At 35.0% G+C, this 57,671-nt stretch carries 37 protein-coding genes (1 of these 37 running past the window's edge); 27 read left to right on the forward strand and 10 right to left on the reverse strand.

From position 1 onward, the window contains the following. The 3 genes from QZU83_RS02520 to QZU83_RS02530 all read left to right on the forward strand — a co-directional run. On the forward strand, positions 1 to 589 hold a 589-nt coding region (locus tag QZU83_RS02520), incomplete at its 5' end, for a phosphopantetheine-binding protein (RefSeq protein ID WP_295609388.1). A 31-nt stretch (positions 590 to 620) separates the two neighbouring features. Beyond that, a complete protein-coding gene (locus QZU83_RS02525) occupies positions 621 to 10,562 on the forward strand; it encodes a non-ribosomal peptide synthetase (RefSeq protein WP_295609389.1) in 9,942 nt (3,313 codons plus the stop codon). An 11-nt stretch (positions 10,563 to 10,573) separates the two neighbouring features. Then, positions 10,574 to 12,256 (forward strand): MATE family efflux transporter, encoded by a 1,683-nt coding sequence (locus QZU83_RS02530; protein WP_295609390.1) that lies wholly within the window; start codon positions 10,574 to 10,576, stop codon positions 12,254 to 12,256. A gap of 179 nt (positions 12,257 to 12,435) precedes the next feature. Here QZU83_RS02530 and QZU83_RS02535 read toward each other — a convergent pair whose 3' ends face one another. Further along, positions 12,436 to 15,270 (reverse strand): hypothetical protein, encoded by a 2,835-nt coding sequence (locus QZU83_RS02535; protein ID WP_295609392.1) that lies wholly within the window; start codon positions 15,268 to 15,270, stop codon positions 12,436 to 12,438. A 524-nt stretch (positions 15,271 to 15,794) separates the two neighbouring features. Between QZU83_RS02535 and QZU83_RS02540 the strand changes: the two genes are divergently transcribed. After that, positions 15,795 to 19,676, forward strand: a complete 3,882-nt coding sequence (locus QZU83_RS02540; protein WP_295609393.1) for an SAP domain-containing protein — start codon at positions 15,795 to 15,797, stop codon at positions 19,674 to 19,676. A 359-nt stretch (positions 19,677 to 20,035) separates the two neighbouring features. Here the strand turns inward: QZU83_RS02540 and QZU83_RS02545 are convergent, their stop codons facing one another. After that, positions 20,036 to 20,542, reverse strand: coding sequence for a hypothetical protein (locus QZU83_RS02545; protein ID WP_295609394.1), 507 nt, complete (start codon positions 20,540 to 20,542; stop codon positions 20,036 to 20,038). 616 nt (positions 20,543 to 21,158) lie between these two features. Here QZU83_RS02545 and QZU83_RS02550 point away from each other — a divergent pair. Together QZU83_RS02550 and QZU83_RS02555 are read left to right on the forward strand one after the other, a co-directional pair. Beyond that, positions 21,159 to 23,147, forward strand: a complete 1,989-nt coding sequence (locus tag QZU83_RS02550; RefSeq protein WP_295609396.1) for a phage holin family protein — start codon at positions 21,159 to 21,161, stop codon at positions 23,145 to 23,147. Positions 23,148 to 23,264: 117 nt separating this feature from the next. Continuing rightward, positions 23,265 to 23,702, forward strand: coding sequence for a cyclophilin-like fold protein (locus QZU83_RS02555; RefSeq protein ID WP_295609398.1), 438 nt, complete (start codon positions 23,265 to 23,267; stop codon positions 23,700 to 23,702). A gap of 29 nt (positions 23,703 to 23,731) precedes the next feature. Here QZU83_RS02555 and QZU83_RS02560 read toward each other — a convergent pair whose 3' ends face one another. Next, positions 23,732 to 25,195: a sodium-dependent transporter gene (locus tag QZU83_RS02560; protein ID WP_295609399.1), complete on the reverse strand. Its 1,464-nt coding sequence runs from the start codon at positions 25,193 to 25,195 to the stop codon at positions 23,732 to 23,734. Positions 25,196 to 25,325: 130 nt separating this feature from the next. On the opposite strand from QZU83_RS02560, the gene QZU83_RS02565 reads away from it, so the two are divergent. Continuing rightward, positions 25,326 to 25,733, forward strand: coding sequence for a flavodoxin family protein (locus QZU83_RS02565; RefSeq protein WP_295609401.1), 408 nt, complete (start codon positions 25,326 to 25,328; stop codon positions 25,731 to 25,733). A 52-nt stretch (positions 25,734 to 25,785) separates the two neighbouring features. Here QZU83_RS02565 and QZU83_RS02570 read toward each other — a convergent pair whose 3' ends face one another. Next, a complete protein-coding gene (locus tag QZU83_RS02570; protein WP_295609403.1) occupies positions 25,786 to 26,553 on the reverse strand; it encodes a nitroreductase family protein in 768 nt (255 codons plus the stop codon). Between the two features lie 163 nt (positions 26,554 to 26,716). Here QZU83_RS02570 and QZU83_RS02575 point away from each other — a divergent pair, with 163 nt between their 5' ends. Both QZU83_RS02575 and feoB read left to right on the forward strand, forming a co-directional pair. Then, positions 26,717 to 27,664, forward strand: a complete 948-nt coding sequence (locus tag QZU83_RS02575) for an arsenic resistance protein (protein WP_295609405.1) — start codon at positions 26,717 to 26,719, stop codon at positions 27,662 to 27,664. A 440-nt stretch (positions 27,665 to 28,104) separates the two neighbouring features. After that, positions 28,105 to 30,123, forward strand: a complete 2,019-nt coding sequence (gene feoB / locus QZU83_RS02580; protein WP_295609406.1) for a ferrous iron transport protein B — start codon at positions 28,105 to 28,107, stop codon at positions 30,121 to 30,123. Between the two features lie 189 nt (positions 30,124 to 30,312). Here feoB and QZU83_RS02585 read toward each other — a convergent pair whose 3' ends face one another. Both QZU83_RS02585 and QZU83_RS02590 read right to left on the reverse strand, forming a co-directional pair. Continuing rightward, complete coding sequence (locus tag QZU83_RS02585) at positions 30,313 to 30,609, reverse strand: STAS domain-containing protein (protein ID WP_295609408.1); 297 nt, start codon at positions 30,607 to 30,609, stop codon at positions 30,313 to 30,315. 189 nt (positions 30,610 to 30,798) lie between these two features. Then, positions 30,799 to 31,041 (reverse strand): hypothetical protein, encoded by a 243-nt coding sequence (locus QZU83_RS02590; RefSeq protein WP_295609410.1) that lies wholly within the window; start codon positions 31,039 to 31,041, stop codon positions 30,799 to 30,801. Between the two features lie 192 nt (positions 31,042 to 31,233). Here QZU83_RS02590 and QZU83_RS02595 point away from each other — a divergent pair, with 192 nt between their 5' ends. After that, positions 31,234 to 32,274, forward strand: a complete 1,041-nt coding sequence (locus QZU83_RS02595) for an aldo/keto reductase (protein ID WP_295609411.1) — start codon at positions 31,234 to 31,236, stop codon at positions 32,272 to 32,274. Here QZU83_RS02595 and cobQ read toward each other — a convergent pair. Further along, positions 32,271 to 33,806, reverse strand: a complete 1,536-nt coding sequence (cobQ, locus tag QZU83_RS02600; RefSeq protein ID WP_295609412.1) for a cobyric acid synthase CobQ — start codon at positions 33,804 to 33,806, stop codon at positions 32,271 to 32,273. The genes QZU83_RS02595 and cobQ overlap by 4 nt on opposite strands. Positions 33,807 to 34,398: 592 nt before the next feature. On the opposite strand from cobQ, the gene lonB reads away from it, so the two are divergent. Then, on the forward strand, positions 34,399 to 36,279 hold the full coding sequence (lonB, locus tag QZU83_RS02605; protein WP_295609446.1) for an ATP-dependent protease LonB: 1,881 nt from the start codon (positions 34,399 to 34,401) through the stop codon (positions 36,277 to 36,279). Between the two features lie 100 nt (positions 36,280 to 36,379). Further along, positions 36,380 to 37,804: a Mur ligase family protein gene (locus QZU83_RS02610; RefSeq protein WP_295609413.1), complete on the forward strand. Its 1,425-nt coding sequence runs from the start codon at positions 36,380 to 36,382 to the stop codon at positions 37,802 to 37,804. On the opposite strand, the gene QZU83_RS02615 is transcribed toward QZU83_RS02610, so the two are convergent. Then, on the reverse strand, positions 37,794 to 38,276 hold the full coding sequence (locus QZU83_RS02615) for a hypothetical protein (RefSeq protein WP_295609415.1): 483 nt from the start codon (positions 38,274 to 38,276) through the stop codon (positions 37,794 to 37,796). The two genes, QZU83_RS02610 and QZU83_RS02615, sit on opposite strands and share 11 nt — an antisense overlap. Then, entirely contained in the window at positions 38,266 to 39,171 is a 906-nt protein-coding gene (locus tag QZU83_RS02620; RefSeq protein WP_295609416.1) for an ADP-ribosylglycohydrolase family protein, read from the reverse strand. The genes QZU83_RS02615 and QZU83_RS02620 overlap by 11 nt, the downstream gene beginning before the upstream one ends. A 61-nt stretch (positions 39,172 to 39,232) precedes the next feature. On the opposite strand from QZU83_RS02620, the gene QZU83_RS02625 reads away from it, so the two are divergent. Continuing rightward, complete coding sequence (locus QZU83_RS02625) at positions 39,233 to 39,742, forward strand: GNAT family N-acetyltransferase (RefSeq protein ID WP_295609418.1); 510 nt, start codon at positions 39,233 to 39,235, stop codon at positions 39,740 to 39,742. A 30-nt stretch (positions 39,743 to 39,772) separates the two neighbouring features. Further along, a complete protein-coding gene (locus QZU83_RS02630; protein ID WP_295609420.1) occupies positions 39,773 to 40,141 on the forward strand; it encodes a zinc ribbon domain-containing protein in 369 nt (122 codons plus the stop codon). Positions 40,142 to 40,157: 16 nt separating this feature from the next. Here QZU83_RS02630 and QZU83_RS02635 read toward each other — a convergent pair whose 3' ends face one another. Then, complete coding sequence (locus QZU83_RS02635) at positions 40,158 to 40,676, reverse strand: hypothetical protein (RefSeq protein ID WP_295609421.1); 519 nt, start codon at positions 40,674 to 40,676, stop codon at positions 40,158 to 40,160. A gap of 90 nt (positions 40,677 to 40,766) precedes the next feature. On the opposite strand from QZU83_RS02635, the gene QZU83_RS02640 reads away from it, so the two are divergent. From QZU83_RS02640 to QZU83_RS02700, 13 genes are all read left to right on the forward strand, one after another. Continuing rightward, a complete protein-coding gene (locus QZU83_RS02640) occupies positions 40,767 to 41,681 on the forward strand; it encodes a ribose-phosphate diphosphokinase (RefSeq protein ID WP_295609423.1) in 915 nt (304 codons plus the stop codon). Position 41,682: 1 nt separating this feature from the next. Then, positions 41,683 to 41,973 carry a hypothetical protein gene (locus QZU83_RS02645; RefSeq protein WP_295609425.1) on the forward strand — a complete coding sequence of 97 codons (291 nt, stop codon included), beginning with the start codon at positions 41,683 to 41,685 and terminating at the stop codon, positions 41,971 to 41,973. Positions 41,974 to 41,979: 6 nt separating this feature from the next. Next, positions 41,980 to 43,944 carry an excinuclease ABC subunit UvrB gene (uvrB, locus tag QZU83_RS02650; protein ID WP_295609426.1) on the forward strand — a complete coding sequence of 655 codons (1,965 nt, stop codon included), beginning with the start codon at positions 41,980 to 41,982 and terminating at the stop codon, positions 43,942 to 43,944. Positions 43,945 to 44,029: 85 nt separating this feature from the next. Next, the gene (locus tag QZU83_RS02655) at positions 44,030 to 44,365 is read left to right on the forward strand and encodes a hypothetical protein (protein WP_295609428.1); all 336 of its coding nucleotides are present in this window, start codon (positions 44,030 to 44,032) and stop codon (positions 44,363 to 44,365) included. Next, on the forward strand, positions 44,352 to 44,726 hold the full coding sequence (locus QZU83_RS02660; protein ID WP_295609429.1) for a DUF2283 domain-containing protein: 375 nt from the start codon (positions 44,352 to 44,354) through the stop codon (positions 44,724 to 44,726). Before QZU83_RS02655 ends, QZU83_RS02660 begins: the two co-directional genes overlap by 14 nt. A gap of 185 nt (positions 44,727 to 44,911) precedes the next feature. Beyond that, positions 44,912 to 47,800, forward strand: coding sequence for an excinuclease ABC subunit UvrA (gene uvrA, locus QZU83_RS02665; protein WP_295609431.1), 2,889 nt, complete (start codon positions 44,912 to 44,914; stop codon positions 47,798 to 47,800). A gap of 262 nt (positions 47,801 to 48,062) precedes the next feature. Further along, a complete protein-coding gene (locus QZU83_RS02670; protein ID WP_295609432.1) occupies positions 48,063 to 49,562 on the forward strand; it encodes a DUF2193 domain-containing protein in 1,500 nt (499 codons plus the stop codon). A gap of 9 nt (positions 49,563 to 49,571) precedes the next feature. Next, entirely contained in the window at positions 49,572 to 50,345 is a 774-nt protein-coding gene (locus QZU83_RS02675) for an MIP/aquaporin family protein (protein ID WP_295609434.1), read from the forward strand. A gap of 127 nt (positions 50,346 to 50,472) precedes the next feature. Continuing rightward, positions 50,473 to 50,742: a hypothetical protein gene (locus QZU83_RS02680; protein ID WP_295609436.1), complete on the forward strand. Its 270-nt coding sequence runs from the start codon at positions 50,473 to 50,475 to the stop codon at positions 50,740 to 50,742. A 110-nt stretch (positions 50,743 to 50,852) separates the two neighbouring features. Next, positions 50,853 to 51,671 carry a DUF368 domain-containing protein gene (locus tag QZU83_RS02685; RefSeq protein ID WP_295609448.1) on the forward strand — a complete coding sequence of 273 codons (819 nt, stop codon included), beginning with the start codon at positions 50,853 to 50,855 and terminating at the stop codon, positions 51,669 to 51,671. Positions 51,672 to 51,804: 133 nt separating this feature from the next. Continuing rightward, the gene (locus tag QZU83_RS02690) at positions 51,805 to 54,039 is read left to right on the forward strand and encodes a hypothetical protein (RefSeq protein ID WP_295609438.1); all 2,235 of its coding nucleotides are present in this window, start codon (positions 51,805 to 51,807) and stop codon (positions 54,037 to 54,039) included. A gap of 124 nt (positions 54,040 to 54,163) precedes the next feature. Then, entirely contained in the window at positions 54,164 to 56,755 is a 2,592-nt protein-coding gene (locus QZU83_RS02695; RefSeq protein WP_295609440.1) for a DEAD/DEAH box helicase, read from the forward strand. A gap of 5 nt (positions 56,756 to 56,760) precedes the next feature. Further along, positions 56,761 to 57,671 carry the 5' portion of a helicase HerA-like domain-containing protein gene (locus tag QZU83_RS02700; protein ID WP_295609442.1) on the forward strand. The gene runs 700 nt beyond the window's last position, so 911 of the gene's 1,611 nt are visible here — the first part of the coding sequence; it begins with the start codon at positions 56,761 to 56,763; its stop codon lies beyond the right edge, outside the window.

The following is a 57,671-nucleotide window of genomic DNA, read 5'->3' on the forward strand; positions in this document are numbered from 1 at the left end:
ACATTTATGTGCATATTACACTGCTAACTGTGAAATTGACAGTGATGACTTAAAAGAGTTTTTAAAAGATCGTCTTACTCGTTATATGGTTCCAACCGTGTTCATGCAGCTAGATGAAATGCCGCAAACACCAAACGGTAAAACTGACCTGAAACAACTGCCAGCACCACAACTTAGATTGTCATTTACACTCCCTGAAACTGAAACTGAAATAATCTTGCATGAAATTGCTTCATCCATCAGCAAAACAAAGGAATTCGGTACTACTGATGATTTGTATGCTGTCGGATTTACTTCATTGTCACTGATGAAATTAAATGCAAGGATTTATGGGGAAATGGGTGTTAATTTAGATATTATTTCATTATTGAATGATCCTACAATCAAAAATATTGCAAACGAAATAGAAAACAATGATATTCTAGATTTGAATAGGCTAATAGAATCATCTAAGGACATGGTTTATTATCCATTGACAGAAAATCAGATGGGAATCTATTATGAGTGCATTCAAAGCGGTGATGTTGCACAATATAATCTGCCGTCAATCATAAGATTTGGCAGTGAAATTGATATATCCTTATCTTAAAACTAGAATTGTTCCACAAAAAGGTAAAGTGATGCTGAAACGTGATGATTCATTAGATATTGATGATATTCCTATTGTTAATGTTGATAAGATTTCCGATGAAGAAATCGAAAAAGAAAATCTGAAATTATTTGATTTGCATAATGACCAGTTATTCAGATTTAAAATCTATAAAACTCCTAGTGAAACAATTTTATTCTCTGATGTCCACCATATCATTTCGGATGGTGAATCCTTAGATAAGTTGTTCACAAATATTTCCAATGCGTATCAGGGAATTGAAATAGAAAAAGAAACAATCGATGGTTACATTAACAGCATAATAGAAAGTGAGAATGAAAACAGTGAAAAATATGAATTATCTAGAGAATTCTTCCATGATAAATTAACTCAAGAAGTTGATTCAACTGTATTGACTCCTAATTTGAATGGTAATTTTAAAGAGGGAATTTTAAAATCAATTTCCAAAAATATAGATTCTGAATTGGTTAATAGGTTTTGCAGTGAAAACAGGATATCCCCTAATGTTTTGTTTATGGCTGTAACCATGCTGAATTTGAATAAGTATACATTCAATGACAAAACATTGATTACAACTATTTTCAATGGAAGGTCAAACTCATCCTACATCAATACACAGGCATTTCTAGTTAAAACACTTCCAATTGTTTCAATCAGTGAGGATAGGACATTATCATTTAAAGAATATTTAAATTCAGTCAATGATGTCTGGTTGGAAACCATTAATCATTCTGATTATTCTTATACTAAGATTTCTGAAGAGTTTGGATTGAAACCTAATGGAAAAACTTATAAAGTTAAATATTTGAATTCACTTGAAGTCAACTATAAAATATCTTTGGATGTTAATGAAACCAAAGACAATCTTGAATTGTTTATCCAGTATAATGACCAGTTGTACAGTGATGATTATATAGAAACATTCTTAAATTGTATTGTTAATGTTATAAATCAATTAATTGAAGCAGATATTGAAAAATTAAGCATTGGTGAAATAGAATTGGGTGAAAGTAAAGAGGCACCTACCTTTGCACCTGTTGATATGCCGATTTTACATAAACGCTTTGAAAAACAAGTGGTCGACAAAGGTGATGAAACTGCTCTTGTTGCAAGTGATGCCACTTTGACTTACAAGCAATTGGATGAAAAAGCAAATGTTATTGCAAATGCTTTAATAGATAAAGGAGTCAAACCGAAAAGTAATGTTTTAGTGATGCTTTCAAGGGACAGTAATTTGATTGCTTCCATTTTGGGTATCCTTAAAGCGGGTTGTGCCTTCATTCCGATTGATCCGGCATATCCTAAAGAGAGAATAAATTATATTTATGAAAACAGTCAGGCGGATTATATTATTGCCAATGAATCCGGAGAGAATTCTTTAGATATTGAAGAACTGCTTAAACAAGGCAATTCAGAAAATCCTAACGTTAATGTTGATCCTGATGATTTGGCATATATGATTTATACTTCAGGTTCAACAGGTAATCCTAAAGGAGTAATGATTTGTCATGAAAATATCTGTAATCAGGCTCAAAATCCTAAATCCACTTATGATAGTTTGCTTTGTATTACAACTATCTCTTTTGACGTGTCTGTTGATGACATATTGACATCTCTTTCAAATGGGTTGAAATTGATATTGGCTGACGATGTTCAAATCAAAAATGTTCCTGAGCTTATTAAATTGATTGATGAAAATAAACCTGAAGTTTTAGAGATTACTCCGTCAAGAATTGGATCTTATCTTGAATTAGATGAATTCTGTAATGTGATTTCTTGTCTAAAATGTATTTTCCTTGGTGGAGAGCAATTCTCAGCAAAAGTTTTTGATGATTTAAGAAAATACTGTGATGCGGTTATTTATAATAGTTATGGTCCAACTGAAACAACAATCACCTCAAACAACAAAGAGATCACTGATGTGCACGATTTGACTGTGGGTCCTCCTTTAACCAATTATGTCACTGATGTTCGTGACATTGATGGAAAATTAGTTCCTAATGGCGTAATGGGTGAATTATACATTGGTGGTACTGGTGTGGGTAAAGGATATTACAACATGCCTGAAAAAACCAAAGAATCATTCTTAACTATCAATGGTATTCCATATTACAGAAGTGGGGACTATGCTATTGGACTTCCAAATGGTGAAATCGACATTAAAGGAAGAATCGACAACCAAATCAAATTAAGAGGATTAAGAATCGAAATTGGTGAAATTGAAACCAATATTGGTCAATATCCAGATATAATGCAAGCTGTTGTTGTAATTAAAGAAATTAACAATGCTGATCATTTATGCGCATATTACACTGCTAATGGTGAAATTGACACTGATGATTTAAAAGAGTTTTTAAAAGACAGGCTTACTAATTATATGGTTCCAACCGTGTTCATGCAGCTAGATGAGATGCCGCAAACACCAAACGGCAAGACAGACCTGAAACAACTGCCTGAACCTCAACTTAAATTGGCTTTGGTGATGCCTGAAACTGAAACGGAAGAAATATTATTTGAAATTGTTTCATCCATTGCAGATGTTGATGAATTTGGTGTTACAGATGACTTATACACTATTGGTTTTACTTCATTGTCATTAATGAAATTAAATTCCATAATCTATGAGCAAATGGGTGCGAATTTAGACATTTCCATATTATTCAATGAGCCAACAGTTAAAAACTTTGCAATAGCAATTGATAATTCATCTGAAAAAGAGGCTAGCATTCAAGAGATTATCGAATCCGCTAAAGACATGGAGTATTTCCCATTGACAGAAAATCAATTGGGTATTTACTATGAGTGTAAGCAAAATCCTGATGTGATTAAGTATACAATGCCTACAACAGTAAGATTTAGTAATGATGTTGATGCAAATAGACTTAAACAAGCAATTATTGATACTATTGAAGCACATCCGTATCTTAAAACAAGAATTGTAAATTATGATGGTGAATTAAAACAGAAAAGATGTGATGATTTAGCAATCAACGATATTGAAATTGTTAAAGTCGATAGCATTGTTGATGAAGACATTGTTAGAAATGATGTCGCCCCAATCGCTATAGAGGACAGTCAATTGTTTAAATTCAAAATATATGAAACTCCTGATGAAGTTGTCTTATTCACAGATTTCCATCATATAATTACTGATGGTGTATCGCAAAACAATTTATTTAGAGATATAGCAGATATCTATGAAAATAGGGAGATATCCGAAGAGATAATTGATGGTTATACCTACAGTATTCTGGAAAAAGATGCCGAAAACAGTGAAACATATCAATCTGCAAAGGCATTTTTTGATGATAAATTAACTCAAGGAATAGAATCCACAGTTCTAACTCCAGATCTTAATGGAAATCCTGATGAAGGCAAAATAAAAAATGTTTCTGATACTATTGATTCAGAATTAATTAATGAGTTCTGTAATGATAATTCTATAAGTAAAAATGCTTTGTTTATCGCAAGTACCATTTTAAATCTAAACAAATTTACATTCAGTGACAAATCATCAATAACAACAATATTCAATGGAAGATCAAGTCCGAGTTATTTCAATACTCAAGGATTTTTGGTAAAAACTGTTCCGTTTATAATAAATAATGAAAACAGGCAGGTGTCTGTCAGAGATTTCATTAACTCCATTGATCAAACTTGGAAAGAAACCTTAAGAAACAGTTCATATCCATATATTAAAATTGCTGAAAAATATCAATTAAAACCTGAATTCTTCTATGCTTATCATGAATTCTTGGGATCAGATGAAATAAAAATAAACAATAAAGAGTACATTCCACAAGAGTTAGCCGGATTTTATATGGTTACAGTTGAATCTAAAATCAATTTGGCTATTTATGATAATGGAGATGAGTTTAATGTTGTCATGGAATATAATGACCAGCTATACAGTGAAGATTATGTCAGGACATTCATACAATCTATGAAGAACATTTTAGTTCAATTCCTTGAAAATGATATTGACAGTTGCAGAATCTGTGACGTAAAACTAAAAGATGATGTGGAATTACATGAATTTGTCGATGTGGAAATTCCATTTATCCATAAACGCTTTGAAAAACAGGTTGATGAAACTCCGGAAAACACAGCATTAGTTGCATGTGATTGTTCATTGACCTATAGTGAACTTAACAAAAAAGCAAATCGTGTTGCTAATGCCCTTATAAACAGAGGAATAAAACCTAACAGTAATGTGTTAGTAATGCTTCCACGGGACAGCAAGCTTATTTCAGCTATTTTGGGTGTTTTAAAAGCAGGATGTGCATTCATACCTATTGATATAAACTACCCTGCTGGAAGGATTAATTATATTTTCGAAAACAGTCAGGCGGATTATTTAATAGCTGATGGCGTGATTGAAAATTCAATCGATATTGGTGAATTGCTCGAAGAAGAGAATACCTCAAATCCTCAAGTGGAAATTAATCCGGATGATTTGGCTTATATGATTTACACTTCAGGTTCTACAGGCAATCCTAAGGGAGTAATGACCAGTCATATGAATATTACAAATCTGTTCTCAAAAAGTGAGGATAGTGTAATTTATAATGCATATTCAAAAATGAAAAAGACCCTTGCTCTTTCAACAGTATCTTTTGATGCATTTTTACTTGATTTCATGCCATTAACCTATGGTTTGGAAATGGTGCTGGCTAATGATAGTGAAATAAAAAATATTAAGGAGTTAGCTGAGTTAGTTAAAAAAGAAAAACCAGATGCACTTACATTTTCCGCACCATCAAGATTTAAACAATATTTGGAATATGAGGAATTCGCCAAAGAAGTACCTAACTTCAAGTATATTGGTGTTGGTGGAGAAATGGTGCCTCAGGACCTAATTTCACGGCTTTTAGAGTATCCTAATTTAGAAGTGTATAATATTTACGGTCCGACTGAAACAACAGTAACATGTAATACTCATAAGCTTACTGCTGCTGAAAATATAACTGTTGGAAAGGCTCTGCACAATTGCATAACTGAAGTTAGGGATATTGACGGAAAATTGGTACCTTGTGGTGTAATGGGCGAATTATACATTGGAGGTAAAGGTGTATCTAGAGGATATTACAATATGGAAGAAAAAACCAAAGAAGTATTCCTATCTATTAATGATATTCCATATTATAGAAGTGGGGACTATGCTATTGAACTTCCAAATGGTGAGTTGGTAATAAAAGGAAGAATTGACAACCAAATTAAATTAAGAGGATTGAGAATAGAACTTGGTGAAATTGAATCCAATATTGCCAAATTCCCAGGTATTAGACAGGTTGTCGTTGTAATTGACAAAATCAATAATGTTGAACATTTATGTGCTTATTTCACATCCGATAAAGAAATAGATATAAATCTATTGAAAAGGTATTTGGGAAATAAATTAACTGAATATATGGTTCCAACCGTATTTATGCCTCTTGATGAGATGCCAATATCTCCAAATGGTAAAACGGATATTAAAAGACTTCCAAAACCAAAATTAAATCTAGATTATGTTGAAGCTGAAAACGAAACTGAAGAAAAATTAGTTGAACTTGTTGCATCCATTGCCAATACAACTAAATTCGGTACAACAGATGATTTATATCAATTGGGTTTCTCTTCTTTAACATTAATGAAATTAAACTCAATGATTTTCAATGAAATGAATGTGAATATTGATGTAACCTCATTGTTTACAAATCCAACAATAAAATCGCTTGCAGATAAAATTGACAATAATATAGAATCTGAAATAGACGTGGATGAAATTATTGAAACTGCAAAAGATATGGAATATTTCCCATTGACTTCAAACCAAATGGGAATTTATTATGAGTGTATGCAAACTGAAAAAATCAAATACACAATGCCTTTTGCAATAAGGTTTGAAAGCAGTATTGATCCTAATAAACTTAGAGATGCTGTTATTAAAACTGTTGATGCACATCCATATCTCAAAACAAGAATTATTAACACGGATGATGGAAAAGTATTGCAAAAAAGATGCGATCATGCTGAAATTGAAGAAATAGAAATTGAAGAAATAGATTCTATTAGTAATGAAGAAATAATGGAAAGAGACATAAAACCAATTCCGTTAGACAATAATCAATTATTTAGATTTAAAATCTATAAAACACCAGCAGAAACAATATTATTCGTCGATTTCCATCATATTATTACTGATGGTGTATCTCAAGGTATTTTCTTTAATGATTTGACCAAAGCATATAACAATGAAGAAATTGAATCTGAAATAATTAACGGATTTGAATACAGTCTGATTGAAGAGAAAACCTCTGTTAGTGAAGTTTCCGAGAAATTCTTCAAAAAACAATTTGGCCAAGACATTGAATCAACAGTTTTAACTCCAAATATGAATGGTAATCCTGATATTGGAAATATTAAACTTGTTTCAGACCAAATAAGTTCTAATTTTGTCAGGCTATTCTGTAAAGACCACTCAATAAGTTCAAATGTTTTATTTATGGCGGCTACACTTTTAAGCCTTAATAAATTTACATTTAGTGATAAGTCATTAATTACAACAATATTCAACGGTAGGGCAAACTCAAATTATTCAAATACTCAGGGAATGTTAGTTAAAACATTGCCTATTATTGTAAATGGCGAAAATCGTGACATGTTAGTTGAAGATTATGTAAAAATAGTTGATAAAGCATGGAAAGATGCATTAATTCATAGCGATTATCCATACACAAAACTTTCAGAAGACTATCAACTAAAACCGGAATTCTTCTATGCATTCCATGAATCCTTAACGAATGATATTGAACTTAATGGTAAAGCTTATGAAGCTATTGACCTTGATGGTACTGTTTCAACTGATTATAAAATAAACATGGATATTTATGATGATGGGGAACTTATTACTCTGTATTTGGAATATAACGACCAAATCTATACTGAAGAGTATGTTAATATGTTCCTGCGTTCAATTAAATATGTATTGTTCCAATTCTTTGTAAACGATATGGATAAGCTAAAAATAAATGATATTGAATTGATGGAAGGGGAAATTCCAGAATTTATTGAAATTGACACTCCAATTTTACATAAACGCTTTGAAAAACAGGTTGTTAAAAAACCAAAAGATGTGGCATTGGTTGCAAGTGATGCTACTTTAACTTATGCGGAGTTGAATGAGAAAAGTAATAGGATTGCAAATGCATTAATCAGGCGAGGTGTAAAGCCTAAAAGCAATGTCCTTATAATGCTTAAAAGGGACAGTAATTTAATTGCTTCCATTTTAGGTGTCCTGAAAGCAGGTTGCGCATATGTTCCTATTGATCCGGAATATCCTCAGGAAAGAATCAACTACATTTATGAAAACAGTCAGGCGGATTATATCATAAGCTATGAGACTTCTGATAATTCCATCGATGTCAATGAACTTCTTGAAGATGGAATTACTGTTAATCCGAATGTTGAAGTTCTTCCAGATGATCTGGCATATATGATTTATACTTCAGGATCAACAGGTAATCCTAAAGGAGTAATGATTAGTCATAAAAACATCTGTAATCAGGCTCAAAACCCTAAATCCACTTATGATAGCTTGCTTTGTATTACAACTATCTCTTTTGACGTGTCTGTTGATGACATATTGACATCTCTTTCAAATGGGTTGAAATTGATATTGGCTGATGATGTTCAAATCAGAAATGTTCCTGAGCTTATTAAATTGATTGATGAGAATAAACCTGAAGTTTTAGAAATTACTCCTTCAAGAATAGGCTCTTATCTTGAATTAGAGGAATTCTGTAATGTGATTTCTTGTCTAAAATGTATTTTCCTTGGTGGAGAGCAATTCTCAGCAAAAGTTTATGAAGATTTAAGAAAATACAGTGATGCAGTTGTTTATAACAGTTATGGTCCAACAGAAACAACAATCACCTCAAACAACAAAGAGGTCACTGATGTAAATGATTTGACTGTAGGCCCTCCTTTAACCAACTATGTCACTGATGTTCGTGACATTGACGGTAAATTGCTTCCTAATGGTGTAATGGGCGAATTATACATTGGAGGTATGAGCGTTGGAAAAGGATATTACAACATGCCTGAAAAAACCAAAGAATCATTTTTAACCATCAATGGCATTCCATATTACAGAAGTGGGGACTATGCTATTGAACTTCCAAATGGTGAAATCGACATTAAAGGAAGAATCGACAACCAAATCAAATTAAGAGGATTAAGAATCGAAATTGGCGAAATTGAAACCAATATTGGTCAATATCCAGATATAAGGCAAGCGGTTGTTGTAATTAGAGAGATTAACAATGTTGATCATTTATGCGCATATTACACTGCCAATTGTGAAATTGACAGTGATGATTTAAAAGAGTTTTTAAAAGACAGGCTTACAAATTATATGATTCCGACCGTGTTCATGCAGTTAGATGAAATGCCGCAAACACCAAACGGAAAAACGGATACTAAGAAACTTCCGGAACCAAAAATGAATTTGAAATATGTGGCACCGAAAACAAAACTTGAACAGGAAATCTGTGCAATATATTCATCCATATTGAATGTAGAAACTGTTGGTGCAGAGGATAATTTCTTTGAAATTGGTGGAACATCACTTATTGCATCAAAATTAATTATTGAATTGCTTAAACAGGGATATACTGTAAGATATGATGATATATTCAAGAAGAAAACTCCTAAAGAACTAGCGAAATTATTGTCTGGAGAAAGCGGTTCCGAAGAGGATGAGTTGAATATAGAAGAGGACATTATCAAAAACTACGATTACAGTGAAATCAACAAACTTCTAGAAGAAAATACCTTAGAAAACTTCTTTGATGGTGAAAACCTGGAATTGGGCAATGTCCTATTGACTGGAGCTACAGGATTTTTAGGAATCCATATCCTATATGAATTCATCAAAAATGAGGAAGGTAAAATCTACTGTATGCTAAGAAAAGGTAAATTTGATTCATGTGAAGAAAGATTAATTGATATGATGGATTATTACTTTGATGAAGATTTAACTGATCTAATCGGGTCACGCATTATCGTTATTGAAGGGGACATAACTGAAATTGATGACTTTAAAAAACTTGAAGACGAACCGATTGATACAATAATAAATTCAGCAGCACTAGTAAAACACTATACTGCTGACGATTATATATTCAGGGTAAATGTCGATGGAGTAATCAATGGACTTAAGTTTGCCCAAACAAGAAATAACATAAAATATGTGCAAATATCAACAATCAGTGTTCTCTCATCATACTCTTTAAATGAAGAGGAATATCCAAATCAGGAATATAATGAAAGAACATTATATTACGGACAGGATTTGGAAAATAAATATGTATGCAGTAAGTTTTTAGCTGAAAGGTCAGTTTTACAGGCGGCGACTAAAGGACTTCCAGTAAAAATAATTAGAGTAGGAAACCTGATGAGCCGTTACTCAGACGGTGTGTTCCAGAAAAACTATGATACAAATGCATTTTTAAATAACATAAAGACCATTAAAAAACTAGGTGCTATGAATCCTATGATGGCTAATGAAAAGGTTGACATGAGTCAAATCGATTATGTTGCAAAAGGAATACTTGCATTATCTAAGACTCCAGAAAAATCCAGAGTATTCCATTGTATGAATAATCATTACATTTCCCATAGGGATATTATCGATGCATTAAATACATACGGTTATGGAATTGCTGAAGTGATTTTCGAAGAATTTAAACAGATTTTCGAACATAACATTAATGAGAATATACAGGGTATTATAACTGCCGATTTTTCAATTGATGACTTTGATGAAGAAGACGATTTCGAGGAGAATGTAGAAATTGAACAGACTGTTGATATTCTTCAATCATTAGGATTTGATTGGCCTAAACCGGATATTAAGTATCTTAAACGATTATTCGATTATTTAAATAAATTCGATTATTTTGAATGAGGGTGAATAGTGTGTCAAATGAAATTATTTCTCATAAATTCCGGGAATTGTTGTTGCCGTCATTGCTTATAGCAATGGCTTTAAACATAGCTTCTGTTGTTGATGCAAGTTTTGTATCAACATATATCGGACACAATGCACAGGCGGCTTTACAGGTATTGGAACCTTTGGTATTGTTAATCACAATATTTGAATGGCTGTTTGGATTGGGAGGTCAAATTTTAGCTTTAAATAAAAAGGCGGAATTTGATGAAGATGGGAGCAACCATTATTTCACAACTTCAATGCTTGCAACAATAGTTCTCTCAATTTTGATTTTATTGGTAAGCTTTTTATTTAAGGATGCCTTAATTAATCTATTGCATCCAACTGCCGGAGCACTACCTTATGTAAACGCATATAGTGTATATTTATTCATTAGTTTCCCAATTGCAACTGTATTGGGGGTTTTATGTCAGTTCATTCGTGTTGATGGACAACCAAATTTTGCTTCAGGGGTAATTATTCTTGTAAATATTATCAATATCATTTTAGATTATTTGTTCCTCGGCATTTTACATATGGGCATTGAAGGAGCATCACTTGCAATGTTGATAGGTTATGTAGTTGGATCAATGTGTATCTTAAAATATCATTTTGATTCAAAAAGAACTTTCAGATTCGTTTTATCCAAATTGAAATTAAGGACTTGGATAACCTCAACAATTGAAATAATTAAAATTGGTCTTCCAGGCGCAAGTATGGGCTTTTTTAATGTATTGTTGATCTATATCATGAATTTAATTGTCAGTGGAGTTTTAGGAGAGCTAGGTTTGGACATATTCAATGTGTGTGTGAGTGCATTGTTGATAATTAGTATTTTAATTATGGGATTTGCCGAAACATTATCTTCCATTGTTCCTATTTATTATGCGCAAAATGATTATTATAACCTGAAGCATATTGTGCGAAAATCAGTTATTATAACATTAGCATGTTCAGTGTTATTCACTGTATTTCTGTTAGTGTATCCTGATGGATTATTAATATTTTTCAAACTTCACCAAATGCCTAATGATTCATTAGTGGAAAATGCGATTAGAATATACTCATTAGCATTCATACCTATGGCATTTTCAACTATGCTGTTGTTTTATTATGAAGGAATTGAAAGAACCGTCGAATCCGGTATCATTACAGTCATTTCAGAATTTCTAGGGCCGTTAATGTTTACATACTTATTGTTCCCTTACATTGGCATCACCAGTGTCTGGTTATCTTTCTCGTTAGGTTTTGTTCTATCTATAGTTGCCGTTGTCATTTATGTAAAACTAGTTGAAAGAAATGACAGCGAATATTATGGCCTGTTTTTCATTAAAAAGGGTTTAATAGAAAAAACTAGGAATTACACTTTAGAAAGCAAAAATGATGTTGTGAAATCTGAAATGTTCAGTCATTTGGAGAGTTTGAATGTGGAAAATTCATCTATTGAAACATTGGATAATATAATAAACACCATTTTTGATTCAAACAATAAAAAAGTGCATGTGGAAATATTATTGATAGACTATGATGATAAAATTACCATCAATATGAAGGATGAGGGAAAAAGGGAAGTATTGAAAGATATTGAAAAATCCTTTTCACAAGATAACATCAAAGTTAGTGAAGTGTTGGGATTTAATAATATTGAATATGAAATTAATAGGAGCTAACTAATTTTCTTTAGCTTCTTTTATTTAATATTTTTAGATTTTTGAAAACAGTTCCCATTGAACTATCTTGGATTCAATAATTCAAGGTAGTTTTTTCATATCTGAAGAGAAAGTTTTCGCCGAATAAATCATAATTCTCCGCACACTAAAAAGAAAAAAATCAGTAGATGTTAATACATCTACCTGACGGTTAGTTTTGCCTTAACAGTTTTTGCTTTGTAGTATTTGCTGCCTTTATATTTTATTACTGCAGTAAATTTGCCTTTTTTGGTCAATTTGGCAATCTTAAAGATTGCTTTTCCCAGATTATTGGTTGTTGCATAATAGGTTTTACCCTTAACCTTTAATGTGATTTTTGTTTTTTTCATTGCCTTGTTTTTATTGGTTTTTAAGATTACCTGATATTTTTTGGTTTTAACTGTTCTTTTAAATGACTTTGCCTTGGCAGTCAGTTTTGGAGTTGCCTTTTTAACAGTGACTTTAACGGATTTTGTTGATTTGATATGATTAGCATCTCCTGCAAATGTGATTTTTGCAGTGTATGATGATTTTGGGGCCAAAGCATTTGTTGTCAATTTGGCTTTCCCGTTTTTATCTGTTGTTATTGTTTTTGCACTTTTGATTTTAACTGATATTTTTGCACGCTTAATAGGAGTTGAAAATTCGTCCTTTAAGGTCACATAGAGATATTTGCCTCCATTATAGACTGTTGTCAGGTCTGAAGCAGAGATTTTTGTTGAGAGTTTATTGATATTTAATGTAATATTGGATGTGACATCAAATTCTGTGGCATTAATGACTGCAGAATATGATCCTGCATCCAATCTAGGTGTCCACTGCTCACCGCTCAGCAAATGGTCTGATAGAATTAAAACATCATTTTCATAAACCTTAACCTCAATGGCACTGTCAGTTATATTAAATCCGCTTTTGGCTGTAAGGTTAAATGTCACTTTATCATCTGAACTATAAACGGAAGTGAAATTGGAAACGTTTAAATCAGGGTAGAGAATTTCTGTGTTAACGAGGGTATCACAATCAGTTTTGAAAATACAGCTGTCTGCCAATCCATCAGAGATGGCACCACCCTCAGGCGCTGAATTATTTTTGAAAATGCAGTTGACAGCTGACAATTCACTGCTGGCACCTCCCCAGGAGGATGCATAGTTTGTCTCAAATGTACACTTTATGGCAGAACCGATATTAATGGCACCACCGTACATTGCAGTATTGCCCTTAAAAGTACAGTTTATAGCAGAAATTCCATTCATGGCTCCTCCACAGGCATCTGCCACATTATCAGTGAAGATAGAGTTTATGGTATAACCTCCGCATATGGCCCCACCACTTGAAGATGCATAGTTTGAGGCGAAAGTACAGTTTATAGCACTGCCTGAATATAGGGCTCCTCCGTAGCTGGCATGATTATTTTTGAATGTGCAGTTTATTGATGTGGAGTTTCCCCAAACGGCACCGCCGTCACCAAATACATTGGAATTTATAAAAACAATATCTCTGAATACAACATTACTTGCCAGAACTTTAAAAATACGAACAGAATTTTCACCATCCAAAGTAAATCCGTTGCCGTAGATAGTTAAATTATGGTCAATGACAATCCCATCTTTAAAACTGGCATCGGTTATGAAAAAGTAATTGTAACTTTTATTCAGATAGATTACTGATTCATTAGTGCTGATAAGATCATATAAATCAGAAAAGGAGCTTAAGCTTTGTCTGTCAAAGAATGTGACATTACTGGTGTCATTAACTGTGTTGTTGGCGAATCTGGAGTCAGTTGAAACCTTGGCATTGGAGACAGCTCCGCCAACATCTGCTGTATTGTGGTTGAATGTTGAGTTGACTGCCATGATTTTAGACATTGCACCCCCATTGGCTGCAGAGTTATATTCAAACAAACAATCAGCCACACCGGAATCATAAACAGCCCCGCCTTCTTTTTTGGCATGATTATTTGTTAAATTCGAACTGAGAACAACGCCTCCACAGATTGCTCCACCATTTTCAGTGGCATAGTTTGCGTAAAACAGACAGTCTGATGCATTGATTTTGTAGCCCGCTCCACCATTGGTGGCAGAATTGTTTTTGAAGATGCAGTTAATTGAGGTTTTACCCTCAGCATAAATTGCTCCACCTTCATTTGCATTATTGCTGATGAATATACAGTCCCTGGTGGAACTTCCATAGATTGCACCGCCCCATTCTTCGGCAAAGTTGGAAGTGAAGGTACAATTTACAACAGAGGCTTTTGCCCCATAGATTGCACCGCCGTTAAATGCAGAATTATTTTTAAAATTGCAGTTCTCAAATGAACTGCTTGATACATATGCTGCTCCGCCATTAACTTCAGCCCAATTGTCTTTAAAGCTACAGTTGATATAATTTCCGTAAGCGGAAGCGCCACCAGTAGAGGCGTGATTGTCGTTGAAACTGCAGTTTATGCAGGAACATCCGTGAGTTGCAGCTCCCCAATTAGCTGAATTGTTTGTGAATATGCAGTTTATTGCTGTAGTTTCACCGTAGATAGCTCCACCATCATTTGCATGATTATTTTTGAAAATACAGTCAATTACAGTTGCTTTTCCCTTAATTGCTCCACCTTCATACATATTCTTTCCATTGACAAAAACTATGTCTTTAAAAACAACACTGCCGATATTGTCATACACAAGAAAGATACGGGCATTGCCTCCTGCGTCAATTGTTGAACCGTTACCGTAAATTGTCATGGCACGCTTTATATAGATTCCATTTTTTAAACCTGAATCTGAATCATTGTTGAATATATAATCGTCATCCAGATAGATTTCAGAACCTGTGGCATTATTTATCTTTGTATACAGATCCGAAAATGTTTTAGGATTTTTTGAAATTGAATCTGTGTATTTTACACATGTAACATCCTCCGTATTGTCCATGGCATCCGTTGTATTGTCCGCAGCACATGATGTGGAAACGGCCAAAAGAAAGACAATAACTATTGATAAAATCATCACTTTTTGGTTAGAAATAATTCTGCTTTTTACCATAATTCATATTATATTGTGATTTAATATATTTTTTTTGAAAAAATAATTTAAAAGATAAATATTTTTTACATTTTCTGGAAAAATTTAAATTATTTAAAATTATCGTGTTCACAAATCTGCTTTTGTTCTGCCTATGTAAGGTGGGATATTGCAAGCATATGATATATTTTATTAAATTGTCGAATAATTTTTAAATTTTTTAAATTTTTTATTTTTTTTATTAATTATATTTTTCAATATTATAATTTTAAAAACTTCTTGTGTTATTTTGTTTTATTTTAATATTTTTTTTAATTTTATCCAACCAATTTAAAATCACGATTTTTTTTTTTAAAAAATATTCAATAATTTTAAATAAATTTATTAATTTAGTCAAATTTGTTTACTTTAAAAATTATAAATTAAATAATGTTTAAATTTAAATCAAAGAATTTAAATATAATGCACAAAAAATTATTTATCATATAATATTTAATGGAACTGATATTATGACGGAAAAGAAAATTAAAACATTAACTGCCGAAGAAGTATCTAATGAATACACCGTTGCAGAACTAAGATCTATTTTAAAAGAAAATGATTTAAGTACTTCAGGCAAAAAGAAAGATTTGGTTGAAAGAGTTTTACCTATCTTAAATGAAGATTCAGCTGAGCCATCCAGTGACGATAGTGAAGCTGAAAAAGTAGATTTGTCTCCTCTAGTTGCTGAAGATCCGGTAACTTCTGCACTAAGTAATTATGGTATTAATTATGATGAATTGGCTATTAAAGACAAAATCTCCAAGGGAGAGGATACCACTTTAAATATTGAGGGTTTCACTCAAAACGGTTTGAGCATGTCTGATTCCACTATGTCTATTGTAGCTGCTTCAGATTCTTCAAATGTCGATTTGAAAATGAACATTCCTGAAGTTTCCTACTCAGACTATGAAAGTACAGTATTCACATTCAAAGACCTTGATTTATCTATTTTGCCAAGTTCAGATCCACAAAGCCTTGAGTTTTCAGCATTTCTGGATAGTTTGGAGATAATAACTGAAAGGGATTATGTAAATTTGAAAGATCTTGATTTGATTTTCAAAGCTTTTCCTGATGAAAACGGCATAGCTGTAGATATTGGCATAAACAGCTTTTTATATCCTAACTTTAATAATGGAACTTTCAACTTTAAGGACCTTGATTTCAGTATGTCAATAGGTGCCGACGGACAAAAACTAAATATATCAATAAACTTGCCTTCATTAAATCTCATAAGCAAAGACTATAAGGTAAATGTGTCCGATTTAAATCTGGATATTGTATTGGCTGATTTAAATTTATCAGATCTTGACATATCCATATCCATGGCTGATTTCAAATACACAAACTTTGATGATGTTAATGTTAATATGGATAATGTAAATGTATCCCTTGTTCCTGTTGTCAATGCAAATAGTTTTGATGTAGTTATCGGTATGGATAGTTTTGATTTCACGGGTACAAGTTTCGATGAATTGTTCCCAATGTTAAATGTCGATACTGCAACCTTTAAAAACGCCACTGCTGCTGATGAATTCCCTGTTAATCTGATTGGTCATATATCTCCGTTAGATGTTTATCAAATGGACTTATTAGCCATTGGTGCTCTTTTAAGTTCTGGATTTGACATGGATACCTACATGAGAAACATGTCTAGCTTATATAGCGGCTCTTTCATCGGTGCCGATGAAATTTCCAGTGCAACAATATCAGATTTAGCCTTTGGTATAGCTGACATATTTAAAAACTTTGATTATTCAACTTTGGATGGAATTGTGCTTAATTTATCAGGATTGGTTGAATCAGCAGGTATTGATTTTGCTGAATTCGGTATTGACATGTCAGATTATGATTTGTCTGCAATCAGCGTGCCGGAATTTATTGACGCCCTTAAAGATTCTGTCTTTAGCCTGCCTGCAGTTACATCTGTTTTAAATATATTAACAATGGACTTTGGAAATCTTGACCTGTCCAGTATTTTAATTAAACTTGATTTGGAAAAAATCGACTTTTCTGATTTATTAGCCAGTCTTAATTTAACCAACGAGGATATGATTGGCATTTTGGATATGCTCGAAAATTCAGACCTTGATTTAGGAAAAATATTTGAAAACTTCGATTATTCAATTTTAGATACAATTGTGCTTGATTTATCCGGTGTGGTTGATTCATTAGGCATTGATGTTGCTGCTTTAGGCATCGGCTTAGAAGACCTTGATTTATCTGCAATTAAATTGTCAGAAATTATGGGTATCCTGAATAATTTCGAGTTTGACATGTCTACTATTTCTGCATTGCTGAAATTATTAGATATTGATGTGGATGAACTTGATTTAGATGGTTTAATAAAAAGTTTTGATGCTGAAAACTTTGACATATCTGCCTTATTAGCAAGTCTTAATATATCCCTTGATGATCTTTCCGCCATTATTGATATGTTCAATAATTCAGACCTTGACTTTGAAAAAATATTTGAAAACTTTGATTATTCCTGTCTGGATGCAATTGAACTTAATTTATCTGGATTGGTTGATTCATTAGGCATTGATTTGGCTGCTTTAGGTATTGACCTGTCCGATTATGATTTATCTGCAATCAAAATTTCAGAAATTATGGGTATTTTCGATAATTTCGAGTTTGACATGTCTACTATTTCTGCATTGCTGAAATTATTAGGTATTGATGTGGAAAAACTTGATTTCGAAGGTTTAATTGCCAGTTTTGATGCTGAAAACTTTGACATGTCCAGTTTATTGGCCAGTCTTAACTTAGAGGAATTGGATATTGAAAGCATTACAGCTATGTTTGAAAATTCAGACATTGACTGGGAAAAAATGTTTGAAAACTGCGATTATTCAAGTATGGATGGTCTGGTGCTTGATTTATCCGGATTGATTGAATCAGCAGGTATTGACTTGGCCCAATTCGGTATTGATGAGTCAGAGTATGACTTCTCTGCAATTAGCGTACCAGATCTTGTCGGTATCTTTAATAATCCTGATTATGACATGTCCGAATTTGACTTATCCAGTATTGACATTGGCGGACTTGATGTGTCCAGTTTAGTTGCCAGTTTTGATGCTGAAAACTTTGACGTATCTCCTTTATTAGCTAGTCTTAATATATCAAGTGAAGATCTTTCTGCAATTATCGAAATGTTCAATAATCCAGAACTTGATTTAGCTGCTATGTTTGAAAACGTTGATTATTCCTGTTTAGGTGCAATTGAACTTAATTTAACTGGTTTAATTGATTCATTAGGTATTGATTTAGCTGATTTAGGTATTGACCTGTCTGATTATGATTTATCTGCAATCAAATTGTCAGACCTTATTGACATCTTTAATAATTGCGAATTTGACATGTCCACACTTGCAGCTTTGTTAAAATTAGTAGGCATTGACGTAGATGACCTTGACTTGGAAGGTTTAATAGCCAGTTTTGATGTTGAAAACATTGACCTATCTGCTATTTTGGCCAGTCTTAATTTATCCAGCGATGATCTTTCAAAAATTTTAGAAATATTCACTAATCTTGATTTAGATGCCATATTTAGAAACTTTGATTATTCCTGTTTCGGTGCAATTGTGCTTGATTTATCCGGATTGATTGATTCATTAGGCATTGATTTGGCTGCTTTAGGTATTGACCTGTCAGATTATGACGTGTCTGCAATCACATTGTCCGATCTTATGGACATTTTCGGTAATTTTGACTTTGACATGTCTACTCTTGCAGTCCTGTTAAAATTAGTCGGCCTTGACCTAGATGACATTGATTTGGAAGGATTAATAAAAGGTATTGACTTTGAAAATATTGACATGGATGCTTTATTGTCCAGTTTCAATTTATCCATGGATGACCTTGCTGCATTTTCAGAGATGTTCGAAAATCCAGACTTTGATTTAGCTGCTATGCTTGAAAACTTAGATTATTCCTGTTTGGATGCAGTTGTGCTTGATTTATCTGGAGTGATGGATTCAGTAGATATTGATTTTGATAGTTTGGATATTAATTTGAAAGGTTATGACCTCTCTGAAATTAGATTGTCCGATGTTATTGACATCTTACGTAATTCTGAATTTGTCATGACTGTCGCTAATGCTTTGTTAAAAGTATGCAATATTGACTGGGATGAACTTGATATGTCCGGACTAATAGTTAAATTTGATGTAGATGAACTTGATATGTCTGCTTTATTAACTAGTCTAGATTTACCTGTGGATATTGAAGGTATTTTATCCATGTTCGAAATGTACGGTTTTGATTTATCAGAATTCCTGAATCAATTCTTAGGAATGTTCATGGAAAGTGCCGCTCCTGAAATTGCTGGTGCTTCTGATGATGAATAGTTGTCTTGAAGAACATTAAATATCTGTATAATTCAATGCAGTAAATGAATATCAAAAAGTATAAGAAAAATAGTAGTGGAATAATTTTCACTATTATTAATTATTTTTTTTTAAAAAATCAAATTTAAACTCATTTTAAATCAAATTTACAAGGTTGTTGATGTAAATTAATTTCAAAAGCTAAACTATTTTTATAAAAAAATTTTTGAAGTTTGCATTAAAATTTCAATCGAAGATGATATTGATAATCTTAAAAAATAAAAAGAAACAACAGAAGAAATTCAATAGCTTATTTTTTTTCTTCTATTGCAATTGACAGAATATTGTTTGTAGGATTTTGTTAAATTAATTAACAAACATTATTTTGCTTTATATGTGTCTGCAACTTTTTTGAGGGTGTCTAAATTATCGGATTGAAGTGAAACTAATTTGGATCCGTCGTGGTAAACTAACATGTAGTCGCAATATGGGCCTTTATCTGGAAGTTTGGATAAATCTCCGATAGACCAATTACCATAACTCTGATTGGTTAAATTACTTGTATTTTGAGCTATGACACGTATATAATCCTCTGCTGAATTAACTACTGCTGAACCAGTTAATACGTCCACTTGTTTTAAATCAGTTGAATTGGAAGTTACATTGAATGAATTAACAGTCAAACCTGTTTTTTCAATGGTAGCGTTTGCAACCTGAGTGTCTGCAGGCAATGATAATGTAAAGTTATCAAATTCTATGGTCTTATTAACTGGTGCTGATGTATTTCCACCACTTAAAAAGTCTAAAAAGCCGGCACTTGCTACATTTAAGCAGGAAAGTACAGCCAAAGTAATTAATAGTATAATGGCTATTTTTTTAAAGTTCATTTTTTCTCCTCATATTCAATATGTTTCAAATAATATGATGATTGTTGTTAAAAATATATTTCATTTAAATCATAGAAAATAAAAAAATTTTCATTAAATTTGTAAAAATTTAAATCATATTTATTTATTTTGAATATTTTTAAACAGAAAATCTATCATATGATGATAGTTTATTGGAATTTAAATATATAGTTTGCTATTAATATGGAAAAATATGCCTTGGATGATGGTATAAAATATAAATTTTGATGTTGCGGATAATGAAATGTCTATTTTCTTTAGACTTTTTTATCATTAATGTTCACTTTGGTGTTTATTCATATCCCGTGTGGGAAGATTATCATGTAAATTAATTTTTTCATATTCATGCTAAATTTTGCTATAATTAGTTCAAAATTTCGATAGATTATTAAATAACTTGCTATAAATATATTATTGAGATATAATTTTTCCTAAATTATTCATTTGAGTTATTGAAATTAAAACACCTTCGATAATGTGAAGCTCAATTTATTGGATTTGTGGAAAAGTCCGTGCAAATATAATAACTTCGGACAACCGGATTCTCGGAGAATTTTATGAGATTATGGGAATTTAAAAAAGGGTAGGTAAAAGCATGAGAGACATTGAGGAACTTAAAAAGACACCCGGATTATCATTGAAAAGTTATTTGATAATGTTTATTGCAAACATAATAGGATTGTATCTGATTAGCTTCGGATTGGATTTTACCGTTGACAATCTTAATCGTGTTATACTATTCATATTTTTCATCAGTATTTTCAATATATTATTCTGGCCACTTTTAACAAAGATGTTAATGCCGTTTTTTGTTTGGACTTTTGGAATAGCAGGTCTTCTTTTAAATGGAGGCCTATTTGCAATTTTCGGACCATATTTTGGTTTAAACATTACAGGATGGGGAATAATTCTAGCACCATTGACTATATCATTAATTACAATAATCCTGTCAACTATATTTACAATGGATGATGACGGCGCATATTTCCAATCTGTTTTAAGAGAAGCTCAAAGGAAAAGAAAAGGGGACATTAAGGATTACCCTGGATTGATAATCGTTGAAATAGACGGTCTTGCTTATGATGTTTTATGTGAAGCTATTGAAAATGGTCATATGCCGACTGTCAAATCAATGATGGATAGCAAAACCCATACCCTTAAAAAATGGGAAACAGATCTCTCTTCACAGACCGGAGCCAGCCAGGCCGGAATCCTCCATGGAAATAACGAAGATATCACTGCTTTTAGATGGGTTGAAAAAGAAAATGACAATCAGATAATGCAATGTTCCGGTGTTACAAAAGTAAAAATACTTGAAGAAAGGATATCTGACGGAAACGGATTGCTTGTGGATGATGGGGCGAGCAGATCAAATCTATTTTCAGGAGATACAGACAATGTAATATTCACTTTCAGTAAAATAACTGATCTGAAAAAACTATATAACGGCGCATGGTTTTCCATTTTTTCAAATCCCAACGATTTTGCACGTATAGTCGTGTTGGTCTTTGAGGATATTGTTCGTGAAATTATTTCTCAATTCAAACATAAAATATTAAACATCAGACCAAGAATTTCACGGGGAATCACATATATTCCTACAAGAGCAGGGACAAATGTATTCATGAGGGAAATCAACACTGAAACGCTAATTGGTGACATGATGGTTGGAGATATTGATGTTGCATATTCCACATATTTGGGTTATGATGAAATCGCCCACCATTCAGGAGTCAGAGATGATGATGCATGGTTTGCCCTTAGAGGAATGGACAGACAGATAAAACGTTTGTTTGAAGGAAACAAATATTCTCCAAGGGAATATCAGTTCGTGATACAGTCTGACCATGGCCAAACCAACGGTGCAACATTCAAGCAAAGATATGGACAGTCATTTGAAGATTTTATCAAATCCCTGCTTCCTCAGGACATGGACTTATATGCAAACATGTCTTCAAACGAAGACCATTTTGCGGAGGTATACATTCCTTTTTCAGATAAAATTGACTACATTAAAAACAGAGGCAAGGAAGATGAAGAAAAAGTGCTGTCAGAATCTGAAATTATTGTTCTTGCTTCCGGAAATCTTGCAATGATTTATCTAACTCAATGGAATCATAGACTGACCTATGAGGAAATCAATGAAATGTTCCCAGAGCTGATTCATGAAATCGTCAGCAATGAATACATTGGATTTATTTTAGTCAGATCATCTCAAAAAGGAGACATGGCAATAGGTAAAAATGGAATATACTATCTCGATAGTGATGAAATTGAAGGGGAAAATCCTCTTGAAGGCTTTGGAGATAATATTGCTCATCATTTAAAAAGAAACAGTTCTTTCAAATACACTCCGGACATTTTAGTCAACAGCTTTTATGATGCTGAAAATGATGAGGTTTGTGCTTTTGAAGAGCTTGTTGGAAGCCATGGTGGAGTTGGGGGAAGCCAGTCAGAACCGTTTATTTTATATCCTTCAGATTGGAATGTTCCTGATGAGGAAATAGTAGGTGCGGAAAACATCTACAGGGTATTGAAAACAAATTTAGCCAATATTAAAGAAAACGCTAAAACCGATAAGTGATGTAAAAACTTATGGATATTTCATGTATAAGATAAATGAATCTTATACATTCTTTTTTAGTTAATCACACTAATCAAATTTATATATAGTCTTAACTTATAATTTTAGGTGATACAAATGTCTTTCATTAAAAAAATCGGTTTGATAATTGCATTGAGTTTGATTGCTTGTGCTGCAGTCAGCGGAGATGATAGTATTAATGATACAGTTAAGGTCAAAATCAAAGATAATGTATTTGATGTTAAACTGGAAAATAATTCTGCCACACGGGAATTGATTAAAGCACTGGAAAAGGGTAACGTCACAGTTAATGCAACTGAGTACGGTGGTTTTGAAAAAGTGGGGGATTTGGGCTTTTCACTTCCAACAAATGATGAAAAGGTTGATACCAATCCTGGAGATATTGTACTATATCAGGGAGACAAAGTATCCTTGTTTTACGGTTCTCATACATGGAGCTATACAAAATTAGGCAAAATAGTTAACACAGACTCAGATAAGCTAAAAGAGGTCCTCGGATCCGGTGATGTTACACTGGAATTTTCTTTAAAATAATCGTTTATTTCATATTATTGGCAGATGGTTTAAAGTTTGGTATTTTCAGGTGATTTTTTCTTGTAGAATATTGTGGAGAATACTAAAACTAGTATGACAAGTGTCATATCAACCATTAGTTCAAATGGTGTGGCATTCATGAACAGATCAATTATTCCAATCAACCAGATGATTATCAAAAATACAGGAAGAATATATTTGATGATTGTTGTCCATATAGCACCAATATGGATTCTTGATTTTTCATTTAAAACCGGAATGACCTTTTCGGCGCCATAATACCAACCGAATATTACGCATTGGGCTGCGATTAAAAGCAAAATTCCGAACGTGTTAACAAAGCCGTCTACAATTCCGACAAGATAACTGCTTATTCCACATGTGAAAATCAGTGAACACAAACATCCGATAATGCTTAAAATTGTTACCAGTTTTTTACGACTCATATTTGATTTTGATGAAATTGAAGCTATTATCGGTTCAAAAAATGCGAATGCTGAACTTATTCCGGCAAATAACACTGCTAAAAAGAATAACGGTGCAAGAATGTGTCCTGCAAATCCCATCAGGCTGAATATTTTTGGAAATACTACGAATATTAATCCTGTTCCCTCACTGACTAATTCGACCAGTGGAGTTCCTGATGTTGCGGACATATAACCGAGGATTGAGAATACTCCGAAAGCGGTAAATATTTCAAAACTGGAGTTTGATGCAACAACAAGGAATACATTATCTGTCAAACCCTTATTGTCTGCCAGGTATGTTGCATAGGTCAGTGCCAAAGCTTCACCTATTCCCAGGGAGAAAATGATTTGTGAAAATGCGACAATCCATATGTTAATGTCCCATAAAAGATTCCAATTTGGGTTTATTAAAGCATTGATTCCTATACCTGCCCCTGGCAGGGTTAATGCAAAAATAACGATGATTGCCATTATGATAAATACTGTAGGTATTAAAATCTTTGAAGCGAGTCCAATTCCCTTATCAATTGACCTGTGGGATATAAACCACAGAATAATCCATGAAACGACCACTCCAACTCCCACGGGAATGAAGAAATTGCCTATTTTTGAGAGATTTTCGCCTCCTCCAACATTATGGACAAAATATGCTGCAGTATCAGTTCCCCAGCTAAAGGTTAAGCTTTTAACCATATAGAATAGATCCCAGCTGATTATGACCATATAATATATCAGCACAATGGATATTGAGAAAATAAGAACCCATGCGAGGTATTCAAATTTGGGGTTAATCGATTTAAAAATCTCAGTAAACGATTTTTTAAATGAAAATCCAATACCGTACTCTAATATTAGAAATGGAATTCCCATAATGGCTATTGCAACAGCATAAGGGAGGAAAAAAGCTCCTCCTCCGTTGGAATATACTACATAACTGAATCTCCAGATGTTTCCAAGGCCGATTGCAACTCCAATCATTGCAAAAATAAAAGTCAGTGTCGAATCCCATTGTGCATTTTCACTCATAAATTAATATTTATTATTATTTGTATTAAAAGATATTGAACGATGATTAATTTTAAATATATTGAAAATATATTTGGATATAATATTATTATACATAAAATTTTAATTTAAACTATTTTTGGTGATTTTTATGAAAATAGCTATTAGATACTACACTAAAACAGGAAATACAAAAAAACTTGCTGAAGCTATCAGCCAGGTTGTTGGTGCTGAAGCAAAGACAGTTGATGAACCGCTCAGTGAAGACGTAGACATTCTATTTTTGGGAAGTGCAGTATATGCTGCCGGTATCGATGAAAAGGTTAAGGAATTCATTAAAAGCATTGATGTCAATGTTGGTGAAGTCGTAAATTTCTCATCCGCCGCCCTGATTGAATCCACTTACAAACAGGTAAAAAAGGAAGTTGAAGCTAAAGGATTGAAAATGAGCGAAATGGAATTCCACTGCAGAGGTGCATTTAAGTTTGTCCACAGAGGAAGGCCAAACGATGAAGATTTAAGGAATGCACAGGAATTTGCAAAAGCAATAATAGCTTAATTTTGCTTATTAGTTTCATGAAAATAAGGGGAGATTTAAACAAATCTCTTTTTTAAAGTTTTTTCACTTTCAAATCCTTACGCGGTGCAATCCTTTTGTATTTAACGTCAGGATATCCGATTACCATACATGTAACCACATCATATCCCTTTTCAAGCTCAAGTAGCTTTTTAAGCTTGCGGCTCATTTTGCTGCAGGCTACAAAAAATCCACTGTATAAAACTCCAAGTCCAAGGCTTTCAGCCATAATCTCCATGTATGAACTAGCAAGACCTCCATCAACTGTACTCTTGCTTGCAACAACTATCACTAATGGCGCTCCCTTAAAAAAGAAATTATCGTCTATTTCTATTCTTTTTAGATAGCTTGCAAATGCAGACCCGAATTTTTTGCCTTTTCTAAACAGGCCTAAACATATCTCTTCAGCTTCTCTCTGCTTTGATCCGAGTATTGTGTATGATACCATCTGTCTGTTTGCTCCTGTAGGAGAATAGCGCCCGGCTTCCAGGATTTTTTCTATCTTTTCATCTTCAACGGGGTCTGGTTTAAACTGTCTGATTGTACGTCTGCTTTTCATTGCATTGAGCAATGTTTCTGGGTTGATTTCACTCATCAGTACAACTTCTTCATCAGCAGAATCATAATTGGTCATGGTTATGGCGCCCTGCGGGCATATCGCATAGCAGTGTCCGCATTCCATACATCCTTGCTGGTTAGTTTGAATTTTTTCATCTTCTAAAAAGAGGTAGGAGTTTGGACAGTCATCAATACACTTTGAACAGACAATACATTTGTCTCCATCAATATCAATTGGATTCATATTTTTCACCTTGTAAATGTAAATATTGACTTTGTTGGTTATAAATGGTTGTGTAATGGATTTTTAACCTAGATTAAGCTAATTTTATTTATCTTTTTTTTACTAAACCAATAAAGATATATATTTTCAAATATAAAATTTAGTCATACCTAAAGGTGATGATATGGATTTGATAGAAAAGCTGGAGCCCGTAATAATCTTTTCAGCGGTCATTATCGGATTGCTTTTCAGCAATATTGGGATTATAGCTGATAACACTGAGTATCTGATAAACATATTCCTGTGTCTAATGCTTTACGGATTGTTTTTGGAAGTTCCATTAAATGAGCTGAAAGACAGCTTTAAAAATGTTAAATTCACATCAACAAGCTTGATAATCAACTTTTTGTGGACTCCATTATTCGGATATTTTGTAGGTTCATTATTTTTGTGGGGAAATGTCGATGTATTGATTGGTTTTTTCATGCTGATACTGACTCCATGCACAGATTGGTATTTGGTGTTTACAAAAATGGCAAAGGGTGATTTGACATTAAGCTTATCAATCCTTCCGATAAATCTGATATTGCAGATAATATTGCTTCCTGTTTATTTGGTTGTGTTTTTTTCAACTGCAAATTCTATGGATTATTCACAACTGGCATATTCACTTGTCATTGTCATTCCATTCGTTGCAGCACAGCTTACTAAATTGGTAATGAACAATGTTTTGAAACAAAAGGCGGGCGAACTAATGGGAAGTTTGCAGATATGGTTATTGTCCCTTGCGGTATTTTGCATCTTTGCAAGCCAGGGTGAATTACTGTTTGAAAATTTAAACTCCATTGCAGTTTTATTTGTTCCGTTAATCATATTTTTCTTGGTCAATACTGCTATCGATTTGCTGGTGTCTGAAAAGATCAATTTCACATATTCTGAATATGCAAGTTTGACAATGACAACATTGGCCCGTAACTCTCCGTTGGCACTTGCAATTGCTATTAATTCCTTTCCGGGTCATGAACTAATTTCAATAGCTCTTGTAATCGGGCCCCTGATAGAATTGCCTGTATTGTATATTGTATCCAGATTCTGTTTGAAGATAATGGATTCAGATTCATTCTTTAACTAAATTTTTTAATCACAATTCCCGCCATTTCTCAATGTGTTGCAGCCTATCGAATAATCAATGAAACTCTCAAATAAATTGAATGTATTGTAATTAGACACGATTTGTTGATATGTGTTTTACATTAACGGAAGGCTTTGTAAAAACCAATTAGATTTTCAAATCTGCATATACATCAACTACTTTTCAAAAGCAGTTTTCAACAACATATTCTCATCGTTAATGTTAATTAAGTTCTTTGAGGGATTATGTTTCGTTTTTTCAAAAATGTAGGCATGCCTAAATTTTAAAATTCAAATGAAATATCAATAATTTAAATAACATAAAAAGAAGATATAAATATATAAAAAATCTAATTTTTTTAAAAAAAATAGATAATTCAAAGGATTTCATAATCTTTTCTCAAGTAATTTTAATTAAAGTTTGGTTGTGGTGGCGTAGTAATGGAGAAATTAATTGTCGGTTTGGCAGGAAATCCAAATGTTGGTAAAACAACTGTTTTCAATTCATTAACAGGCATGCATCAACATGTTGGAAACTGGCCGGGAAAAACAGTTGAACAAGCAAAGGGCCATTTTATACTTGGGGAATATGAGTATGACATTGTTGATTTGCCGGGAAACTATGCATTAACGGCACGTTCAATTGAAGAGATTGTATCAAGGGATTTCATAGTCGACGATGATTCAGATGTAATCATAAATGTGGTTGATGCAGCTAATTTGGAGCGTAACTTATATCTGACAGTTCAGATGATGGAACTCGGAGCAGATCTTGTTCTGGCACTAAACATGAATGATTATGCAAAGAAAAAAGGCCATATAATTAACATAGATTTGATGAGTAAGCTATTGGGCTTTCCTGTAATCAATATCAATGCTAAAACTGGTGAAGGTATAGATGAATTATTTAATGCTGTTGAGAAACAGGCGAAAAATCCGATTGACACCAGTGAAAAATTGAATTATGGAGCTGAATTAAAAGAACATTTGAAAGATATAAGGGTATTGATTGAAAAAGATGAAAATCTTCTGGATGTGCCTGCATTCTGGACAGCAATCAAATTACTTGAAAAGGACTCAATCATTATTCAGAAAGTTCAAAAATCACCTGAAAGCTCATCAATTTTCAGGGAATCCGATAAGGTATCAAAACACCTTTATGATATTTTTGGTGAAAGTGCGGAGGAGGTCATTGCCTCTGCAAGATATGCATTCATCGACGGGCTGATGGCTGAAGCTGTTGAAAGGCCTCCTGTTGAAAATGAAACAGTTAGTGATAAAATAGATAACATCATAACAAACAGGTTGTTAGCCATTCCAATTTTCCTTTTGGCAATGTATGTGATGTTTCAGGTGACATATACTGTGGGATCTCCATTCCAAGTGTTGATTGGGGATGCTTTTGGAATGCTTTCAAATTTTTTGGCAGCCCACATTCCAAATGTGTATTTGGCATCATTCATATGTGATGCGGTTATTGGGGGTGTAGGAGGAGTTATTTCTTTCGTACCGATAATTGTTATGATCTTTTTATTTTTAAGTATCATGGAGGATTGTGGATATCTGGCAAGGGCAGCGTTTACCATGGACATATTTATGCATAAGTTGGTCGGTCTTCATGGTAAGGCATTCATTCCAATGATTTTAGGATTTGGTTGTGGTGTGCCTGCTATTATGGCAACAAGGACACTTGAAAACGAAAATGATCGTAAACTTGCTATGATGCTTGTGCCGTTCATGTCCTGTACTGCAAGGCTGCCGATTTATGCGATTTTTATCGCGGCATTTTTCGAGGAGCATCATGGCCTTGTATTGCTTTCGATATATATTTTAGGAATCCTTGTGGCGCTTGTTGTAGCAGCAATTCTTAAAAGGTTATTATTCAAGGGATTGTCCACTCCTTTTGTGATGGAACTTCCCTCATATAAAATTCCTTCATTGAAAGGGGTATTGCTGCATACCTGGGAAAAGGTTAAAGGATTCATAAGAAAAGCGGGAACCGTAATTCTTGGATGTTCCATCGCGCTATGGGCCTTAAGCATCTTCCCGTTAGGGGTCAAATACGGATCACCCGACAGTATATTGGGTATGATTGGCAGTTTTCTAGCTCCAATTTTTGCCCCATTAGGATTCGGTACATGGCAGGCGGCTGTATCTCTTATTGCAGGTTTGGCCGCTAAGGAGGTTATTGTATCCACCTTCGGTACTCTTGGAGGCATGGATGCTGATGATGAAAGCGGCATAACCCATTTGATACATGATACATTCACTCCATTGTCAGCGTATTCATTCATGGCATTCACTTTACTCTATACTCCGTGTTTCGGTACTATCGGTGCCATTAAACAGGAAACTCAAGGTTTTAAATGGGCTTTGTTCATGTGTGCAATTACCATTACAACCGCATATGTTGTTTCATTTTTAATTTATAACATAGGTCTTTTAGCCGGATTTGGATGATTCAGCGTTTAACTTATTTTTGAAAAACATTTCATATAATGCATAATAGTGCTGATGGCTTTGAAGGGGTAAAATCTGAGGTTGATATGAAAAAAGTAGTGAAATATTGAAAAAGACTTTTCACTAGAAATCATTAAATCTGTGAAGTGTCGGCTTTTCAATATTAAGTTTTTTTTTTGATTCTGTAACTTATTCGATATTTAAGATTTTATCAAAACCGGACATTACGAGAATCTCTCTTATGGTGTCGTTGACTTTAATGACTGATGGAATGTTTTCAGGTTTTAATTTTTTTTCAGTAGCAATTAAAACTCTTAAACCTGCACTTGAAATGTATTGCAATTCAGTAAAATCTATTATCAATGAATCGAATTTGCCCATTTCATCCATTATTTCATTTTCAAAGTCAGGAGCTGTAGTTGTGTCAATCTTGTCTTTGACAGTTATTGTCAATTCCTTTTCATTATATTCTTTTGTTATATCCATGGTAATCCCTAATTTTTTTTCTTTATGTTAATTAATATGTTTTATTTTTAATTTAAATTTTTTTAAAATTGTACATCCAAAATAGGGATTTACTATTTTGAATGCAATTCATGAAAAAAGATAAAAAATTAGTCTGTTTTTTAAAAAGCCAAACTAAATTTTGTAAAAAAGAAAAAAAGAGTAGCAGAATTAAGCTGCTGTTACTTCAGTAACGAAGGTCATGTTTTCAATAGTTTCGGTTTCACCGGATTTAATGGTGTAAATTGGGGAACCGAGTAAGATTAAACCGTTGCAAACTTCTCTGATTTTATTATCAGTTACTTCTTGCATATGGGTTCCTTCATATTCGAATCCTTCGTCTGCGTTACCGTCTAATGCGAATGAAATTACTTCACCAGATTTTTTATTAGTTGCTTTTACATTTAAAATCATAATTTAATCTCCAAATTATTGATGTTTATATTTATGTATATTAACATTTTTAAATAATGCGGTTTAAATTTAAAGTAATGGAATGTCATCATATTTTTACATTGCTGAATATTGCAGTTTTTGGGCGGTGTTGAAAATGGCATTTGCTTCAAATCAGCATCATGTCAGTGATGCATTTTGGGAAGTGTTAACGTGAAATATACTAAACTTGGAAACTCAAATTTAAAGGTAAGTCGTGTTTGTATGGGGTGTATGGGATTTGGAGATTCAAAAAACGGAATGCACACATGGACGTTGCCTGAAAATGAATCTTTAGAGATTATCAAAAACGGTTTGGATAATGGAATTAATTTTTTCGATACTGCAATCGGCTATCAGAACGGAACTTCCGAACAGTATGTAGGTCGTGCAGTAAGGGAATATGCATCAAGAGATGATGTTGTCGTTGCAACCAAGTTTCTGCCACGTTCAGAAGACGAGATAAAAAACAATGTCTCAGGACAAAAGCACATTCACAGTTTTGTCGATAAAAGCCTTGAAAATCTGGGTCTGGATTACATTGACCTGTATATCTACCATATGTGGGATTACAACACTCCATTATATGATATTCTGGAGGGGCTGAATGAAGTCATTGAAGAGGGTAAAGTCAAATACATTGGTATTTCAAATTGTTTCGCATGGCAGCTTGCAAAGGCAAATGCATTGGCCGAAAGTGAAGGATTCAGTAAGTTCGTGTCTATTCAGGGCCATTATAATTTAATTTTCAGAGAAGAGGAACGTGAAATGATTCCCCTATGTCAAGCAGATAATATTGCAACAACCCCATACAGCTCACTTGCCTCCGGTAGGCTTTCAAGGTTGCCTGGTGAAGAGTCAAAAAGATTAAATGAGGATTTCTATGCCAAATTAAAATATCAGAACAGTGAAGCTCAGGATATGGAAATCATTCAGCGTGTCAGTGAAATTGCTAAAAACTATGATGTGTCAATGACTGAAGTTTCACTCGCATGGCTGCTTACAAAGGTCACTTCTCCAATCGTCGGTGCCACAAAACTGCATCATGTTGAAGGTGCTGTGAATTCTGTTGACTTGACATTAACTGCTGATGATATTAGTTATCTGGAAGAACCGTACGTCGCTCATGATCTGGTAGGGGTAATGGCCGACAATAAGGCTTCCGCCAATGATGACGATAAGGTATGGCAAAAGCACACAAAAAATAAGATTTAATCCTCTTTGCCGAAAATCAGCTCGTCAATGATGTCCATGTCAAGATGCTCTTCAACAATTTCCGCCAGTCTGTTCAATGAGTAATCTTTTTGAGTTTTGTAAGGGTCTTCACCATATTTGGCTTCAAGACCTTTTTTAACTCTGATATAGTTTAAAAATTCCCTTCTGAAGTTGTAGTTATGGAATATTCCGTGGAAGTAGGTTGCAAATGCATTTCCATTGCTTGCTCCATCAAGCACTCCATCTTCGTTGTTTCCCTGACCTTTTTTAATGTTTAAAAGGGCTGTTGAATTAAAAAGTTCAGTTGTTCCCTCATGAATTTCATAGCCTGTCACTTCCTCACCGGCAATGTCTTTGAATATTTCGCCTGCAATACCTTCGAGATTATCAGGAATTGTTGCTGTTGACTGTGTAACAATCTTTCCCTGTCTTGAAAAGCTTGATTCTATATCCAAAAGACCTAATCCTTTGAGGGTTCCATGCTTTGATTCCCGCTTTTCCTCATCGTGAATAACATTTCCTAAAATCTGCAGACCTCCACAGATTCCTACAATTGGAATCTCTGATGATTTTTCAATTATCTTGTCTGCAAGTCCGCTTTCACGCAACTCGAACATGTCTCCTGTTGCATTACGTGTTCCTGGAATCAGAATGGCATCGACATCTCCGATTTCATCATTAACGCCAATCATTTTAAGCGCAACATCACTTTCGTATTCAAATGGATCGATGTCTGTGAAATTAGCTATTTTAGGCAATCGAATCACTCCTATTGTGATGTCCTTGTCCTCTTCAAATACGTGTGTGGTAAGGGATGCGGAATCTTCTTCAGGCAATTTTAAGGTTTCATCATAAGGCAAAACTCCTAAAACAGGTTCACCTGTTATTTCTTCAATCCTGTCAAGCCCTGGCTTTAGAATATCCAAATTGCCTCTGAATTTGTTGATGACGGTTGCCTTTAGACGTGACCTGTCATAATCGTCAAGAAGGACATAAGTTCCTGCAATCGCTGCAAAAACACCTCCCATTTCGATATCTGCTATTAGGATAACATTGGCATCTGCCATATGCGCAATTTCCATATTGGCAATGTCCTGCTCTCTCATGTTAATTTCAGCCGGAGAACCTGCACCTTCAATGATTATGATGTCATAGTCTTTTGATAAAATGTCAAAACTTTCTCTAATGGCGTTTAATGCCGTATCATGGTATTTGTGCTGGTAATCATAGAAGTTCATGTCTCCAATGGATTTTCCCTGGATGATTACATTTGAAGTGAAATCCCCTTTTGGCTTTAGCAAAACAGGGTTCATGTGTATGCTTGGTTCTATCATTGCCGCTTCGGCCTGTAACATCTGTGCTATTCCTATTTCACCGTTTTCCTTGGTGGTAAAAGAGTTTAGGGACATGTTTTGAGATTTAAAAGGAGCTACCTTATATCCTCTTGTCTTATATATTCTACAGAGTGCTGCTACAAGCATACTTTTTCCGGCATTAGATGAGGTTCCTTGAACCATGATACATTTTGTCATGATAGAATATATTTAGTTAATGTTATAAATAATTTAAAAATGAGTTATTCTTAATCTGATTTGAAGGGCAACACATAGTATTCTGTTTGGGGCCTTAGCATTTGAATTTGCTAAATGTTGACTGTGTGAACTTTATGTATCTGCCCTTTCAAATTCGATTAACAAAAATTAATCATCGAAAATTAATTTTGTATTAATTAATTTATTTGATATTATATTTAAATTATTCTAAAAACTATAAATTTTTATTATTTAAAAGTTTAATATGCTAAAATCACTTTAAAGTAAATTTAATAATTTTTAATGGTATTTTTTAATTTCGATAATATATTTTTTACATTCATTAATTTTTGGAGAGGTAAATGCGGTTGGAATTATTTTAGTAACCTTTATTTACTAAAATAGAAACCTTTTTATATATCCAAATATTAAATAATATTTAAATAGTATATGAAACTTAACTTTTTAATGATGAATTTATTCAAAGAAGTGAGGTCAATTTATGAAATTTGAACAAGAAGAGCCAATAGAAGATGCTTCAGCCGAAGAAATAGTAAAGCCGGTTGAAGTGGAATCTGATGAACCAAAACATATGTTAGATTATGATAACATTAAAAGCTCACAGGATATTGATGTACCACCTTTATTAATTGACCAAGTAATTGGGCATGAAGAGTCCATAGAAACAATTAAAAAAGCAGCAAAACAAAGAAGAAATGTTTTGCTCATTGGAGACCCGGGTGTAGGTAAATCAATGCTTGCAAAAGGTATGGCACAGATACTGCCTCATGAAACCCTTCAGGATGTATTGGTATATCCGAACATGGAGGACAACAACCATCCTTTGGTAAGGACAGTTCCTGCAGGTGAAGGTAAAAAGATAGTCAAAGCAACTAAAGGGTCTGCAAAAGGTCATGAAGAGAGAAAGACAATCATTACAATGTTTGCCATAGGTGGAATTTTAGTCATCGGATTCATGTATGGAAGATTGCTTGAATCTATTATTGCAGCTGCTTTAATCTTACTTATCTCAATACAAATTAAGCCAAAAACCAATAATATGTCTCCAAAATTGTTGGTTAACAATGAAGAATCAAGATTTGCACCATTTATGGATGCGACAGGCGCTCATGCAGGAGCATTGCTTGGAGATGTTCGTCACGATCCATATCAGTCAGGAGGATTAGGAACTCCTGCACATGAACGTGTGGAAGCAGGTATGATTCACAAGGCAAACCGTGGAGTTTTATACATCGATGAGATCGGTACAATGAGCATGAAGACTCAGCAGGAACTCTTGTCTGCAATGCAGGAAAAACAATATGCAATCACAGGTCAAAGTGAAAACTCAAGTGGTGCAATGGTAAGATCACAGGCAGTACCGTGTGACTTTGTACTTGTAGCATCAGGAAACCTTCAGGTATTGGAAGGAATGCATATTGCAATGAGGTCCAGAATCAGAGGATACGGTTATGAAGTATTCATGAAGGATTATATGGATGACACTACTGAAAACAGAGAGAAACTTGTCCAGTTTGTAGCTCAGGAAGTTAAAAACGATGGAAGAATTCCTCACTTTGCTCCGGATGCATTGGATGAAATCATTATGGAAGCGAAAAGAAGGTCCGGAAAACAGAATGCCTTAACCTTAAGATTAAGAGACCTTGGAGGTCTTGTAAGATCTGCAGGGGACGTAGCTATTGAAAAAGGCGCGAATCTGGTTACTGCACAGCATGTTGTTGAAGCTAAAAAATTCGCAAGGACACTTGAACAGCAAATAGCTGACCGTTCAATCATGCAAAGAAAAGACTACAGTATGGTATCTGCTGAAGGTGGAAGAGTAGGTCTTGTAAACGGTCTTGCAGTTATCGGTGATAGAAGTGGAATTGTTTCTCCTATTGCAGCAGAAGCAGCTCCTACACAGTCCAAAAACGGTGGTAAAATAATTGCTACCGGTAAATTGGGTGAAATAGCTCAGGAATCCGTACAGAACGTAAGTGCATTAATTAAAAAATACACTAACAAGGACATTTCAGACTATGACATTCACGTCCAGTTCATCCAAACCTACGATGGTGTAGAAGGGGATTCTGCAAGTGTAAGTATTGCTACCGCAGTCATTTCAGCTGTTGAAGAAATTCCAATCGACCAGACAGTAGCATTGACAGGTTCACTCAATGTTCGTGGAGATGTAATGCCTATCGGTGGAGCAACAGCCAAAATCGAAGCTGCCGCAGAAGCAGGAATGAAAAAAGTATTGATTCCAAAGTCTAACTTGAAGGACGTTATGATTGAGAAAAAATACGAAGACATGATTGAAATCATTCCTACCGAAACCTTAAGCGACGTATTGGAAAATATTTTAATCAGCGGTTCTAAAAAGGACAAACTCATAGAAAAAATGAAAAACATAGGTTCTAGAGTAGCCGAAAAAGTTCCGCAAACCACAATCAATAATCCAACTACAAATTAATTTGGATTATTTTTTCTTTATTTTTTGATTTAACACTTTTTTTTAAACTATTTTGCATAATAACAATTTTTATATATAATATATTTGTAATATATTTATCATGGTTAGTTTTTTTAAATTTAATATGGCAAAATTATCTGGGAAGGTAACATCTAAAGTTGCAAAATATGGTCCCGGAAGTGGAGGAACATATCCCGGACACATCTTTACAAAAATAGCCGGGCAGGAAGCTATTCCAAAATTGGCTTCCGATTTGAAGTACGGTTCAGTTTTAATCACAGGAACTAATGGTAAGACAACTACAACCACTCTTTTGATAAAACTAATGTCCAAGGATATTCAAATAAGAAAAAGTTATGAAAACAATATCCTAAACTCTATTGTAACAGCACTTTTATCTCAAAAAGGGGATTTGGGTATTTTTGAATATGGAATTCGTGACCTGACTTGGGGAATTCCGGACACTGTTGAAAGATTAATCAAACCGATAGGTGTTGTCTATACTACAATTTCACAGGAGCACACTCAGGTTGCAGGTGTAAAAAATCCTTTCGAATCCTATTATGAAGCAAAAAGGCTGCTTTCAAAAGGCATGACCCGAGGAGCTATAGTGACCAACTGTGATGATCCGAGAACAGCGTTCATTGGAATCGACAAATCAGGTGATGTCAATGTTAACTATTACGGAATCCAAACCGATGCCATTGAGGATATTGGCGCAAGCACTATTGAATGTCCTAAATGCGGCAAACAATTGGATTATTCTCACTTTTACCTGAATCACAGAGGAATCTATGCCTGTGAATGCGGATTTAAACGCCCGGAGCCTAATGTCAAACTAGTCAATGTCGAATTCGGTTCAGATAAATGGATTTTGGATATTGAAGGTGACCTTTATAATTATATTGCCAAAAAGAATGTTAAATTTAATTTAAAACTTAATGTACCTCCATTCGGTTTCCACAATATCTACAATACCTTGGCTTCAATCACTGCCTATGCAACATTCACTCCAAAAGTGGAAAACATAGAAACTACAGTCAAAGACATTTTCAACAATCTTGACATGTCATTCATTCCCCCTGGAAGATTTGAAGTGGTTGATATAGGAGGAAAATTCGTAGGATTGGGTCAGGGAGACAATGGGGATGCACTCAAAATCAATGCAATGTTTATGAATCAGTTCATAGATGCTCCTTTTGAATTCATCTACACCACTCCTGATGAAAAAGAGGAAGAAATCTTTAATGATCACTATAGTGTAATAAAAAGCATGAATCCGGACCATATTATTGTGGTTCCGGGAAGACATTCAATTGAAAAGGCTGAAGAATATTACAATATCATAAAAGAGGATTATCCCGACGCCGAGTTTTACCCGTTAAGCTATGATGAGATGGGTGTCAGAATAGAAAAGTTAAATGAGCTTGCAAGAAATTCCGACTATAAATATGTAATCATGACCGGTTGCGGTGAGGAACAGGCAATGTGGGAAGAAATCAAAAAGAAAATGATTAATAGATAATTTTACTATCTATTATCTCTTTTAATTTTTTATAGAACTCCATATTTGAGGGTTCAATCTCTTTAAAGGCAGCATCAATGCTGCAGCCGCACAAATCACAGCTTCCGATGATGTAATCGGATGAATCTTTTTTTATTAAAATTCCGAAAACTCTTTCCTTTTCATTTGCATATTTTTCAAACTCTTCAGGTGACAGCTTTAAATTGTAATCCTGTGTCGAGTAGATGTCGCATTCATTGATTACTGGGATGAACACGTACATTCCTATGTTTAAAAAGACATTTTCATGTTTTAGAATTTTCAAAATCTTTTCTTCGAAGCTATCGTTGATGTTAATGCTGTATTGTTCCAGTTCGCTGATGTTGTTTGAGCCCATGTAGTAATTGTCATGGATTAGCGTAGCAACCAAATCAGGGTCTACATAATTATTGCAGGAAGCCCTAATATTTTTAATAGTTTCGCTAAGATTCATCACAATATGCCTCGAACTCTTCACATAATGAAATCACTTTATCAAGATGAGGAATTGATTCAATCCAATCTACAGGTATTGCATCAAAACCGTAATAGATTCCGGCAAGTCCTCCGCAAATTGCCGCATTGGTGTCAGTGTCTCCACCCAAATTCACTGCCTTGAGAACTGCATCCCTGTAGTTTTCGGTGGTCTTCAAACAGTAAACAACGGTTTCGATGGTGTCAATGACATATCCTCCGCTCATGATGCCCTCTGAAAAGTCATCATCAAATATTCTTTTGAATTCGCCAAGCTCCTCATTATCTGCATAGTGTTGTTTAATTTTTTCACAGGCGTTGCTTATGTGTTCGTCAATTGTCAAATCATTAGCTAACATGGATTTTGCTATTTCAACATATAATACGCAGGCTATTTTTGACCTGTCATGGCCGTGGGTCAGGCTGGAAACGTTTTCAATGGTTTCATAGTCAATGTCTGAAATGAATGCAAGGGGCAGTATTCTCATTAAAGACCCGTTTCCGTTGTCATGAGTTGAGGTTCCTCCGGATTTCAATGGTTCGGTGCCGTCCCTATATCTGTTTAAGCCTCTTATTGTAGTATTTCCAATGTCAAAGGTTTCCCTGTACTGTGAATATTCATGATTAAAAGCCCAGTTGCAGAATTCCTCCATCAGGTTGTCGTAATCTATCCCATTCATGTTGACAATGCTTCTCATGGTGGCTATTGTCATTGATGAATCGTCAGACCAGGTGCCCTTCGGCTGGTTGTAAGTTCCATATTCTCTCATATCGACTACGGGGTCAGCTTCAAGTTCATTTCTTGAATAGAATTCAACAGGAACTCCTAATGCATCGCCCACTACAAAACCGCAAATCCCATCTTTAACTTTCATAATTAAATATATATTTTTTGAAGTAATTAAAAATTTATATTTTGAAAACAAATTTAATTTCATGATTTTCAAAACCGCAAATCTCACATTAAGGCCATGGAGTGAAGATGATGCTGAATGCTTATATCATTTCGCTAAAAATCCTAATGTGGGTCCGATAGCCGGATGGCCTCCACATGAAAGTGTTGAAGATAGCTTGAACATCATAAAAACTGTTTTTGCCAAAAAGGAAACTTATGCTATTGTGAAAGATGGTGTTCCAATAGGATGTGTTGGCTTGCTGTTTCATCCGGATACCAATCACTGGTGGGGTGAAGGAGCAGTTGAGCTGGGTTACTGGATAGCTGAGGAGCATTGGGGAAATGGATATGCTGCAGAAGCATCAAAAGCCATAATTGACCATGCATTTGAAGATTTGGAAATTTCACAGATATATGCATCATACCGGACTGAAAATGTCCGTTCAAAAAGGGTTTTGGAAAAATTGGGTTTTGAATATTATGCAGAAATGACAAATGAAAATTATCTGCATGAATTTTTCACAGAGGTTGCATTGAAACTTGAAAAATAATTATATACTAAGAAATGTTAATTTTAACTAATGACTAGAAAATGTACTAACTGTGGATTTGAAAATCAGGATTATTATGATTACTGTGCCAAATGCGGTACTCCTCTTGTGGAAGGAGCGAAACCCAAACAGTTTTATGTCTATAGGGCACAGCCAAGAGTCAATAAAAGAAATCTGCTGATATCATATTTGGTAACCATATTCCTGTCCTGGGGCGGTGTGATAGTATGGCTGATTTCAAAAACCTCAAGCTTTACAATGTTTACTTTTTTCGGATTTTTCATGCCGTTCTATCTGGTCCAGTCAAAGCATCCTCAAATCAAAAAACATGGAATAATTCAGCTTTTAATCTCACTGGTTGGTGTTGGTCTCTCTTTTTATCTGATGTTGCATAAATAAGAAAAAAAGGGGAAATTTAGACAAAATGGAAGCTAACATTTCCCATTAAAATTTGTATCGGAACTGCTAAAGGATTGAATGTACCCTTGCTCATGGCTGTACTGACTGCGTCTCCCCTATCCATGGTTCCGCTGACCTGATCATTTCCGGCATAACCGTTGTATGCGTCATTGGCACGAATGTTGTCAACAAGACCGGCTCCAAAAATGGATTCGGCAGCTTCAGGATTCACACTAAGGATTAGATGGGGTGTGAAATGGTAAGTGTGTTCCATAATTTCTTTTGCAGCTCCATAAGGATTGTTAGGTGAAAACAGATGGATGTTATGCAGGGTATCTCCATTTGGATGATATGAATTTCCAGGATAAATCCATTCAAAACCGCCCAAAACACTAAATTTAGCTGCCATGTCTACTCCAGGGTCACCTTCGTCAGTATCTTCAGCGAGAATTAATATTGGACTTGTCATTGTAAACAATAAAAAAGCAATAATAATTATCGCTATTATTCCCAATATTGTTTTTCCGGTTTTCATAATCATTTGTATTAACTCTTATAAGTATAAATACTTAACTTTTTTAATTATCAAAAACATATATGATAACATAAATATTTTGGTGATATTGTGATTATTGGTGGTTCAGCTTCTCAAGATTTAGCAGCTCATGTTGCACGTGAACTTGGCGAAGAATTACGTTATGTTGAAACTAAAAAGTTTCCAGATGGTGAAAGGTATTTGAGAATTGACGGTGTCATTGATGATGAAGTGACAGTCATTCAGTCTACCGGTTACCCTCAGGATGAAAATTTGATGGAATTATTATTTATAATAGCCAATCTCAAGGATTTGGGTGCTAAAAAAGTCAGGGCAGTAGTTCCATATATGGGATATGCAAGACAGGAAAAACGTTTCAATCCAGGTGAAACCGTTTCTGCAAAAATCGTTTGTGATTTGATACAGTCTGCAGGTGCAGATGAATTCATAACATTCAACATTCACGAGGCATGTGTTTTAAACTTCTTTGACATTCCTGCAAAAAACGTCTCAGCAATGCCTGCCATTGCAGAATATCTGGACAAGAAATACTTCAGGAAAAGCGATGAAAAGCCATTGATTATTGCACCTGATAAAGGAGCATATGGATTTGCACAGGAAATGTCTGAAATCATAGGATGTGACTGCACATACCTGACCAAAGTCCGATTAGGTCCTGATAAGGTTGAAACTAAAATTGTGGACGTAAGATGTGATAGCGAAAGTGAAAACACTGTTAATGTTGATTCCGTAAAAGGAATGCATGCAATCATCATTGATGATATTATTGCAACCGGAGGAACCATTGTCAATGCAATAAACATTTTAAAACAGCACGGTGCTTCATCAATCGACGTATGTTGCGTACATCCTATTTTAACCAATAACGGCGCTACAAGAATCTATGAAGCAGGCGCCAATAAGATTATCGGAACAAACAGTCTTTCTTCAGACACTTCACGTGTATCACTTGCAAAATCAATTGCTGATGCCTTGAGGGATTAGAATGGATAAGGAACAGATAAAACGTGAATTGGTTGACATTTCCAATAAGATCTTGGAGAAATATTCTGAAATGGATGTTGTTGAAACCATTTCAGTAATGAATATGGCTGCAAAAACCATTTTTTTGGGCTCTCTTAAGGTTTACAATTATGAGGTCATTCCAAATGTCATGAGAGATTTGGAAAAAGAGCTGAAAGGATATGGGGATTTGGTCGTTAGAGACCAGAAGGTCACTCCATGCTGCTCTCCAAGTTACACTCATATCAGCTTCAATATTACAGTTCCAAACTAGATTATCATGAAAGAATTTAAACTCAAGTCACCCTACAAACCATTGGGTGACCAACCAAAAGCCATTAACTCATTAGCCGAAGGCATAAAAAGCGGCATAAAGGAACAGACTCTTTTAGGAGTAACAGGTTCGGGAAAGACTTTTACAATGGCAAATGTCATTGAAAAAGTCCAAAAGCCCACTTTGGTCATTTCACACAACAAAACTCTGGCTGCACAGTTATATGAGGAATTCAAGGAATTCTTCCCGGACAATGCGGTGGAGTATTTTGTCAGCTATTATGATTATTACCAGCCTGAAGCCTATGTGCCTCGAACGGATACATTCATCGACAAGGAAGCTTCAATCAATGAGGAAATAGACACAATGAGGCATTCTGCAACTCAGTCTCTTCTTTCAAGGGATGATGTCATTGTTGTAAGTAGCGTAAGTTGCATTTACGGTATCGGATCTCCTGAGGATTACGGTGAATTTGCATTTGGAATTGCCGTTGGGGATATTTATGACAGATCTGAAATTCTCAGACGACTGGTGTTCATGCAGTATGAGCGAAATGACATTGAATTTGACAGAGGTCAGTTCAGAGTCAGGGGAGATGTCATTGAAATCAATCCGGTTCATGGAACTCCTCCAATAAGAATAGAACTGTTCGGCGATGAAATAGATGCCATAAGCATAATCGATAAGGTCACCGGAAAAAAACAGGAATCCCTTCAGAGATACATGATTTTCCCTGCAAAGCACTTCGTCGTCGGCCAGGACAAGATGGACAGGGCTATAGACAACATTTCAAAAGAATTGGATGAAAGGCTGGAGGAACTTAAACTGATGGGTAAACTCCTTGAAGCGCAAAGGCTGGAACAGCGTACCCGTTTTGATATTGAAATGCTTCATGAGATGGGATACTGTCCGGGTGTAGAAAACTACTCCATGCACCTGTCAGGCCGTAACTGGGGAGACAAGCCATACTCACTTTTAAAATACTTTCCCGATGATTTCTTAACAATAATTGATGAATCACACGTTACCGTTCCGCAAATAAGAGGAATGTATAATGGGGACCGTGCACGTAAGGAAACTCTGGTTGAATACGGTTTCAGACTGCCTTCAGCCAAGGAAAACCGTCCTTTGAGATTTGATGAGTTTGAATCATCTGTAAATCAGGTAATTTATGTATCTGCAACACCCGCACAATATGAACTTACAAGATCAAGAAATGTCGTTGAACAAATTATCAGGCCGACAGGACTTGTGGACCCTGAAGTATTGATAAGGCCTGTGACAGGTCAGGTTGAAGATCTGCTCAAGGAAGTTAGAAAAACAGCCGAAAAGGATGAGCGTGTGCTGGTTACAACACTGACAAAAAGAATGGCAGAGGATTTGACTGATTATTATGCAAGAATAGGCGTTAAAGTAAGGTATATGCACTCTGAAATCGACACGCTGGAGAGAATCGATATTGTGGATGACTTGAGGAGGGGTAAATTCGATGTCCTCGTTGGAGTAAACCTTTTAAGGGAAGGTCTGGATTTGCCGGAAGTCTCTTTAGTCGCCATTCTCGATGCAGATAAGGAAGGATTTTTAAGAAATGAAACCTCTCTCATACAGACAATCGGTAGGGCTGCAAGAAACGTCAACGGCCGTGTGATAATGTATGTTGACGACATGACAGATTCTGTCAAGAACGCTTATGAAACCACACTCAAAAGGCGCAAGCTCCAGATGAAATACAATGAAGTTCACGGAATAACACCAAAATCAACCCAAAGGACCCTGAAAGAAAAACTCGCTGAAGAAGATGAGAAATACAGAGGCATTGGAACTGATGTCAGTAAAATGCCTAAAGATGAGCTTCAATTGCTGATTAAGGATTTGGAAAGGGACATGAAGGATGCAGCATCAAGACTTGACTTTGAAAGGGCTGCCGATTTAAGAAACAAGCTTTATGCCTTAAAAGGATTTGACAAATAGTTTCTCACAGTTGTGATTTTGTGCATAATAGCACTTCAACAATTTATTTGTAATACTTTTAATATAATTAGTATTATTAATTCTGGTGGTGGTTGTTATTTTTGATTACACATTAGAAGAATTGTTGTTGTTTCTGAAGGACTTGGATGAATCTCAAATAAAAGAGTCAAGACATTTCATCGAATCAAATATCACTAGAAATGAAGATATTGGGATGATTTATGATTTATTATTAAATGAAAAACCAGTACAAGTTGGTAAAACAAAAACTGGGACGTATAAAGTTGTTTTTGAGCATCCTTATCGAAAATCTAAAGATATATATTTGATTATTATGATAATTAATAGACAAGAAATAACTCTAAAAACAATCTATACAGCTAATAGTTCAAGGAGGCTTCGCGAACATGAGCCAAATTAAAAAATTTGATTTAAAATATTCGTATGACATTGAAGTTGACAGCATATTTATTAAAATTACAGAGAACTATAAATATCAGGAATCATTGGAGCTTGAAGATGGTATAATATTGGATTTCAGTGAGGAGGGTATTCCTGTGGCATTAGAAATTTTAGACATCAGTGATTTGTTCTCTGTTAAAAAAGATTGTTTTAACAATATAGAAAATATTAATATTACAATTGCTATAACCAATTCAAGCATATCTTTAAACCTTCTTATGGAATTATTGATAGATAATGAGAAAATAGATCAACCATTCAGTACTGTTGCCAAAAATATAATTAATGTGCCTGAAATGGAAGTCATATGTTATTGTTAATTCTGATTTTGGAAAATTTGAAGAAGCAATATGCCACAGAGAAAAAAGTTAATTTTGTATTTTAGTAAAGTGAACAAGCACTTTAAAGCATAAAAAGCAATTAAAAAATACTTATCAAATGCTCTCTGAAAGACTTTATAAGCTAGTTTGTTCTAATATTATATAACTAATTTTAGGAGATTATTATGGCTGAAAATTCTAAAAAACAAATTGTCATCAAGGGTGCACGTGAGCACAATCTGCAGGATATCGATGTCAGTGTCCCCCGTGATGAATTCATTGTAATTACAGGTATCAGTGGGTCTGGTAAGTCTTCACTGGCTTTCGATACAATCTATGCTGAAGGACAGCGCAGATATGTCGAATCACTCTCAGCTTATGCAAGACAGTTTTTGGGTCAGATGAAAAAACCTGAGATGGAATCCATAGAGGGACTATCTCCTGCCATTTCAATTGACCAGAAAACAACAAGGGAAAACCCAAGATCTACTGTAGGTACAATTACAGAAATTTATGATTATTTGAGATTACTTTATGCAAGAATTGGTATTCCGCACTGTCCCAATTGTGGAAAGGAGATTTCACAGCAAACCATTGGACAAATTGGAGATTCAATCATCGAGGAAGGTGAAGGATTAAAAATTCAAATCCTCTCTCCGGTCGTCAGGGATAAAAAAGGTCAGCACAAGGATGTCCTGGAAGATCTGAGAAACAAGGGTTTTGTCAGAGTCCGTGTCGACGGTGAAATAAGGGATTTGGAGGAAGACATAGATTTGCCTAAAACCTATCGTCACAGCATTGATGTTGTTGTTGACAGGCTTAAAATAAGACGAGATGTGGACTTTAAGAGAAGATTAGTGGATTCCCTTGAAACTGCAGCCGAATTTGCAGGAGGTCTGATTACCGTTTTATTTGACAATGGTGAAGAGGAATATGAGAAAAAGTATTCAGAACACTTTGCCTGTGTTGACTGTGGAATAAACTTTGAGGAGCTGACTCCAAGGATGTTTTCATTCAATGCTCCTCAGGGCGCATGTCCTGAATGTAACGGTATAGGTTCCAAAATGGAGATTGACCCTGATTTGATAGTTCCGGATGCCACACTGACACTGAATGAGGGAGCCATTGCGCCATGGTCAAAATCCGCCAAAAGGGAAAACTATTATTATCAGATGCTTGAAGCTGTATCAAAGCACTTCAACTTCAGCATGGACGTTCCATTCAACGAACTGGACGAAGAATATCAAAACACTATTCTTTATGGCTGCAATGAGAAGATACCGTTCACTTTCAAGAGAAGAAATAAATCTTACATGGTCAACCGTAAATTTGAAGGGGTCATTCCAAGAATGGAGAGATTATACCTTGAAACCAAATCAAACTATTCCAGAAAATACATCTCCAAATTCATGAGCGACAGAAAATGTCATGTCTGTGACGGAAAGCGTTTAAGGCCTGAAGTATTGGCCGTTACTGTCGGCGGAAAATCCATCATTGACGTTTGTGATTTGGCAATAAAGGATTCATATCAGTTTTTCCAGGATTTGGAACTTACAGAACGTGAAAACTTCATTGCAAAAGAAGTTTTAAAAGAGGTTAAGGAACGTTTAAGCTTCTTGGTTGAAGTGGGACTCGATTACCTGTCAATGTCAAGATCATCAGGTACACTTTCCGGTGGTGAGGCTCAAAGAATCAGATTGGCCACTCAAATAGGTTCCGGGCTTGTTGGCGTATTGTACATTTTGGACGAGCCAAGTATAGGTCTTCACCAAAGAGACAATATGAAGCTAATTGAAGCTTTAAAAAGACTTAAAGATTTGGGAAATACATTGGTTGTTGTTGAGCATGATGAAGAGACAATTCTCTCAGCGGATTATGTTGTAGACATAGGTCCAGGTGCCGGTGAGCACGGTGGTAAAGTAGTCGCTCAGGGAACTCCTTTGGATATTATGAACAATCCGGATTCCATTACCGGCCAGTACATTTCAAGGGTTAAAAAGATTGACATTCCTAAATCAAGACGTGAAGGCAACGGCAAGTTCATAACAATCAGGGGTGCGGCCCAAAATAACTTAAAGCACATCGATGTTGATATTCCACTGGGCAAATTTACCTGTGTAACCGGAGTGAGCGGCTCTGGAAAAAGCAGTCTGATTAATGAAATTCTTTATAAGGGAGCTAAAGGAAAACTGGCCAAGAAATTCACTTTTGCAGGCAAATTCGATGAAATTGAAGGATTGGAAAACATCGATAAGGTTATTGCCATTGACCAGAAACCGATTGGTAGGACTCCAAGGTCAAATCCTGCAACATACACTGGAGTATTTACGGATATTCGTGATCTGTTTGCAAACACTCCTGAATCAAAAGCCAGAGGATATAAACCTGGAAGATTCTCATTCAACGTTAAGGGCGGAAGATGTGAAGCCTGTTCGGGTGATGGTATTGTGCAGATTGAAATGCACTTTTTGGCGGATGTGTTTGTCCCGTGTGAGGTCTGCGGCGGTAAGAGATACAACGAGGAGACTTTGGATATTAGATACAAGGGCAAAAACATCTATGAGGTCCTGGAAATGACAGTTGAAGAGGCATTGGAATTCTTTGAACACATTCCAAAAATCACCAAAAAGCTCCAGACATTGTATGATGTCGGCCTTGGCTATATGAAAATCGGTCAGCCTGCAACAACACTTTCCGGTGGTGAGGCTCAAAGGATTAAACTTGCAAAAGAGCTTTCCAGAACCAGTACAGGCAAGACTTTGTACATTCTTGACGAACCGACTACAGGTCTTCACTTTGCAGACATCAAAAGGTTGCTTGACGTGCTTGCAAGATTGACAGATGCAGGCAATTCAGTAGTTGTCATTGAGCATAACCTGGATGTTATCAAAACTGCCGACCACATCATCGATTTGGGTCCTGATGGCGGTGACGGCGGAGGTGAGGTCATAGCTACCGGAACTCCTGAAGAGGTTGCTGAAACTGGAACATATACTGGTGAATTCCTTGAGAGAATGCTTGATGAAAACATAACTCCGTATGCAAAGGAATTGGTAGAAGATATTGGAAAATAGAATATCTTCTATTTTTATTATTTTAAACAATTTTTTTTAATAATTTTATCGTGTTTTACTAATTTTTCATTATTTTTTTCATTATATTATTCAATATTTGATTTATAATTTAAAAAAAATATATTATATGAAGTCATTTTTTTATAACTTTTTCAATAAATTTATATATTTTACTAATAAACATTTAATCAACACTAATAATAGGTAACTTTTTATATTTGTTTAAAGCCTATTAATAGTACAATTATTATCGGTGATAATGATGAGAGAGTTATATGAAAAAATGATAAATGAATCAATGGCTGCCCAAAAAGCAGACGTTGCAGTTATATCTGAAAACAGGTATAATGACTTTAAAATCACTGATGCAAAGCCATATGCTGACGCTGTGGCTGGCATGAAAGCGCTAGACAACCAAGCAGAATCCGTAATTAACCTGCACAAGGAATCTGTAAAAAACCACTTTGAAATTTTATCTTCCATTACAGACACATTGAAATGTGAAGATGATCCTTTCATTGAACATTTCCAAACCCCTCCGGTTTTAGAAATTTTATGTGAGGAAGATGGTGATTTTGCTGACAGTTTAGATAAATTTATTCAAGCTATTGCTGATAATGAAGCTCTTGTTGCAAAAGAATCAATCAGAAGATATGGTGGATTTTATGGACCAACATGTGTTGTAGACTTTGCATTAATGCCTGGAAGTACCAGTAATGTTGTAAATCAAATATTGCAAAAAACTGACATTCCTGCAGCTCACAAACAGGCAATCTTATCTGCAAAATCATGGGGTATGAACACCTCATATGGTATTGGTGACGCTTTTGCAAACGCTATTGAAGCAGGAGCGACTGCAGCTGAAGCAACTGAAAAGGAAATTGCAGCATTGCAAATGATTTACAAAACTCCTATTGAAGGACAAGGTACATTAATGGATGACGCTGACCATTCTTCATTTGATGTAAGAGATTACATGAACAAATATAAAAAGGCAATGACTTCAGCAGTCAAAGCCGCAATGGATGATGGAGTCCACTACGGTAACATCGTAACCGTACCTGCATACTGTGTAGGGGATATAGGACACCATATCGGCCAATCCACTTACAACATGTGTAAGGATGATGTGACTTTAGCTATTGTTCAGGCAACCGCTGATGTTATAGGAAACACATTAACATCCAACTTGGACAATTATAAATCAGAATTTGATGTCCTCAAATTAGCAACTGGTTCATCTGCATGTGCAACTGAATTTATTTTAGAATTGGATGGATTTAACGCACCTATGGTTGTAGACCTATTCTCTAAAAGATTCCACAACTTCGTACAACAATATCCAACAAGAGGCGCAGCTGCAGAATTGCACAACTGTGACTTCATGGACATGATTTACAGAGGATTCAATGCAATCAGTGGGGCTCGTAAATTCAGAGCAGGTACTGGCGGAGAACTTGTGCCAAAAATCAACGGATTTGCAGTTGACCTAAGTCCTATTTTAGAAAGCGAAATTGTAATGAATCCACAAAGATACACTTACCCTGCATGTGCAATTACAGTAAGATTCTCTTCACTTATGAGATTAGCAGACTATCCATGTCTTTTAACTTCAGAGCCAATTACAGCAACTATGATGACAAATATCATTGCACTTAACAAAGAAGCACCAGGATCTCCAGTCAGAGGTTGTAAAAACTGTGCTGCTGCTTCACTTGTGGATAACAAACATGAATACTGTCAATGGAGAGAAGCTGTATAGGCGATAGAAATGACTTGTAATATAAGAAAAAAATTCTTTGCAGAACTTTTAGGAACATTTTTCCTAGTATTTTTCGGTACTGGTTCAGCAGTTGTAACATTATTGATTTCCAATACCGTTACTCCTGGTGCTGCAGCTATTGGACCTTTAGGCGGATTAGGTGACTGGATTGCCATAGCTTTGGCATTCGGTCTGACTGTAATGATATGTATTTATGTATTCGGAAAGATATCAGGTGCACACTTGAATCCTGCAGTAACAATTGGACTGCTTGTGACCAAAAACATTGACTTAATCGACAGTGTCTACTATATTATTGCACAGGTTATTGGTGCATGTTTAGGAAGTCTCTGTCTGTTCCTCTGCCTTGGAGCTCCTGCAGTAACAATCGGAGGATTAGGTGCAACAGCTCCTGGTCTTGGCGTAAGTTACCTTCAGGCAATGTTTGCCGAGTTTTTAGGAACATTCTTCCTTATGATGGTTGTAATGGGTGTTGCAGTTGATAAAAAGGCAGAACCTGGTTTTGCTGGAATTTCAATTGGTATGACCGTTGCAGCAGTAATCGTAGTTCTCGGTGCATTCACCGGTGCTTCAATCAACCCTGCACGTACATTCGGACCATACCTCTTGGATACCTTGCTTGGCGGTGCAAACCTCTGGGGATTCTTCCCAATATACTTGGTTGGACCTATTCTTGGTGCAATCTGTGCAGCATTTGCATATGCATATCTAGCAAAAGGCAGTGGAGTTTGCGAACTTCCACAACCATTCAACGACGAATAATTCTATTTTGAATTATTCTACTTTTTTCTTTTTTTTTTCGCATTGACTTTTTGATTGTTTATTGTCATTAAAATTTGTTAAAGATGAATCATTGAACAAAACAATTTCAAATTTGGTAGGTGGTAACATGAAAATCGTGGAAGAATATGCTCAAAGAAAAGTAGATGAAGCAAAAGTAGAATTCCAAAAGGAATTGCAGGCAAAAGATGATGAGTTATTTGCTAAGGATAAGGAATTGGTTGCTAAGGATGAGGAATTGGTTGCTAAGGATGATGAAATTAAAAAATCCAAGCAAAATGTTATTGTAAACTTGGATAAGGAAGGTTTTTCCATCAAGGATATTGCAAGACTTGCTGATGTTAGTCCCGAATTTGTTAGTGAAACCTTATCAAAATAATTGTTTTTATAATTACTTATATAATTGAGATTGAACTAACTATAATATAAGGTGATTATTTGAGTTTTGATATTAAGGAAGCTATTTTAATTTTTATTCGCGGAGTCCTGATGGGTTCTGCAGATATTGTTCCCGGAGTTTCCGGTGGAACAATAGCATTGATTACAGGAATTTACGGTCATTTAATTGAAGCAATAAGTAAAATCAAATTCGGATTTGTAAGGCCACTTCTTAAAGGTGACATTAAGGGTTTTAAAAACGAGCTCTTTGATGAAATCGATTTCAAATTCTTCATACCTCTGGTTTTGGGTATTGGTGTTGCTTTCTTGACACTGGCTAAAGTCGTAACCTACTGTATGGATACTCATACTGCGCTTACATATTCATTCTTTTTAGGTTTGATCATAGCTTCAGCGGTAATCTTATTTAAAAAACTCAACCAAATAAATTTGAAAAACATAATATTTGCCGTTATCGGTGCAATTTTGACTTATATCTTTGTAAGTCTGAATCCTATAGCGGCCAATCATTCACTGCCGGTAATATTTATTTCAGGTATGATAGCCATTTGTGCAATGATTTTGCCGGGTATTTCAGGTTCATTCCTGCTGTTATTGCTGGGCCAGTACAAATACATGTTGGATGTACTTCATGAACTTCATTTTGTAGATATCATTGTTTTTGTGGTTGGTGCATTGATTGGAATACTTGGATTTTCAAAAATCCTGAATTATTTGCTCAAAAATCATGAAAAGGTAACAATGGCATTTCTTATTGGTGTAATGCTTGGATCTTTAAGGGTTCCAGGTTTTCAAATTGCAAATTCAGTCGGCTTGAATTTTGCAGGTCTGTTCCCGTGCCTCATCGTTGCAGTTATCGGTTTCGGACTGATTATTATTCTGGAAACCAGATTTGATTACATTGATTAGTTTAACTATAATGTAATCAATTAGCTATTTTTTTAAAATTTTTGATTAGAAGTTCATTTCTGTAAAATTATTTATAATTATCTTGACAGATATATCATTTAACAAATTACTTTTTGTTATAACCGGTGAAAAAATGAAATTTAAATTGATATATCTAGTGATGATTATTGTCATTTTCTCATCCATTGCAGCTGTCAGTGCAGGAGAGCTAAATGAAACATTGACTGCAGATGTCAGCGATGATTTGTCTTTGGATGATGATAATGTATTAACTGTTTCGCAGGATAATCCGCTTGAAGATTATCCGGATGAAAAAATCTTGAATGTATCTGACAATGAAGCTAATGCTGTTTTGCAGGCTGATGATGGTTCTACAAAGGAAAGTGAATCTCCATTATATGGGATTGTGGATATAGGTTCAAATTCCATGGAATTGAGAATATATGAAATTAAGAAAAGTGGAAAGCCCAAATCTGTTTTTTCTTTATCTGAAAAGTCAGTAACAGCAATTTATGTCGAAAACAACACTTTGTCAGAAAAGGGGATTGACGAATTTGTATCCATTATGAAAGACTTTAATGGTGTAATGGATTTGCTCAAGGTCAAGACCAAATATGCATTTGCAACCGCCAGCTTAAGAAAGATAGATAATAGTGAGGAAGTTATTGCAGCCGTTAAAAAGAAAGTTGGATTGGATATTCACTTGTTGAGTGGTGAAAAAGAGGCAAGAACAAGCTTCAATGCTGTTAAAAACACTGATTTGACAACAGATAATGGTATTGTTATTGATTTGGGTGGAGGAAGTTGTGAAGTGATTGATTTTGTCAATAAAACAGTAATAACTTCCGAAAGTATGCCGATAGGTTCAAACTCAATTTATGCAGATTGTGTCAGTGAAATGTTTCCGAACGGCACTGAGATGAAGGAAATAGAAAATAGGGTTTTAAATGAGCTTAAAAAGCTTTCCGTAACTAACGATACTCAAAGATATGATTTATTCGGTATTGGAGGAACTGTAAAGACTATCAAGAAAGTTCTGGTATATATGGAATCCATTGACGATGATGCAGACAGTATTCCTGTTTCAATGCTGGATTATTTATTTGATATGTTCAGCCAGCCGACAAAAGACAATTATCAAACAATTCTGAATATCAATGCTGAAAGAATCAACACATTCGTACCGGGATTGGTAATTACAAGAACAATTGCCAATTATTTCAACATGTCCTATTTGCATTTCTGCAAAAACACAGTAAGGGATGGAATTTTAGCGGAAATCCTCGAAAATGAAAGCAGGGAAACAAAAGAAAAACAGGATGTTTCCTTGAATTTAAGTGACATTTCCATTGCCATTGATGAAAATGCGGAAATTCCTGTAACACTTCCAAGCAATGCGACAGGAACAGTTAAAGTTAAATTGGATGATATTGAGTATGTTTCCTCACTTTCAAACGGAAGCTGCATTATTATTCTTCCGAAATTGCAGTCAGGCAATTATTCAGCTAAAATAACATATAGCGGTGATGATAATTATGCCTCCAACAAAACAAAGATAAACGTCCATGTCAAATCAGCATCAATTGATGCACATGACATGGTTAGGGGATACAATAGCGATTATGACTATCAGGTAAAATTAATTGATGAGAATGGAAACGGCATTTCAAACAAATTGATTTCATTTACTGTAATGTCAAATCAATATTATGCAATAACAGATGATGATGGTTTGGCAAGTGTTAAAGCAAACCTGAATGCAGGAACATATAATGTCACTGTTTCATCTGCAATTGCCGGAAATTCCACAACAGCACTGAAAATCCTGAAGCGATTTGAAAACAACAGGAATTTAAAAGTTTATTACGCAAGCAATGCCAATTATAAGGTCAGGATTATTGGAGACGATGGAAATCCTGAAACTGAAGGCCAAAATGTCACTGTACTGATTGACAATAAGATGAAAACCTATAAAACAGATAAGAACGGATTCATTACAGTTAAAATCGATAAAAACTTTAAAGTCGGTACTCACACCATCAAAATCCAGTATAGGAATGCTAGCGTTAAAAATAATGTTGTTGTAAAACATATTGTGGCTCTTAAATCAGCAACCGTGAAAAAATCAGCTAAAAAACTGGTGTTAACCGCAAGTCTGGCAAAGGTCAACGGAAAATATCTGAAAAATAAAAAGATCACCTTCAAATTCAACGGCAAAACCTACAAGTCAAACACCAATTCCAAAGGCATTGCAAAGGTTACCATCAAATCTAGTGTCCTCAAAAAGCTTAAGGCTGGAAAAAAAGTTTCCTACCAGGCGACTTACCTTAAGGATACTGTTAAAAGAACTGCAAAAATCTTAAAGTAGGTGTCTTTAACATCTACATCTTTTTTTCTTTTTTTGCCGAATCGGGCAAATCCGCTTGTCATATTATTTGAACTGATATTATTCTGTAAATCTATATTAACAATTAGAAATATAATTTAAATCAATGTTGGTTTTAAAGAAAGTTAAAAAACAGTGGAGGTTATATCCAATCGGTTCTCCAAAAGGAGCTCTTAATCATAAAAGGGAACCGGAATTTGTTGGAAACATCAAGTTTTCAAATCAGGGCGACACGCTGGCCATTGCCAGATTTGTTGCGGATTACAATTTCAATGACAATTCCTCCTTGAATGAGAAGCTGATGCCTCCGGGTGAGGTAATTAAATTACTCAGATCCCAAGCTGTATTTTTAGCAACACCTGATGAAAAAGTGGAAAAATTCCTCAAATCCTTAAACATTAAGGTCAGGAAAACTCAGGTATGTGATTTCTGTGCCTTTGAAGGCAATATCACCATTGTAAATTCATCTTATTCTTATAAACATAACAATCAGCTGATCTGCAAGGACTGTGCTCATGACACCATCAAGGAAGAGCTGAAGCTTCAGGGATTCGATAAGGCCATTTTCAGAAATCTTAAAAAGACTCTGGAGAAAACAGGAAGTCTGGAGAAAACTTTATCTGTTCTCGACCCTCATTTTGATGCAGTCAAAAACAGGGATCTGACATTGTTTGACAAAACCAGAAAGTCAAGGCATATCATCCCTCCGGTTGACATGAAGCGATTGAAGATACCTAAGGACTTTAAGCAAATTCTTTTAGACTCCGGAAACACCAAACTGCTGCCGGTTCAGTATTTGGCCATCAAGGAAGGGCTTTTGAAAGGAGAGGATTTGCTGGTAGTAAGCGCAACAGGTTCTGGTAAAACGCTGGTCGGTGAGCTTGCAGGAATTACAGAAGCCTTAAAAGGCAAGAAATTCGTATTTTTAACTCCTCTGGTTGCTCTTGCCAATCAGAAATATCGTGATTTTAAAAAGAAATACTCCAAACTTGGATTGAAGGTAGCCATTAAGGTTGGAAGAAACCGTGTTAAGGCAAAAGGAGAGCTGAATTTCCCTGATTCCGATGTTTCCTCATCAGACATTGTTGTTGCAACATATGAGGGAGTCGATTATCTTTTAAGAAACGGCAACTCCAAAAGCCTGTCCAATCTGGGTGTTGTCCTGATTGACGAGATTCACATGATTGATGATGAAGACCGTGGAACACGCCTCAACGGTTTGATTAAGCGTATCAAGCATTTATATCCCAAAACTCAAATCATCGGACTGTCTGCTACAGTTAAAAATCCGGAATTTTTGGCCGATGAATTCAACATGAAGCTGGTTAAGTATGACGAGCGGCCGGTTCCTCTTGAAAGGCACCTTGTATACGTCAGAAGCGAATCTCAAAAACGCCATCTGATGCAAAGATTGGTCAAAAAGGAATTCAACACCAAATCCAAGAAAGGTTTCAGGGGACAGACCATCATATTTACAAATTCAAGGCGAAAGACTCATCAAATCGCCAACTTTTTAACAAACAAGCATATAAATGCAAGGGCATATCATGCGGGACTGTCCTATTATAAAAAGGAAAAAATAGAAAAGGACTTTGACAAGGGCAGGATTTCCTGTGTCGTTACGACAGCGGCTCTTGCAGCGGGCGTTGATTTTCCGGCTTCCCAGGTAATATTCGACTCACTGGTGATGGGAAACAAATGGATTAATCCGAATGAGTTTTCACAAATGCTGGGCCGTGCAGGAAGGCCATCCTATCATGACAGAGGTATTGTATATCTTATTCCTGAAGTCGGAAACGATTTTGCAGGAGAGTCTGAAGAGGCAATGGCTTTGGAGCTTTTGGAAAGCAACAGCGAGGATGTCTATATAGAATATGATGAAGAGTCTGCCTATGAACAGATACTTGCCGATATTTCATCAACATCAATCAAATCAATGGATGAACTTAACAAATTCTATAAAAACATTGATGTTCCGGTAAGCATCAAGATAGCTGTTGATGAAATGGAGAAGCTGGGACTGATAGATAAAAGCCTCAACAATAAACTGGAAGTTACAAAATACGGTCGGGCGGCATCAGTATCATTTTTATCAATTGAGGATGCAGAATTCATTAAGAATACCTTAAATGATTATAATTATCTCAAACGCTATGTAGGGCTTTCACCGATGTATAAGAAAAAGGACAAGTATGACAAGCTGAAGGTGCTGATTCTGGCAATGGCACTTGATTTGGAAATGTTTGAAAATGCGTATCTGTCAAGCGTAATCCACAATCAGATTGCAAATGCTCTCAAAATCAAATTTTCGACAAGGCTGTTTGCAGAATCCACTTTGGATATAATTTCATCAGGTGAAGCCATTGAAAAGGTCGACAAGAAATTCCAGGATGCGCTTATTGCCCTTCAGACTGATTTCATGCAGTGCAGATGTCAGGACAGGCCATTTTGCAGCTGCATGCAAAGGGGCATTTCAGAGGTCATTGTTCACGAAAGACTTAAAGGCAAGGACCCTCAAGATATATCAAATAAGCTATTCAGAAAATATCAGATTCAAGTCTATCCGGGAGACATTTTCTCATGGCTGGACAATTTTGTAAAAAACCTTGATGCAATTAAAAGAATTGCTAAAGCTTATAACAGGCAAAATTTTGTCAAGAAAACTAATTGGTTAATTAAAAAAATAGAAAACGGGTGAATGAAATGTATGCAGAAGATAAAATATTGATAGGTTGTAATGAATCAGAAAATGTTTTTTTACTTCCAAAATTAGCTAACCGTCATGGTTTAATAGCAGGAGCAACAGGAACCGGTAAAACAATTACCTTGAAGACACTTGCGGAATCATTTTCCGATATGGGTGTTCCGGTATTTTTAGCGGACATGAAAGGGGATATTTCAGGACTTGCCAAAATAGGTTCAGAAACTGAAAAAATCAAGACAAATGTTGAAAAATACGATCTTGCAGCTAAAGGATTCAAATATCAGGCATATCCTGTAGAATTCTGGGATCTGTTCGGTGAAAAAGGTCTTCCTGTAAGGGTAACACTATCTGAAATGGGACCGACACTACTTGCAAAAATCCTCAACCTGTCTGAAGCACAAACTGGTGTTTTGAATATTGTATTCAGGGTTGCAGACAATAATTCCCTACCTATCATAGACTTGAAGGACTTAAAAGCAATGATCAATCATGTCGTTGAAAACAAGGCGCAGTATGAAAGCGAATATGGTGCAATTGCCGAAAAATCAGCAAACACCATCTTAAGAAGCCTTATCACTCTTGAAGACCAAGGCGGCAACGACTTTTTCTTTGAACCTGCACTTGATTTGAATGACTTTATCAGATTGGATGAAAACGGTAAGGGTATCATCAACATTCTTGATGCTCAAAAACTCTCACTTTCTCCAGAAATCTACTCAACATTCCTGTTGTGGATGCTTTCAGAACTGTTTGAAAACATGCCTGAAGTCGGCGACATGGACAAGCCTAAATTCGTATTCTTCTTTGACGAAGCACACCTGCTTTTCGATGACATGTCACCTGAATTTGGCAAAAAAATCGAACAGATTGTAAGGCTTATTAGATCAAAAGGCGTAGGTCTGTATTTCAT

The sequence above is a fragment of the uncultured Methanobrevibacter sp. genome (assembly GCF_902771435.1).
GTDB lineage: Archaea > Methanobacteriota > Methanobacteria > Methanobacteriales > Methanobacteriaceae > Methanocatella.

Excerpts from the sequence above, each read along its gene's own strand:
- QZU83_RS02575 (WP_295609405.1), top strand. The coding sequence starts at position 26,717 with ATGGATTTGATAGAAAAGCTGGAGCCCGTAATAATCTTTTCAGCGGTC.
- QZU83_RS02625 (WP_295609418.1), top strand. The coding sequence starts at position 39,233 with ATGATTTTCAAAACCGCAAATCTCACATTAAGGCCATGGAGTGAAGAT.
- QZU83_RS02620 (WP_295609416.1), bottom strand. The coding sequence starts at position 39,171 with ATGAAAGTTAAAGATGGGATTTGCGGTTTTGTAGTGGGCGATGCATTA.
- uvrA (WP_295609431.1), top strand. The coding sequence starts at position 44,912 with ATGGCTGAAAATTCTAAAAAACAAATTGTCATCAAGGGTGCACGTGAG.
- QZU83_RS02695 (WP_295609440.1), top strand. The coding sequence starts at position 54,164 with ATGTTGGTTTTAAAGAAAGTTAAAAAACAGTGGAGGTTATATCCAATC.
- QZU83_RS02660 (WP_295609429.1), top strand. The coding sequence starts at position 44,352 with ATGAGCCAAATTAAAAAATTTGATTTAAAATATTCGTATGACATTGAA.
- QZU83_RS02670 (WP_295609432.1), top strand. The coding sequence starts at position 48,063 with ATGAGAGAGTTATATGAAAAAATGATAAATGAATCAATGGCTGCCCAA.
- QZU83_RS02645 (WP_295609425.1), top strand. The coding sequence starts at position 41,683 with ATGGATAAGGAACAGATAAAACGTGAATTGGTTGACATTTCCAATAAG.
- QZU83_RS02590 (WP_295609410.1), bottom strand. The coding sequence starts at position 31,041 with ATGATTTTAAATGTAAAAGCAACTAATAAAAAATCTGGTGAAGTAATT.
- QZU83_RS02615 (WP_295609415.1), bottom strand. The coding sequence starts at position 38,276 with ATGAATCTTAGCGAAACTATTAAAAATATTAGGGCTTCCTGCAATAAT.
- QZU83_RS02545 (WP_295609394.1), bottom strand. The coding sequence starts at position 20,542 with ATGAACTTTAAAAAAATAGCCATTATACTATTAATTACTTTGGCTGTA.
- QZU83_RS02555 (WP_295609398.1), top strand. The coding sequence starts at position 23,265 with ATGTCTTTCATTAAAAAAATCGGTTTGATAATTGCATTGAGTTTGATT.
- QZU83_RS02540 (WP_295609393.1), top strand. The coding sequence starts at position 15,795 with ATGACGGAAAAGAAAATTAAAACATTAACTGCCGAAGAAGTATCTAAT.
- QZU83_RS02535 (WP_295609392.1), bottom strand. The coding sequence starts at position 15,270 with ATGATTTTATCAATAGTTATTGTCTTTCTTTTGGCCGTTTCCACATCA.
- QZU83_RS02550 (WP_295609396.1), top strand. The coding sequence starts at position 21,159 with ATGAGAGACATTGAGGAACTTAAAAAGACACCCGGATTATCATTGAAA.
- QZU83_RS02610 (WP_295609413.1), top strand. The coding sequence starts at position 36,380 with ATGGTTAGTTTTTTTAAATTTAATATGGCAAAATTATCTGGGAAGGTA.
- QZU83_RS02570 (WP_295609403.1), bottom strand. The coding sequence starts at position 26,553 with ATGAATCCAATTGATATTGATGGAGACAAATGTATTGTCTGTTCAAAG.
- QZU83_RS02690 (WP_295609438.1), top strand. The coding sequence starts at position 51,805 with ATGAAATTTAAATTGATATATCTAGTGATGATTATTGTCATTTTCTCA.
- QZU83_RS02630 (WP_295609420.1), top strand. The coding sequence starts at position 39,773 with ATGACTAGAAAATGTACTAACTGTGGATTTGAAAATCAGGATTATTAT.
- QZU83_RS02560 (WP_295609399.1), bottom strand. The coding sequence starts at position 25,195 with ATGAGTGAAAATGCACAATGGGATTCGACACTGACTTTTATTTTTGCA.
- QZU83_RS02585 (WP_295609408.1), bottom strand. The coding sequence starts at position 30,609 with ATGGATATAACAAAAGAATATAATGAAAAGGAATTGACAATAACTGTC.
- QZU83_RS02680 (WP_295609436.1), top strand. The coding sequence starts at position 50,473 with ATGAAAATCGTGGAAGAATATGCTCAAAGAAAAGTAGATGAAGCAAAA.
- QZU83_RS02635 (WP_295609421.1), bottom strand. The coding sequence starts at position 40,676 with ATGAAAACCGGAAAAACAATATTGGGAATAATAGCGATAATTATTATT.
- QZU83_RS02685 (WP_295609448.1), top strand. The coding sequence starts at position 50,853 with ATGGGTTCTGCAGATATTGTTCCCGGAGTTTCCGGTGGAACAATAGCA.
- QZU83_RS02565 (WP_295609401.1), top strand. The coding sequence starts at position 25,326 with ATGAAAATAGCTATTAGATACTACACTAAAACAGGAAATACAAAAAAA.
- QZU83_RS02525 (WP_295609389.1), top strand. The coding sequence starts at position 621 with ATGCTGAAACGTGATGATTCATTAGATATTGATGATATTCCTATTGTT.
- cobQ (WP_295609412.1), bottom strand. The coding sequence starts at position 33,806 with ATGACAAAATGTATCATGGTTCAAGGAACCTCATCTAATGCCGGAAAA.
- lonB (WP_295609446.1), top strand. The coding sequence starts at position 34,399 with ATGTTAGATTATGATAACATTAAAAGCTCACAGGATATTGATGTACCA.
- feoB (WP_295609406.1), top strand. The coding sequence starts at position 28,105 with ATGGAGAAATTAATTGTCGGTTTGGCAGGAAATCCAAATGTTGGTAAA.
- QZU83_RS02675 (WP_295609434.1), top strand. The coding sequence starts at position 49,572 with ATGACTTGTAATATAAGAAAAAAATTCTTTGCAGAACTTTTAGGAACA.
- uvrB (WP_295609426.1), top strand. The coding sequence starts at position 41,980 with ATGAAAGAATTTAAACTCAAGTCACCCTACAAACCATTGGGTGACCAA.